The organism is Collinsella sp. LCP19S3_D3 (genome assembly GCF_052121455.1).
GTDB lineage: Bacteria > Actinomycetota > Coriobacteriia > Coriobacteriales > Coriobacteriaceae > Collinsella.
Genome location: NZ_JBQKEF010000010.1, coordinates 1 through 57671, shown reverse-complemented (window position 1 = coordinate 57671; position 57671 = coordinate 1). Strand labels below are relative to the sequence as shown.

Sequence of the window (57671 nt, the reverse complement as noted above, 5' to 3'; positions counted from 1 at the left end):
TCCTACACGGAAGCGGTGACGTCTCAAATGAGGCGTCGCCGCTTTTTGTTTTGGAGCGGTTGTGAAAACGCGCCGGTGAAGCGCTGTCTCTGAGTCGCCAATGGAATCAACCGCGACGATTGGCAAAAACGTTTTGCCGCTGGGGCGTCGATATAAAAATGGTAAATCTGCAAAACCGTTCGCCGAGAAGATAAAAAACCGCAGCTTACGCCTTAATAAACGTAGGTAAAGTGTTTAGCAGCTCAATGCCCGTATGCAAACGAAAGGAATCAGGCAGATGGCAATCAAGGTGTTCGCTGACGGTGCAAACCTCGAGGGCATGCTCGACATGTACGAGAACGGCAACGTTCAGGGTTTCACGACCAACCCGTCCCTTATGAAGAAGGGTGGCGTGACGGATTACCGCGCGTTTGCCAAGGAGGTTCTGGCCCACATCACCGATGTGTCCGTGTCGTTTGAGGTCTTTGCCGACGACGTCGAGACCATGGAGGTCGAGGCCCGCGAGATTGCTACCTGGGCAGATAACGTCTACGTCAAGATTCCATGCGTGACCACCAAGGGCGAGTCCACCTCCGAGCTGGTCCGCAAGCTTTCGGCCGATGGCATCAAGGTCAACGTCACCACTATCTTTACGCCTACGCAGGTCGATGAGATGGTCGAGGCCGTTGACGCCGAGACGCCGTCCATCATCTCGCTTTTTGCCGGCCGCATCGCCGATACCGGCGTCGATCCCATTCCGTTTATGACGGAGTCGGTCAAGAAGGCCGCCGCCAAGCCCAACTGCGAGGTCCTGTGGGCGTCCACGCGCGAGCTCATCAACATTTACCAGGCCGAGGCCTGCGGTTGCCAGATCATCACGGTGCCCAACAGCATCCTGGCCAAGCGCAAGAACATCGGCCGTGACCCGTACGAGGTCTCGCTCGATACCGTACGCGGTTTTGCCAAGGATATCGCCGCTTTGGGTTTCCATATTCTGCCCTAAGCAAGGGTACCCCCTGCGGCGACGTGCAAAATCGCGAGTTTTCAGCATGGTAAAGACTTTTACCAGCTGGTTGAAGCGCGGAACGGCCCCCGTTTTGGCCCTAAAACGCCAAAACGGGGGCCGTTTTTGCTTTTATGGCCCTCTGAAGCGCCGCGGGGCTATCGGGAGATGCTGAATACTCGCAATTTTGCACGCCGCGAAGAGGGGGACGTCCGCTTTAGCGGCTATTTGCCCTGCACCATGGTGAGCGAGATCTTCTTGCGGTCGCGATCGACCTTTTCGACCCACACCTTGACCGTGTCGCCGACGCGCGCCACGTCGCTGGGGTGCTTGACAAAGCGGTTGGCCAGCTTGGAGATATGCACGAGGCCGTCCTGGTGCACACCCACGTCGACGAAGGCGCCAAAGTCCACAACGTTGCGCACCGTGCCCTTGAGCTCCATGCCGGGTTCCAGGTCGTCGATGGAAAGTGCTGAGCGGCTAAAGACCACCTCGGGCGCGTCGTCGCGCGGGTCTCGGCCAGGCTTCTTGAGCTCGTTGACGATGTCGATGAGCGTGAGGATGCCGCAGTCCAGGTCGCTTGCCAGCGCCGAGATGCTGCCGATGCGTCGCTCGATGTCGGGCACGCCGCCGCGGCTGAGCTCGCTTGCCGCCACACCCGCACGCTCCAGGACGGCCGTGGCCACCTCGTAGCTTTCGGGGTGGACGCTCGTCGCATCGAGTGGGTTCTTACCGCCGCTGATGCGCAGGAAGCCCGCGGCGTTGAGATATGCCTTGGGCCCCAGCTTGGGGACCTTCTTAAGCTGGCGGCGATCGGTAAAGGCGCCGTTCTCCTCGCGGTAGGCCACGATGTTTTTGGCTACGCTCGGCGTGATGCCCGATACGTATCCCAGCAGGCTCGCACTTGCGGTGTTTACGTCGACGCCCACGCGGTTGACGACGTCCTCCACCACATGTCCCAGGGTGCGCGAAAGCTCGGCCTGGTCAAGGTCGTGCTGGTATTGGCCAACGCCGATGGACTGAGGCGGAATCTTGACGAGCTCTGCCAGCGGGTCTTGCAGGCGGCGGCCCAGGCTCATGGCGCCGCGCACGGTGACGTCCAGGTCGGGATACTCCTGGCTGGCGAGCTCGGAGGCGGAGTACACCGATGCGCCGGCCTCGTTGACGATGGTGTATCGCAGTCCAGGCGCCTGTTCGGCGATGAACTCCGAGACGACTTCTTCGGTCTCGCGGCTGGCGGTGCCGTTGCCGATGACAATGGTGTTGACGCCGTCCTTCTTGACGAGGCGGGCGAGCTCGCGCTTGGTGCCGGCGACGTCGTGGCGCGGCTTGGTGGGGTAGACCACGCCGTGGTCGAGTAGCTTGCCGGTCTCGTCCATGACGGCGACCTTGCAGCCGGTACGGTAGCCCGGATCGAGTGCGAGCACACGGGCGCCGCGCACGGGGCGTGCCGAGAGCAGGCCCTCGAGATTCTTGGCAAAGACGTTGATGGCCTCGGTCTGCGCGCGGACGGTGAGCTTGGCGCGGGCCTCGCGCTCCAGTGAGGGGGCCATGAGGCGCTTGTAACCGTCGGCGATGGCGGCATCAAAGACGGGTGCGAACACGCCCTGGCGTCGGGGCCAACGGCTGCCGAGGCGCGCCGTGGCGGCAGTGCCGTCGACGTTCACGCGCACGCGGAGCTTGCCCTCGCGCTCACCGCGGTCGATAGCCAGCACGCGGTGGTTGGGAATACGGCGCAGCGGCTCGTCAAAGTTGTAGTAGGGCTCGTAGGGGGTCTTCTCGGTGGGGTCGGTGGCCTCGACGACGATGTCGGCGGTGTTTTGCGTAAAGGCGCGCAGGTCGGCGACGTTCTCGGGATCCTCGGCCACCGTCTCGGCCACGATGTCCGCCGCGCCGGCAAGCGCCTTTTCGGGCGTGTCGAAGCCGGCCTCCTCGTTGACGTATGCCGCGGCAGCGTCGAGTGCGCTGCCCTTGGCCGAGGCCTGCATGATGATCATGTTGGCGAGCGGTTCAAGGCCTGCCTCGCGGGCCTTCTGCGCGCGAGTCATGCGCTTTTTGCGGTAGGGCTTGTAGAGGTCCTCGACACGCTGGAGCTGCGTGGCCTCGCGAATCTGCTGCTCGAGTTCGGGCGTGAGTTTGCCCTGGGCGTCGATGAGCAGGATGACGTCCTCTTTACGCTGCTCAAGATTGCGCAGGTAGGACAGGCGCTCGTCGAGTGCGCGCAGGGCGACGTCGTCCATGCCGCCCGTGGCTTCCTTGCGGTAGCGCGAAATAAAGGGGATGGTGTTGCCCTCGTCGATGAGCTTGACGGCTGCCTCGATGTTGGCGGCCTTAAGGTTGAGCTCGCGGGCGAGCTGGGCGATAAGATCCATGGGACTCCTTGCGTTTAAGGTGCGTTTGCAGCACAGGGCTACCAAGGATACCACCCGACGTTCTGCCAAAGCAGTCTTTTTGGGACGGGGCTTTTTTAGCTACGGCGTTCCGTTAGCTTGACCAGTCTTTTTGGGACGGGGCTAAATTAGCTGTTTTTGGATTAGGGCTCAGTTGCGATTTGTTGATTCATCGATATTGGGATGGAGAACCAGCTAATTTAGCCCCGTCCCAAAAAGACTGTTCCTCCACCACCTCCCAAATCATCCTTACAAAACGAGGCCCTGGCCAAACGGCCAGGGCCTCACCACTTCTTTTCAGGCTGCGAGAAAAGACCGTGTGCGCAGGCGCTCCCCGAGGGAGACGGGGGTGTTTGCTCCGCGCGCAGTTTCGCAGCGAAGCGAGAATGTTTGAGCACGGAGTAAACACCCCGTCTCCCTCGGGGAGCTCCGTTGGGAGCGTAGGGGATGTTTTGAGCTACTCCAGCTCAAACGCTCCGGTATAGAGCTGGTAGTAATATCCGCGCTTGGCGATCAGCTCGTCGTGGTTGCCACGCTCGATGATGCGGCCGTGATCCAGGCAGATGATTGCGTCGGCGTTGCGCACGGTGGACAGGCGGTGCGCGATGACAAACGTCGTGCGGCCCTCCATGAGCTTATCCATGCCCGCTTGCACGATGGCCTCGGTGCGGGTGTCGATGCTCGACGTGGCCTCGTCCAGAATCATTGCCGGCGGATCGGCGACGGCGGCGCGTGCGATCGAAATCAGCTGGCGCTGGCCCTGCGACAGCTGGGCGCCGTTGCCGGTGAGCATGGTGTCGTAGCCGTCGGGCAGGCGGGTGATAAAGTCGTCGGCGCCCGCGAGCTTGGCCGCCGCGATGCACTCCTCGTCGGTGGCGTCCAGGTTGCCGTAGCGGATGTTGTCCATCACAGTGCCGGTGAACAGGTTCACGTCCTGCAGCACCACGCCCAGTGAGCGGCGCAGATCTGCCTTGCGGATCTTGTTGACGTTGATGCCGTCGTAGCGGATCTTGCCGTCGGCGATGTCATAGAAGCGGTTGATGAGGTTGGTGATGGTCGTCTTGCCCGCGCCGGTGGCGCCGACAAACGCGACCTTCTGGCCCGGCTTGGCAAACACGGACACGCCGTGCAGCACCTCGTGGTCGGGCGTGTAGCCAAAGTCGACGTTGTCCATGACCAGGTCGCCGCGCAGCGGTACGTACTCGATCTCGCCGGTTGCACGGTGCGGGTGTTTCCATGCCCACATGCCGGTGCGGTGGTCGGCCTCCTCGAGCTGCCAGGTCTCGGGGTTCACCTGCGCGTTGACGAGCGTCACGTAGCCTTCGTCGGTCTCGGGCTTCTCGTCGATGAGCTCAAAGATGCGGTCGGCGCCGGCGAGACCCATGACCACGGCGTTGATCTGCTGAGAGATCTGACCGATCTGTCCGCAGAACTGCTTGGTCATGTTGAGGAACGGCACCACGACGGCGATGGACAGCGTCATGCCCGAGATGCTCAGGTTGGGCACGCCCAGCGCCAGGAAAATGCCGCCCGCCAGTGCGACCAGCACGTAGAGCAGGTTGCCCAGGTTCATAAGGATGGGCATGAGGATGTTGGCGTACATGTTGGCCTTTTGCGATACCTCGAAGAGCTTTTCGTTGCGCTCGTCAAAATCGGCCTCGGCAGCGGACTCGTGGCAGAATGCCTTGACGACCTTCTGGCCGTTCATAACTTCCTCGATATGGCCCTCGACCACGCCGAGCTCGGTCTGCTGCGCAATAAAGAAGCGCGCGGAGTTGGAGCCGAGCAGCTTGGTCATAAAGGTCATAAAGGCGACGCCGGCAATAATCACCAGACACATCCACACGCTGTAGTACAGCATGATAAAGAACACCGTGACGATGACGATGGTCGTCATGAGCAGGTTGGGCAGCGACTGGCTGATCATCTGGCGCAGCGTGTCGATGTCGTTGGTGTAGTGGCTCATGATGTCGCCGCGCTGGTGCGTGTCGAAGTATCGGATCGGTAGGTCCTGCATGCGGTTGAACATCTTCTCGCGCAGCTTTTCCAACGAGCCCTGCGTGATGATGGCCATGGTGCGGTTCCAGAACAGCGAGGACAGGATGCCGACGCCGTAGATGCAGGCGAGGGTGGTCACGAGCTGCGCGATCTTGGGCTGTGCGGCTTCCCAATCGCCCGACTGCCACGATTCGCTAATAATCTGCAGGGCGCTCTGAAGGAAGGTCGCGCCGATGGAGTTGATGACGGCGCAGAGCACCACGCCGGCGACGACGAGGGGCAAAAGCACGGGGTAGAAGCCAAAGAGCGTCTTGATGAGGCGCGACATGGTGCCGCTCTTGCGGTTGAGCGCGCGCTCGGCGGTGGTTGCCTTACTCATGTGCCTCGCCTCCTTCCTGGTTCTGGGCTTGCGTTGCGGATGCCTCGGTGTCGGCCTCGACGGCCCCTTCGCCCTCGGCAGACATCTTGTTTTGCGAGGTGAAGGTCTCGCGGTAGATCTCGCTCGTCTTGAGCAGCTCTTCATGGTTGCCGATCTGAGCGATACGGCCGCCCTCCATGACGATGATGCGGTCTGCGTCCTGCACGGAGCTGATGCGCTGGGCGATGATGAGCTTGGTTGTGTTGGGCAGATAGCTTGCCAGCCCTGCGCGGATCTTGGCATCGGTCTTGGTGTCGACGGCGCTGGTGGAGTCGTCCAGGATCAAGATCTTGGGGCGACGCAGCAGGGCGCGCGCAATGCACAGGCGCTGCTTCTGGCCGCCGGAAACATTGGAGCCGCCCTGCTCGATCCAGGTGTCGTAGCCCTTGGGGAAGCCGTCGACAAACTCATCGGCGCAGGCCAGATGTGCCGCCTCGCGGACTTCCTCGTCGGTGGCGTTCGGGTCGCCCCAGCGCAGATTCTCGGCGATGGTGCCGCTAAACAGCACGTTTTTCTGCAGCACCATGGCTACCTGGTGGCGCAGGGCGTCCAAGTCGTAGTCGCGCACATCCACGCCGCCCACGCGCACGGTGCCTTCGGTGGCGTCGTACAGGCGGGCGATGAGGTTTACAAGCGTGGACTTGGCCGAGCCGGTACCGCCGATGATGCCGATGGTCTCGCCGCTCGTAATGTGCAGGTCGATATCGTCGAGCGCCTGGCGCTTCGCATGCGCGGAATACTTAAAGCTCACGTGGTCAAAGTCGATGGAGCCGTCGGCAACCTCGCGCACGGGCACGGCGGGATCGGCGATCGTGGGCTCGGCGGCCAGCACCTCGGTAATGCGGTGCGCCGATTCGTCGGCCATAGTTACCATGACAAAGATCATCGACAGCTGCATCAGGCTCATAAGGATCTGGAAGCCATAGGTAAAGATCGAGGAGAGCTGGCCCACGTCGAACAGCGTGCCCTGGCTCGTGATGATGAGCTTGGAGCCCAGGTAAATGATGACGACAAACGCGCCATTGACGCAGATGTTCATCATGGGGTTGTTAAAGGCGAGCAGCTTCTCGGCACGGGTGAAGTCCATCTGGACGTCGCGTGCGGCGGTCGCGAACTTCTCCTTCTCAAAGTCTTCGCGCACATAGCTCTTGACCACGCGCATGCCGGTGACGTTTTCCTCGACGGACTCGTTAAGGGCGTCATACTTGTGGAACACACGCGAGAAGATGGGGCGCACCTTAAAGATGATAAAGAACAGCCCAAAGCCCAGCAGCGGAATGATAACCAGGTAGACCATGGCAACGCTGCCGCCCATGATAAACGCCATGGTAAAGGCGAAGATCAATACCAGCGGCGCGCGCACGGCGATACGGATGATCATCATAAAGGCCTGCTGCACGTTGTTGATATCGGTGGTCAGGCGCGTGACGAGCGAGGAGGTCGAGAACTCATCGATGTTGGCAAAGCTGAACGTCTGGATCTTGTAGAACAGGTCGTGACGCAGGTTCTTGGCGAACCCGCAGCTCGCATGGCTGCAGGTGACGCCGGCAGCGGCGCCAAAGGCAAGCGACGTCAGCGCGATGAGCACCAAAAAGCCCGCGGTGGGAAGCATCTCGGCTACGGTGGCGCCGTCTTTGATGGCGTCGATCAGGTTGGCGGTGATAAATGGAATCAGCATCTCGCAGAGCACCTCGCCAAGCACGAGCAACGGCGTGGCAACGGTGACTTTCATATAGTCGCGGATGCTGCCCATGAGGGCTTTAATCATCCAGTTCCTCCCAGGTTTTGCGGATTTTATCGAGCATTTCGGCGAGCTGCTCGCGCTCGTCGTGGGTGAGCGCGCTAAAGGCCCGTTCTCTAAAGCGGATGCGGGCCGCCTGGTCGATGCGGGCGTTTTCCCGGCCGGTTTCGGTCAGGCGAATGGTGAGTTGCCGTCGATCCTTGGGGTTACGGCTGCGCTCAATGAGGCCGTTGAGCTCGAGCTTGGACAGGATCTCGGAAAGCGACCCCGGCTTGAGGCCGAAGTGCATGCCGAGTTCCTGCTGCGACATCTCGCCGCCGGGCTGCTTGGCCAGTAGGCAGATGATGGGCGCCTTGCCGGACACGCCTCCGCCATGAAAATGCATGTAATGGCCGCAAAAGCCCAGGTTATTGAGGATGCGCTTGGCAAGCTTGTCTTCCGAGCTAACCGCTTCGGATACATCCGCCGGCTGTGACGGGTCGCCGCCGGGCTCGTGCGAACAAAGGCTAAGAGGTTCATCGCACATAAATGAGTGCTGCTCCTTTCTTTAGTTAGGTAGTGGAATTGTTTTGTGCCTAACCAATTTAGGAGCGTGAGAAATCAAAGTCAAGGTACCAAACTAGTGGTTACGCGGTTTTACCAAACCGCGTAACGGCTCGACGCTGCAAACCCGCCAGAGCGGCAATCTGCCTTTCAACTTCGGCGGCATGACCAGAAGGTCAATGCCGCCTCGTTTCAAGGCACCTTGCTCACTCTGGCGGGTTTTCGCTGACTTCGCCAAAACATCGGCGTTGCCCTTGTTGGGATAGTCGTTGGGGACGTTCTTGTTTGACTAGTCGTTTAAGAACGTCCCCAACGACTAACTTAAAAACTATGCCGGATTACGGGGCTGAATGACGGATTGCCGACCATGCCGAAATTGGTAAAAAGAAAACCGCAGGTAGAAGGTTCGCTATGATTTGAAAATAAGGGGTGTGGTTGGCTCATTCAGGTTTAGCCCCGTAATCCGGCATAGTTTTGAAATGGCACTGAATAAGTGGCGGCAAATGAGCCGCAATGAAGCAAGCTAGCCCCTCGTTTCCGAAACCTTTCCGCAACAATTTGCCCTTCGTGCCGCTCGACTCCGCTCGCAACGTCCCCTGCGCTACACTTAGTCGCACTGTGGCGCTGCCGCGCCGCGCCCGACCCAAGGGGGACACTCATGAAGAACACTCAGCTGTTGCTGATCAACGATATGTGCGGCTACGGCAAGGTCGCGCTTTCCGCCATGCTGCCGGTGCTGTCGCACATGGGTTACCGTATCCACAATCTGCCGACGGCACTTGTGTCCGATACGCTCAACTATCCCAAGTTCTACATCCACGACACCACGGAGTACGTGCGTCAGAGTCTTGCCATCTGGGAAGAACTCGGCTTTGAGTTCGACGCCATCTCGACCGGCTTTATCGTGACCGAGGAAGAGACGCGCATCATCTCGGACTTTTGCCACCGCCGTGCGCAAAAGGGCACCAAGGTGTTCGTCGATCCCATCATGGGTGACAACGGCAAGCTCTATGCGGGCGTGCCCGAGTCCACGATTGGTCTCATGAGGCACCTGCTCGAGTGCGCCGACTACGCGGTGCCCAACTATACCGAGGCGTGCCTGCTTGCCGATAGGCCTATCGCCGAGCAAATCACGCCCGACGAGGCCCGCGCCCTTGTGGACGCCGTGCGTGAGCTGGGTGCCAAGTCTGTGGTCATTACGAGCGCCGTAGTCAATGGCACGAACGCGGTTATCGGTTACGACCATGTGGCGGGGGAGTACTTTACGATTCCCTTTGAGCTCATTCCGGTCTATTTCCCGGGCACGGGCGACACGTTCTCGGCGGTGCTCGTCGGCCGCGTGATGGCCGGTTGGAGCCTGCAGCGCGCAACGGCCGATGCCATGCGCGTGGTGGCAGAGCTTATCGAACGCAATGCCGACCAAGAGGACAAATCGGCCGGCCTTCCCATCGAGGCCTGCCTGGACGTGATCGACCATGAGTAACGCTGGCGAGAACGGTGCCAGGCCTGCGGGCGGGGGCAAGCCGCTCGGCGCGCCGCGTGACAAGCGTCCGCGTATCCGCGTGAGCTGCGTGGACCAGCTGGGTGCGTGCCGCTGCCACCATGGTCACAAGCCGGGCGACGTTTTTGACTTCGACCGAGACCGCGGCAAGATGTGCGCAATGGCCTGCCATGTGGGCTTTCCCTATATCGATATCCTGCGCTATGGCGGAACCGTGCCTGGCAACGAGCCTGGTACGGCAAAGTTCTGCTGCCCCGAGGTCGATACGCTGAACGTCTGGCTCGCCGAGATCGTCGACGAGTAGTCGAGCGTGGATTATCTCCCGCCGAGAAAATGAGCGTGGATTTTCTCCCGTTTAGAGCGCACTTGAACGCTCAAAGTGGGAGAAAGTCCACGCTCGATTTATATGCGGGAGAAAATCCTCGCTCGCTGCATGTCGATGGTGCGGTTCGTGTGCTCGCGAGCCTACAGTTGTTCGAGCATAGCAGTGCAACCGTCGAGCACGTCGCGGTAGGTGGCATCGAAGTTGCCGGTGTACCAGGGATCGGCCACGTCGCCGGGGCGCTCGGTCCAATCGAGCAAGCGCGTAATCTTGCCGTCGGGGTCGTCGCCAAAGATGCGACGCAGGTCGCGCGCGTTCTCAGCATCCATATAGACAATGTGATCCCAGTCGCCATACTCCGCGCGACGCACCTGGCGCGCGCGGTGGGCAACGACGGGAATCCCGACTTCGCGCAGCTTGGCGACCGTGCCATGATGCGGCGGGTTGCCGATCTCCTCGGTTGAGGTCGCTGCGGAATCGATGACAAACTCCGCCTCGCGCCCAGCGCGGCGCACGAGCTCGGTAAGCACCGACTCAGCCATCGTCGAGCGACAGATGTTCCCATGGCAGATAAACAGTACGCTTTGCATAGGGCGATACCTTTCATATAGAAGGCTGCTAAAGAGTTGAAGCCGGGCGCATGCCAAGTTTTATTTCTTGGCCAGTTTGAAGTAGCGCTCAAATATCAATCTCTACCTGCGATAATAACAAGATAAGACCTCTATCCCCAACACTTCTACTGCATTCAACGAGCTGAATGGTTCTAAAAATTAGTTTCCAATATAGGGAAGGAAATCCACTTTATTAAAACCAGAAATCAGGCAAAAGTAAAAGCAAAAGTAGTAAAAACGTAGTACGACTCAAATTTTTACTACCAATGTCTACCTGCGGTTTTGTTCAATAGCAAGCATCTCGTCTTGAATATCTTCAAGCCCAAGATGGGTGTAAACGTTGTAGGTGGTGTTGATATCTGAGTGCCCCATAATGTATCTGAGCTTTGCTGGACTCATGCCAGCGCGTGCCATTCGGCTACAGAAAGTGTGTCTGAGCTGGTGCGGGGTTATATGAGGCAGCTCTTCCTTATAGATGCGGTTGTGCTTAATGACGGCGCGTTTGAGCCTATGCTCCCAATGCAGGGCAACGCATGGCATCTCATTCTTGTCTAGGCAGATGAAGCCCCTTACCCCATCAATAACAGGCTCTTCTTTTGGCTGCGCCCTCTGTCCGATGAGACTGTGGAAGGCTTTTTCGACAGAAGCGGTCATAGGGATATATCTCATACCAGATTTCGTCTTGGGTTCTTCAACGTAATACTGCATATCTCTCGCACGATGGAGTTGCTTTTGAACGCATATGCAGTGATTTTCGAAGTCAATGTCATCAAGGGTCAGGCCGCAGTATTCAGAAATTCTGAGTCCAGTGTTCAACAAGATGAAGTAAGTCTCAAAGTAGCGCGAGAAGTGATGATCTGAGCGCATAAATTCAAGGAATAGCCGTTCCTGCCTAACGCTTAACGATTCTCTGGATACCGTATCGTTGACCAGCACATTGATAAGCTCGAAGTTAAAGGGGTTTCTTCTGATGAGGCCGCATTCTTCAGCAAGTTGAAAGGCTGGCCTGAGTACGCCTCGGATGCTACAGACGCTGCTATAGCCCTTTCCAACATCTTGCTGAAGGTGGATAAGCCATTTCTTTGCGTCCAACACCGTAATGTTTGATATTTTGGCTTTGCTGAAGCTGTCTGTTTTCAGGTAATTGGTGACGGTTTTATAGGCGCTAACGGTTGTCTTTCGTACCGCAACCTTGGTCGCAAGGTAGTTCTCAACCAGAGTCATGACGGTCATGTTCTCAGGTGCAATGTGGTCGAAGAGGTCTTTTTGAACCTGCTGCTCTTTTTGTCTTAAGCAGAGGTCTCTCTTTTTGCCGTGTGGCGTTTGGTCGTGAATTGTCAAAGTCCACGAATAGACAAAGCAGGTTTTTCCCATCCAATTGGTGTATTTGAATGAGTAACGACCGTCTGGGCGCTGGCCTTCTCCGCGATGGAGAACTCGACCCTTGTTATCTTTCCTATTCGACATAGCTTGAATCTCCTTTCAGAGACTCAAGCACGACAACATGATTGTAGCTATGGGGTTGTCTATGCCATGGTAAAAGGGTTCGTTTATTGGGTTAAATCAAAGGAAATGAGGCCTATTTGCCCCGTTGAGGCTGGGATTGGAGTAAGTGTCCATCGGCGTAATCCCAAGCCCAAATTTCGCCCTCAGCGTGCATCTTTGCTATAGGCTGAGCGGACATCAATTGAAATCGCAGTTTGATTGAGTCCTAATAGTTTCAACGACTTTATAGGTCGCATGAATACAAAAGGCTGCGTAGCGTCAATGCTTGGGGCGCTGCGCAGCCGTTATTTCTTTAATTGGGCGAAGGGGAGAGTCTAGTTCTCTAATTGAGTGAATTGAATGCTGCCGCCCTCGTTCTCGGTGTCTTCGTCTGTCAAGACAAGGTAGACGCTCCAGTTCTCATCGGTGGTTTCCCACCAATCGTAGCTGTACATGTCGTTGCCTTTGTTGTATTGGGATATGTCTTTGGTCTTGTAATCGTTGCCGAAATAGGATGCGAGGGTGTTGACGATGTAATCTCTATCGGAGGCGTAGTCGCTTAAAGACCATTTGAAAAAGAGGTTAATTACTTTTCCAGTATCTTTATTGACATCGTATAGAAATTCTCCATCAATCCCGAGGAAGGTGACCTTCTCGCGCAAATCGACCCCATCCTCTTTTGCGCTTGGAATTGCCTTTTTAACGTATTGAGTGGTCTGCCCGATATATTTCAACCGCTCTCGTACTTGGTCAAGGTCTTTATTAACGGTGTCATGGTCAAGCGGCGTTTTGGTTTCCGTGGGTGCGGCTACGGTCGTGATAATGGATGCTTGCAGAAGGGTATACCCACCGTTTTTTGTCCTGCTGTAGGTGAAGCCGTTCCTGCTTGCCGCGCCCTGCTCATCGATTTCTTTGACGATTTCACCGACTGAATCCCAGTCAAGTGACGGGTCGCATGCCTCAATCATCGCCACAAGGAAGCGTGCCATCTTTTTGTCATAGCTACTTTGGTTGTTGTCGAGCATGACAACGATGCCGTAGTTGAGAGGTTCAGAATAGAGAAGGGTTGGGGCGAGGTTCTCGTCCTTCAGTGAAAAAGAGAGCTGCCCCGCCATCTCGTCATTTGAGTCATTAATTGAATAGACAGTCAGTTTGTAGTCGTATTCTTCGTGCACTGTAAAATCGCTGTCGTTAAGCTCTCGAAGTCTTTTTTCGAAAACCTTCGAGTAGGTGTCTGGGCATATGGTCAGCTTTTCGTTCTCCAGAAACGAGGTAACCTTCTCTGTCTTTTTCTCAATTGTTTTCTCGCAGCGAGAACATGTTTTGACATAGACCCTTTCGGAGAACGTGGAGTCGAATCCATCGTCTTTCCAGTCCTCGAGTTTGTGACCCAGCGGATTGCCCTCGGTTGCTCCGCATTCCTTGCAGGTCTTAGGTTTGGTGCAGGTCGCTTTCTTCCATTTATGGGTGTGGAAAATGTTGAGTGTTGCACTCGAATTCGGTTCTGTGGCAAGGCTAGGCACTAAAGCAATCGCGCAAACCAATACGAGGGCAATCGTAACTAAGAGGGCTAGTTGTTTGTTCGTTGGCTTCTTCATCCGCTCTCCTTCCAAAGGTATCCCGACAACCGTGGAAGGGGAGAAGCACATCATTGCAATTAAGCGATGTGGAGGACACCTACCACAGTTACCACACCGCAAGGCTTCACATGCATATGCGAACAGACCTTGAAAGGCGGGTGCCCTCCAATTCGCCTGTTTGCATACGCAAAGCAGCAGCTATGCCATTGTGAAGCTCCATCCAAATATATGGATGTTGCGGTGTGGTAGATGAGATTGTATCAAGGGCATGGCAGATCATTTTGAGTAAAAGGGGAAACGGCAATGCTATTCGCCAATTATTGACAGCTATAAAGAGTGCCTATAGATAATGCATTTATAGCGTCTGGCGGTCTTCTCGATAGCATTGGCAATCATGCCTTGGTAATGCGCTATTTGCAGTGAAGGTAGACGGTCGGTGGAATTTCTTCTTTCAGTCATGTTGATATCAACTACATAGATGGGGTCTGCCAAGTAGAAGTTGAGGCCAAAGTGTAAAACACCCCGTATGCGCCAAAACAGACTGGGGCAGGGGCTTACGAGGTAACGCATCTTCTGCAAGCTGGGAGTGCGCAAGAAAGTTAAGCCGCGTATGGTGTATCCCAAAATTCATAACATTTGAGACATGAGAAATACTACTCCCCAAGTGAGCCTTTTGAATCAAATAGTGTCCTAAAAGATATTCCAAAAGTGTATGTCCCAATATAAAATACTAATAGGACTTTTGAGACATATAGGAATTGGAGGCACGCGATGAAGTTTCTCTACGCTCGCTGCTCAACAAAGGAACAGAACGAGGCAAGGCAGCTTGAATATGCGCACGCGCTTGGCTTAAAGGATAGCCAGATATTTATCGACAAGGCTTCGGGCAAGAACGCTAATCGTCCCGCTCTGAAAGATATGCTCTCTCGTCTGCGCGAGGGCGATGAAGTCTATATCACTGAGCTGTCCCGACTTGGCAGGAGCACTAAAGACCTAATTGACCTTATGGAGACCTTCGAACAGATGCATGTCGAGGTTCATAGCAAGAAAGAGGCTATCGATACAACCACTCCAGCAGGCAAATTGATATTTCATATGCTGTCAGCCATTGCTGAGTTCCAGAGGCAGATCATCCTTGAGAACGCTGCCGAGGGCAGGGAGGCCGCTATGAAGCAAGGTGTGAAGTTCGGCAGACCTAATGTTGATGAAGACGCTCTCAACATGGCTCTCTATCTATTTGAAAACGACAGAACGAAGTCAGTGAAAGAGATATGCGAAAAGACTGGCATTAGCAGAAGCACCCTATATAGGGAGGCTGAAAAAAAGGGAATAAAAAGGCAGTAATAATACTTTAGAAAGAAGGTGCTGCTTGATGGACATTGCAAAGACATGTTTAGAAATTCTTAATCGGCTAGGGCCGATAGACGAAAAAGTGAAGCGCGTAAAGCTAGAGCTTGAATGTGAACTTGGTAAAAACGCGTCTCGGCAGTATATGACTGCTGTTATGAATCGAAAAGTACGAGAAGATGGCTCTCAATTTGAAGTGGAGTCCAATCCAGTCCTTGCTGAAATATGGAAGGAGACGGAGAGACAGCTAATAGAGTCAGACCAAAGGAGAGCAGCCAATCGAGCGGGCGGTCAGGTAAAACTGCAAGAGGGGCTAAAGGCAAATGACGAGCATCAAGATGCCAAATCGGATGTGCTTGACTTGTTTTACCAGCCTCCAACACCGATAAGCCTCGAAGAGCGTGAAACGCATCCAGAGAAGAAGTACTACGTTTCAGATGCAATTGACATGACTGAACTTGAGGGTGGGAAATTAAACCTAATCTATTCGCCGCCCGGTACAGGTAAGACAACTTTTATAAAAGGTGAGCTAAAAAGGTATTCAGAGAACTTTCCCCATAGGTTGCTGTATCTTGCTCCTCAAGTATCGCTAGTTGAACAATTCAAAAGGGAAGGGCGCTTGAGAAAAGGATATCTCCCTAATGGCAGGTATTACTTAGATAGGGAGCTGGATGGTATTGCCGCAATGACGTACGCTGCATTCGGTTCGCGTATTAACTCGGCTAAACAAAGAGGCCTATATTCTTCAGAAGAGTGGTGGGAGCACGATTCAGTTATCTGTCTAGACGAGCTGTCCCAAGCTGTTCACCAGTCTTTCTATCCAGGGGAGGATGAGAATTCGACCGCACTTGCTTTGAAGGAGCTGTTGAAGCGCGTAGAAGACGAAAGCAACGTTGTCGTGACGTTGAGTGCGACTCCCAAAGCTGCGCTAGACTATTTTGTTTTCTGGAATAGTGCTCCATTTAAAGTAATTAAATCGACTTTTGGGCTTAAGGGCTATCGGAATCAAAAAGAAATTGAGTTTAGCGACATTGACAATTTGTTAGACAGTATCAGCCCTCAAGCAAAGGGTCTGATTTATACAAAACAAATAAAGCAAGTTAACGAGATAGTCGAACAGTTGCGTTCTAGGGGCATTCGCGCCATGGGTATATGGTCGCTTCACGCCAAAGACTTTCCAATGGACAAGGAACAACGAGAAGTGAGGGATCATCTAATAAAAACGGAAAGTTATCCTGATGATTTGCAGGTGTTGGTGATAAATGCAGCTTACGAAACAGGGATTAACATTAATCCGAGCAAAACAAAATTGGAATATGTAATAGTTAACAACTCAAATCAAGAAGTGATAACGCAGGCAAGGGGGAGATATAGAGGAGACATTGAGACACTATACAAAAGAGCGTCAGGCGGTGATGGTGCAGAACGCTACATTGATCCAGATATTGTTGAGCCATATTTAGGTATTAAGCTCTATAGGAAAGCAAAAGATAAATTGCGTCAGGAACTTGGGTTTAAAGACGACCATGGACGGCTGATGGGTTGGAAGAAAACTTCAAATCAATTGCAGCGCGAATATCTAGTTATTGACGGCAAGAAAGATAGCATCGGACGATATAGCTTGATTCAAAAGAGGAAACAAGCAAGTGGCTGATTAAGGTGATTGTCATGGACAAATTTGGAATTCTTATATATAAGAGCTCCAAATTTGTCCATTAGCTTTATTTAATGAGAGTTAAGGCTCCGCCCTACGGGCTGCGCGGCTTCGCCTTGCTCTACCGCACTTCGTAATGAACCCTTCGGTTTCATTACTGCGTTTGCTGCTCCCTAAACACAAGGTAAGAGGGGACAGATTTACGCCTCCGTTGCACTTCGGCTTCATATCTGTCCCCTCTTACCTTGTGTTTAGGGAGCAAATTAATTTTTGTGGGCAGAGGGTTTCCTCTATAAAGCAGGTTGGGAACAGGATGAGAATTAATACTCAAATCAAAAAGGGCCGATAAGTCTTTTGGATGGTTGTGACATTTTACGAGTAACGATGATGCCTTGTTCAGTTCCCAGATGTATAGAGAACGTAATAGTCTTCGCCATCGTAGTTTTGGAGAGCGAGGACGATTGCGCTGTCCTTTGCCCTTGCAAAGAAATAAGCGGGACGTTCGTTTAATTCTTTGTTGAGATCGTTATTTGCTGCTTGGTTGAAGGCGGCGGTAAACTTTACCTCAGTATTGACAAGCGCTGTCTTCATCTGGCCATTCTCGTCCTGAACTTTGATTGCTTTAGTCGGGATTTGATTCAGCTCGTAAGTGTATTTGCGGGATGAGTTATTGATGTACAGATAGATGTATGTGGGAAGGTCAGTTGCTTCCTTGCGGCTGGCGACAAGGCTGGGGTGTGCCGAAGTTTGCATTTTAATCGGAGAGAAGAGCCATTCCTGAGGAAGGTCGGACTCTTCCAGCCTGAAGGGGTTGTCTCCGCCGTATGTTTCCATGCTGTAGGACTTTTTCATTTCGTCCTTAATGAAGGTATCAAGTTCCTTGTCGGCTTTTTTCAATGCCTTGTAGACTTTGTAGTAACCATCTGTATCAGAAGCATCTAGTGCGGCCTGCGCATCTGATTTTGCAGCTTCGATTTCTTTGGTATCGAACTGCTGGGCAAAATATGAACTCAGAATTTCTTGAGAATGGCTGATTTCCTTGGTGATTTCGCTATAGAGAAGTTGGTCGTAACGTTTGTTTGCACTCTTTAGTTCAGCGTAGTTTTCAACTTCTTTTTTAAGCTCTTTATCAAGGGAGTCATACTGCTTGTTTGCCGAGTCGATGGCATCCTTTGATTCGATTGATACGGTTCCGATAGAGTCAATGGACTTCATCGTTGCAGACACCGAAGGGTCAGTGCATCCAGTGACGCTTAAAGCTAGGGTAAGCCCCACAACCGCGGCGAGGGGAGCTGATTGTTTCATAGTGTGCGTTCCTTCCTCCGACACTTGGTAAACGCTGTGGAAGGAGGCTCATCCAAAGAATGAAATGTGCAGCACGAAAAGGAGGAGTATCCACCCACAGTTGCTACACAGCTCCAAGCGCTTCGCGGTGGCACGAGTCAGCAAGGAGAAAGGGCAAATACCACTCCTTGTCACTGACTTGAGTGTCTTCAGTTGTGAAGCGCGAGCATTAAAAATGCTAGAGTTGTGTAGCAGGTACAACTCTAGCATGCTGATAAGCTATTTAATCTACTGACCTGTTGAACGGTCGAAAAAGTAGGCTGTTGTGAAAAGCGGAACCATCTGGCCTGTCGTGCCTGAGCCTCTAATGAGTAGTAAAAAGGTAGTAGACCAGATGATTTGAATGGTTAATACGCCTGATAATCAGCGGTTACCTCGTCGAGCGGCAGATGTTGCCGTGGCATACAAACAGGATTCTGTGCACCCTTGGATTTCCTTTCAAATATCAGGGTTTCCGCAGGTAATAAACGCTGTTCGTATGTCATCGCCCAGTCGCGGAATCCCGAATCGACTCGTGTATGAGCGGATATTTTCCGCCGCAAAAGTTGTAAACTCGGTTGTAAACCTCGCGGATTTACAACTTCGTACACTTTAGCTTACACGGCACCATCCGTCATGCGGAGCATGTCGTCCCTCACATCCTCGAATCCGAGGTGGGTGTACGTGTTGTATGTCACGCTAATGTCCGAGTGCCCCATGATGTACTTGAGCTTCGCGGGGTCCATCCCCTTGCGAGCCATCTTGGAGCAGAACGTGTGTCGGCATACATGCGGGGTAATCTTGGGAAGCTCCTTCTTGTAGATGCTATTGTGCTTGCGGAGGGAGAGCTGGAAGTACTTCTCCCAGTGCATCGCAACCTTCGGCATGTCGTTTTTGTCTAGAAGCAGGAATCCGCTCACTCCGTTAACGACGGGCTCGACAGGTGGGTTGGCACGCTTTTGAAGGATTGCCTTGAAGCATTCTTTGACTTCCTCGGACATGGGTACGTATCGCTCGCCGCTTTTCGTTTTGGGGCGTTCGATGTAGTACCTCATATCGCTGCCCCTCTGCAGCTGCTTGTTGACGCGGATGCTTCCGTTTTCGAAGTCGAGGTCAGATTTTGTGAGGCCGCAGAACTCCGAGATGCGCAGCCCCGTGTTGAAGAGGATGTTGAACGCTTCATAGTATCGCGAGTAATGCTTATCTCCCTTGATGAAATCGAGGAACCTGCGCTCGTCCTGTGGGGACAAGGCCTCGCGCTCAATGGAGTCATTGACGAGTACGGTGGCAAGCTCGAAGTTGAACGGGTTGCGCCTGATGAGGTCGTCTTCCTCCGCTAGCTGGAAAGCTGGGCGAAGCACTCCTCGAATGCAATGAATCGCGCTGTAGCTTTTCCCGAGTTCGCCTTGAAGATAGATGAGCCAATTCTTCGCGTCGAGCGTCGTTACATCGCCGATCTTCCTGCTTCCGAACTCGTCCTTGGCGAGAAAGTTCATAACCGTCTTATAGCCCGCGCGCGTAGTCGGGCGCACCGCCGTCTTGGTCGCGACGTACTTTTCAACCAATTCGAGAACGGTCATCCCGCTTGGTGCAACGCGGTCAAACAGATCGCGTTGCACCTGCTTCTCGATTTCGCGGAGGCACGGCCCCGACTTTTTGCCCTTGGGAGGGAGGTCGTGCGTGGTAAGCGTCCACGAGTACTTGTACTTCGTCTTGCCTTTCACGTCTTTGAACTTGAAATAGTACTGGCCGTTCGGGCGCTGCCCCTCTCCTTGGCGAAGGATGCGCCCCTTGCTGTCTTTCCTCGTGGGCACTCTTGTCACCTCCTCTCCTTATGGATGTGCCCCGATGCTGCTTCGCTGGCGCATCGGGGCACATAATTGCTAGTGGTACGGGCTGCGCGGGATTGCTTTCGAGAACCCTAGCGACGATTCGTGTTCCAATACAGCAGATCGCTTACAAAGTAATAGCGATGAGATGAGTCATAGCAGTGACGAAGATGCGCAGGCCCGATGCCATCACCGCTGTCTACCATCAACTGCAAAAGCCTGGTTGCCCCAAGAAACTTCTTTGCCTCCTCTTCGTCAACGACCAACATGGCATTTTCGAGCATGCTGTACACAGAGTTCTCAGACGCATCCCGAACACTTGTCTCCTTGCTCATTCGAGCCTCCTTTTCACTTGGCGTTGCCTGCAACGCAATTTCAATACAAGCCGAGATTACTTGCGTCGCCATGTATCCGCAAATCGAGAAAAGCCTGATAAACAAGTATTTTTGTTCGCATCCGTTCATAAATGAGGAGAAAAAAGTCGATGCGATTTTTCAAGATTCATAAGGCCTTCACGTGCGTGCTTTGCCGCATCCCAGCATCTCGCTTCGCTCGATGCGCGTGGGTTATCAGTACGAAGCATGCAGGCGGCGGGCATGGGGCCGTCGGCTATGCCGACCGTAGCGCAAGCTGCGTCAGCCCCTCTTATGCCCTTTTGCCTTTTTTGCCCCCGAAGCGTATAGCGGAGGGAGCCAAGGCGATTTCTCCTGATATATGGCGTGAAACGCTGTAGAAAACAAGGCATGTTTTAGGGGTTGGATCTGTCGAAGATTGCGACAGTTGTAGAAAGCGCTTCGAAAAGCCCCATAAACGGGGCGATCTTCTCGGAGGATTTTCTACAAGTTCAGGCGTAAAGTGACGACGTGTAGAAAGCGCGTCTTGAGTGCGCGCGGAGCAAAAAATAAAGGGCGCAGCGATTGTTTTCGCTGCGCCCTTCGGCGTCGTTTCAGTCGTAGATTATCGGAGCGGGCACGAGCCGCCAAGCTGTGCCTAGATGATTTACCCCAAGGACGTACAGGTCAAGCTCCTCGTCGTAGAACACCGGCTCGCCCGTGTGATCCATGACAAACGACGGGTCCTGTATGATGTACCACTGGAAAATCTCCTCCCACGGCGCCCAGTCCCCGCTTACAAGCTCAAGCGGGCGTTTTGCCATCTCGTTTGCGAGCACCATGTTCCCGCACGTCTCGGCGAGGTCGGCGTAGGTCTTGATGCCTCATAAAAACATATAAATTAAGGAGCTAGCTATGGTGTTCGAGAAAAATGCTGTATATCCTGTCAGTGCGCTGCAGCGCAATTCTCGTGAGGTTCGAGATGCCGCAAAGGAAAAGCTCCTGCGTATCACGGAAAACGGTGCCTCTGCATACATATTTTGTTCTGAGGAGGTGCTGGAGCGGACGATTAACCAGGCGGTCGAAGAGGCTTTGTACGAAAGGGAGCGCCTAGAGGCAATCGAACGCGGGGACTGCATGTGCGGGCTTGATAATCTTAAAAAGCGCGCGACGGCCGTGCGCAATTCCGGGGCATTTGTCGACAAAAAGTAGACAGGCTTGGGAGACAATGCGGGTGGATTGACAGCGGCGGGGGACGGAGACGCCATGCGGATGCTCGTGGTGGATGATGAGGCCGAGATCGCGGATATGCTCGCGGAGTATTTCACGCTCGAGGGGTTCGAGGTGACGTGCGCGAACAGCGGTTCCGAGGCATTGGTCGCTGCTCCGCGCGGGTTCGACATCATCCTGCTTGATGTGAACATGCCGGGCATGGACGGGTTCGAGGTGTGCCGTCGCATTCGCGAGCATCTGAGCTGCCCTATCATTTTTCTTACCGCGCGTATCGAGGACGTTGATCAGCTCGACGGGTTTGCCGCCGGGGCCGACGATTATGTGCTCAAGCCGTTCTCCCTGCCGGTACTGGGGCGCCGCGTGGCCGCGCACATGGCCCGTGAGGGGCGGTCGCGCCAGGACGATCTGGCGGTGCGCTTCTTTGGGGAGCTCACGATCGATTACGGCAAGCGTTCGGTGGAGGTGCGCCGCGCGGGCGAGCCAGCGGTGCCGGTGGAGTTCACACGCCTGGAGTTCGATATCGTTGCGTTGCTGAGCAAGCGTACCGGCCGGGTTTTCGACCGCGATGCCATCTACGAGCGCGTATGGGGCTGGGATGGCACGGGCGACGCCTCGCTCGTGCGCGAGCATATCCGCCGTATTCGTAAAAAGTTCCAGCTGGCCGGCGTCGCGGCCGACCCCATCGAGACGGTATGGGGCGTGGGATATAAGTGGGTGGCCCGATGAAGGGCGGTGCGCCGAGGGCTGAGCGGCCGAGCCTGCGCGAGCGGGCGCGCGCGTGGTGGAGGGCCCGCCCGCTCGGCGTGACCTTTGCCGCCTGCGTGGCGGTGTACTTGCTTGTGGCAACGGCGGCCTGCCTGGCGCTGATCGGCGCGACCGAGACGGTGGAGGACGTCTATCGGCGTTCGGGTACGGGCATCGATGAGGATAGCTGGCTGTTCTCGGGTCCGTATATCTACGACTCGGCTGCGCACGAGCTGCGCCCCGCAACTGAGATATCGGTTCCCGGGGCCGAGGGGCTCGCAGTTTTTTTGGCCACGGGCGAGGACGAGGGGGCACAGCGCCCCACGTCCGGTGCGGCCGCGACGCAGCGTGCGTACCCTGAACAGTCCCAGAGCTATGCCACCGTGGCCGGCGTCGAGCGGGGCGCGATCGGCTTGATGGACTGGGGTCTTAACGGGGAGTATCTGGGACCCGGCCGAGACGCCTCGTTTACCAACTATGAGGACGGCGCGGTGGAGGTCGTGGCGCTCGATCAAGACAACCTTGCCCAATACGACGCTCAGCAGCGCACGCTGCGGGCGGATCCGGTGGCGGCTTTCAAGCAGATTACGGATATCGACCTGCGTGATGCCTTTGGGGCCGACCGCATCTCCAACGTCGCTTACTACGCGTTTGCCGGAGGCATGCACCCTCCCCTCATTGCGGCGAGCGATATGGTGCAGGGTGTAGGGCCTTTTGCGATCTACGGCGGCCTGGCGATCGTGATGTTTCGCCGGTTCTATCGCACCAACATCGCCGAGCCGTTGGGCGAGCTTGCTGTCGCGGCCGAGCGGATCGGCTCGCAGGATCTCGACTTTGAGATCGAGCCGGTGCGCGGCCGCGAGCTGGCCCGTTTGGGTGCCACCTTGGATGCCATGCGCGCCGAGCTGCTGAGGGCGCAACGGCACCTGTGGCACATGTCTGAGTCTCGGCGCCAGCTCAACGCGGCTTTCGCCCACGATCTGCGCACGCCCATCACGGTGCTCAAGGGAACGGCCGAGCTGGCCCGCATGCGTGTGGATGCGGGCAAACAGGTGACATCTGAGCAGGTTGAACGTTTGCAGGTGCAGGTTGCCCGCTTGGAGTCGTACGCCAATGCCATGAGCGGCGTGTGCAAGCTCGAGGATCGTGCGGTGAACCGTGCCCCGCTCGCCTTGCGTGAGGCTGAGGACGAGCTTAGGCGGCACGCGCGCGAGGTCGTTGCGGCCAGGGTCCCCGAGTTGGCGGTCGAGGTGCGCTCGGTCGAGGGCATGGATGGGGTCTCGGCTACCGCCGCCGCGCTCTTGCTCGACATGTCCCTGGTGGAGGAAGTGCTCGACAACCTTTTGAGCAACGCATGCGGCCACGCCCGCGCGCGGGTGGTGGTCGAGCTGGGCGTGGGGGACAACGGCGATTCGCGGCGTCTGATTGTGCGCGTGCGAGACGATGGCGATGGTTTTTCGCCTGAGGCCCTGCACCGCGCATGCGATGCGTTCTACAGCGAAAACAAGTCGGCCGAGCACTTTGGCTTGGGCCTGAATGTGTCGAGCGTGTTGGCCGAGCTGCACGGCGGCGACATCGAGCTGGCCAACGGCCCGTGCGGCGGGGCGTGCGTGACGGCGACGTTTGAGTGCGGATGCAAGGCTCCTGGCGAAAATCTTCCAGCGTAGACAAAGGATTGACACGCGTTTTGGACACTACTGGTTGTAGGCAACCAGGGAGGTGTCCGAGATGCGTGTTGACATGAATGGTGCGGACGCGGCCATGCGCCCGCTCGGAATGATGGGAACGGTGTTCCCGCGCGAGGACTGTGCAACGTGCCGTCGCAAGGAAACGTGCTCGGCGTGCCGGAGGGCCGCGCAGCGCGATGCGGCACCCAAGGAGCCGGTGTCCTCGGCGCCCGAGATCGCGGTGCACCGCCGTCGCATGCGTTGGGCCGTGATGGCCGCCGCGGTGGGTACGATCTCGCTCATTCTTCCGCTGTGCTGGGAATACCTGCCCGATGTGCTCGCTTGGCTGGGCGACCCTGCGCAGGTGCGCACGTTTGTTGCCGAGCATGCCATCGCCAGCCGCCTCGTGCTCTTCCTCATCAACTTCGTCCAGGTGCTGCTGGCGTTTCTGCCGGGAGAACCGGTTGAGCTGGCAAGTGGTTACGCCTTTGGCTTTTGGGAGGGCACGGCCATGTGCCTGGCGGCGTCGGGTGCGGCGACCTGCGTGATCTGGTGGGCGGTGCGCCGCTGGGGCTGGCGTCTTATCGATCTGTTCTTCGACCGCAGCCTGGTCGAGCGGTTCTCCTGGTTGCACAATTCGCGCCGCATGGGTCTCGTGATGCTCTGCGTTTTCCTGGTCCCCGGAACGCCCAAGGACTTCCTTACCTACTTTGCAGGCCTGACCGGCATGGGTTTTGGTCCCGTGGTGCTTATCGCAACGTTTGGGCGGATCCCCTCGATCGTCACCTCGACCGTTGCCGCCTCGGCGCTGGGAGCGGGCAAGGTGGAGATGGCCGTGGCGGCCGTGGCGGTGTCGGTGCTCATGCTGGTTGCTGGCGCGTACTTGGTGCGCGTGGTGCGCAAGCGCTCTGCGAGTCGGGCCTCGTGTGAACCGGACTCAACGGTAAACAAACGGTAATCTTGCCCGCAGTTTACGGGTTGTTAGCAATCAGTCGGTACAGTGTTGGAAGGAGAAGAACCATGAGGCATGGAGGACAAATGCAGCATCAGTTGGACGATGTGCTGATGATGGAAGACGGCACCGAGGTCGAGGTGACTCCACTTAAAGAGGATATGCAGGCGCTGGCGTCGCTGGCGATTTTGCGCTGATCGCCGTGTTGTTGCTGGCATTGGGCTGCTAGCGGCACGTTTTAGCCTGATCGCATGCCGTCCGCGGCCGGTATATGCATGTGGCCTCGCCCATCTGTTACACGGGGCATCATCATCACATGCATAGGTAATTCGGCCGGGGTTCCCCGGGGAGTGGGATTCCCCAGAGAGCGAGGTTCGTATGGATAAGCGGACGGTATCCTATCGAGCGATCGCCCTTGCGTTGGGAATCGCGCTGGTGGGCGCGGGGTTCGGTCTGTGGTCGGCGCGCGAGACCGCGGTCATCAAGAGGGGCCTTGCCGAGGGATTTGCCATCAACGGTATGTTCCAGGAGCGGCAGCCCGGCCGATCAACGCTTGCGTTTCTTGACGAGGAGGGGCGGTGGCGGCACGTCGACGAGCACGGTGACGTTATGAACGGCACGTTCAAGCGTTCGGCCGACCCCAACGGCTTCGTGCTGCTGGACGAGGCGGGCGGCGAATGCGGGTCCGTCCATCTTGCGTTCACCTCGAAGGACGGCCTGCACGGAACGCTGTATCTGCAGGCCGATGACGAGATTGTTAGGTTTGACAAGACGGATTGGGTCCCGGCTTTTATGGAACAGTAGGCTGGGGCAGCTGCCGCTCTTAGCAAAACCTTAGGATTTCATTCAAGACCTCTTATGGGGCAGGGCCATATTCTCCCTATCGATGGCGTACGGGCGCAATCGGCGATAAGGGAGGCATTATGGAATGCATGTTGGCAAGTCAACGCCCATATAGCGATGGGAATTATGGCGGGAGCGACGTCTATCGCGTCCCGGCGGGTCGCACGGAGGCATTTCCCGTTCAACGGCGGGGCAGAGGCGCCCGCACGGCTTACCGTGGTGTGCGTCGCATCGATCGAGGTCCTTTGCGCGGCCGGCGTCAGCGACGCGGCATTCGCGCGGCCGCCCTCGTGGTTGCGATGCTGACGATTGGCGCCATCGCCTTGTCGTCGTGGCGCAACGGGGGACCGACTGCGCCCGTGGCGGCAGGATGGGATGCCCTGACGGCCCCGCGCTCAACGCCTAAGCGAGAGTGGAGCCGCGGTGCGATTCCGCATTTGTATCAGATCGATCCGGTATGGGCTACCGAGCCGTACGCCGGCGGCACCATTGGCGAAAACGGGTGCGGGCCCACGTGCCTCGCCATGGTATATGTGGCGTTAACGGGGCGTACGAATCGGGGTCCCGTGGAAATGGCTCGACTGAGCGAAGATGCCGGGTTCACCGTGGACGGCATGACATCGTGGGAGCTCATGACGGTCGGCGCTGCTCAGTTGGGCATGGTAGGTGAGGAGATGCCCGCTGATGCGGGGCGTGTGTCCGAGGCCCTTGCTGCCGGTGTGCCCATTATCGCGAGCGTCCGTCCCGGCGACTTTACCACGACCGGCCATTTTATCGTGCTGGCGGGCATCGACGAGTCCGGACGGCTTGTTGTGCGAGATCCCAACAGCCGCAACCGAAGTGAAAAGACCTGGGACATCGAGCGCGTGCTTTCCCAGTGCTCCAACCTGTGGAGTTTCCGCCTGGCCTAGGCGTTGTGCCTTGGAAGCTCGACGGTGAAGCCCGTTGTGCCGCCGGAGCTCTGCGCAGTGATTTCCCCGCCGTGCAAGTGGACGATCTCGCGCGCGATGGCGAGCCCCAGGCCTGCCCCGCCTGTCGAGGTCGCACGGGTTTCGTCCACGCGATAGAACTTGTCAAAAATGGACTGCAGCTTGTGCGGGGGAACGGTCAGACCCATGTCGGTTATGCGCACGCGCACGCGTTCCGCATCGGCCGTATCCACGTTAACGGCGATGGGTGTATTGGGCGAGCTGTAGGCGATCGCGTTCTTGAGGATGTTGTTGAACACGCGTGCCAGGCGCATGGCATCGCCCTCGATCATGAGCGGCTCGGGCTCTTCGTCCGTAATCTCCGTGCCGTCTACGACAAGCTTGGCCGTATTGCCATGCCCATTCAGCAGGGGATAGAACTCATCGAGCATTTGCACAAGAAGAAACGAGAGGTCGACAGGCTCCATCTCGAGTTCGATATTTTGCAGGTTGTAGCGTGTGATGTCGAAGAATTCGTTGATCAACCGTTCGAGACGCCGGGCTTTGTCCAGGGCCGTGGCGGTATAGCGGTTGCGTTGCTCTGCGGGCATATCCGGGACCTCGTCCAGCAGGGAAAGATAGCCCACGACCGAGGTGAGCGGCGTTTTGAGATCGTGCGCCAGGTAGGTGATGAGGTCGTTCTTCCGGGAGGCCTCATCGCGTAGCGCCTGCTCGCGATCGCGCATGGCTCGTTTTATCTCGGTCATGCGCAGGGCGACGTCGTCAAATCCGGGGCCAAACACATCGGCTGCCGGCGCCTCGCCCTTCATAAAGGTGTCGATGCGGCGGCAAACGGCCTCCAACGTTCGCCTGCGTTCCATACGGCGCGCAATCAACATCGTGAGGGCGACGGCAATGACCAGGGTCGCAAGGGCGCCCAAGCCCAACTGGTAAAACATGAAGCGCACGCCATCCGGGCTCAACACGTCAAGGGGCATCAGCCCCAGTTCATCGAGGTTGAAGGTCTGCAGCACCTGGCTGGCGAACCAGCTCATGAAGGCGCCATTCATATAGGTGTCTATAAAATCGAACAACGCGCTGAACAGGATTCGGATGAGTGTGAGCCCTAATACGGCCGCCGCGAGCCCCAGGGCTAGCGATGTCAGACGGTCTCGAAGAGATTCAGCGTTCAATTTTGTACCCGCATCCCCAGACGGTTTTGATGTAGTGCGGTTCCTCAAATGAATCACCCATCTTCTCACGTAAATGTCGAATGTGTACGGTGATAGAGCCCGATCCCTTGTCGTAATATCCCTCGCCAAAGATCCCGCAATACAGCTCTCGTGCCGAGAGTACGGCCCCGTTGGCTTCGAGTAGCAGTTGGAGGATGGAGAACTCGGTGGGCGTGAGGGGGAGCGGGCGTTCATTGAGGGTGGCTTCGTGAGCGGAGATGTCGAGCACGAGCCCGCCGCGTACCAGCAGGCTTGGCCCGGATACTGGGGAGCCCGCGGCGGCATCGCCGGCTTCGGCGGGATTATAGATGGTCGCGCGCCTGAGTTGGGCTTTAACGCGGGCGACGAGTTCAAGGGGCAGGAACGGCTTGACTACGTAGTCGTCGGCCCCGAAGGTGAGGCCCGCCACGCGGTCGGCCTGCTCGCCTTTGGCTGTGAGCATGATGATGGGATAGGCGTGCTCCGCACGGATGCGGCGGCATAGCTCCAGGCCGTCCAACCCGGGAAGCATCACATCGAGAATTGCCAGATCGATCGGCGCGGCATGTGGGTCAAGTGCCCGTATGGCCGCCTGGGCGCCATCGCCGAACATCTCGACATCAAATCCCTCGTTGCGCAGGTATACACCGATGAGCTCGGCAATTGCCTCCTCGTCGTCCACCACCAAGATGCGGGGCATGGCCCACCTCGCCTTCCGCAGAGTTTCCTAGCCTCTTACGGTACGGCAATCTGGACATGTGCGAATGCTAATTCTTTCCTAATGTTTGGGATATTGGGCGCGAGGACCTGGCATTAACGTTCTGCGAGCTCGATTGATGTGTTTAGACCAACCGCGCGTAGTCTTGGGACTGATGGAAAATGTGGGTGATGAACACATGGCCATCTTTGATTTTGAAGAGCGCGACATAGCGCATGACGGCCATGGAGCGATAGCCCTGGGCGGCGAGCTCGAGGAGATGCGACGGGGGATAGCTTTTGGGGTTCTATGATGCAGACGGATTCTGGCGGCGGCCCGTTCCCGAACGACGGGTTACATCAACTTTTTCGACACTACCGTAAGATTGCTGAGGAACTGTCTGTAAGCGTAGACGCTCTGCTAACGGATGCGTCGAAACCCGATAAAGCGGCGCTTTCTGCGGAAGTGCAGGGAATTCTTGACTCGTTCGAGGTCGATGAGCTGCCTGTAGCAATTGAGGTGCTTCGGGCGCTGCGAGATGCGATGGCGAAACGACGGAATGAGAGTTAATTAGAGCCCTTAGAAGTTGCAAAAAAGTTGCAACTTGACTAAATGAAAAGGACAAACCGCTCATTTATGAGGCAGTTTGTCCTTACTGTCAGATGTTTCCATAACAGATAAACAGTACACGTTGCATGCGCGGTTCCTTTCATATAGAAGGCTGCTAAAGAGTCGAAGCCGGGCGCATACCAAGTTTTATTTCTTGGCCAGTTTGAAGTAGCGCTCAAATATCAATTCGAAAACGTAATAGAACATCAATCGGCTGTCGAGGTCCATGCTGCCCAAGCGGATTTCTTTTTGCACGGTGTAGATAGGGTAGTCGGCTAGTTTCGAGAGGGAATTTCGAGAAAAGCCGGTGAGCGTGACGACCTTGCACCCGCGCGTTTTGGCTATCGATGTGGCGTCAATAGACACCTGCGTCTCGCCGCTTACGGAAACGCTGAAGACCAGGTCGTTTTTGCCGAGGAGTTCTGCGTAATGCCTCATGACGTGGCGTTCACTGAGCGTGTCGGTATTCTTGCCCATTATTTTGAGCTTTTCAGCCATCTCGAGGCACGGGTATTTCGAAAAGCCCGAGCAGAAGAACACGATATGCGAGGCGTCCTGGATAAGACTCACAACCGAATCGATGACCCGGTCGTTAAGCAGATCTTTGGTCTGTACGAGCTGGGTATCAAGAGGAAGTGCCTCGATAGTGAATCGATTGCGATCGAGCGAGGCGGAATACGATTGTTTGAGCTCCGTAAACCCCGAGAAGCCAAGTTTATGGGCAAGCCTGACAATTGTATTGGGAGCGACGAAGAACCGTTCGGCAACGCTCTTAAGCGTGACATCGTCAATATCATCACGCAGCTCGATGATGTAGCGCATGATCTCGCTTTCGAGATCGTTGAGCTTGCTCTCGCCAGCTCGCACATGATCATAAAAGGATTCTTGATCTTTCATAAGATGTTTCAGCCCCTCGCACCTCGCCGTACATATGGTACCGCTTTGTGTAGCCAGGTGAGAAATCGGTAATCGGTCAAGATTGCCTATTGCCCATGAACTGGGCAAACGCGCGTGTCTGCCTACACATATCTGTGTCGTGAGCGAAATCATGTGTCCCCGTTTCGCATTGGCCCACACGGGGACTTGCAAATGACCTTATGTCGCAAAATACCAATCGAAACGAAGCAAGCCGAGGACAGCCGCGGAGCCCAAGGTCTTCGAGAACACCGATCAGCCAACCCTGGAGGGACGGAACATGAAGGATAAGCTCAATATTGTGATCGTTGGCGGCGGCTCCACGTGGTGCCCTGGCATTCTTAAAGCCCTGACCAAGCACATGGACATTCTGCCGCTGAACCGCGTGATGCTCTATGACATCGATGCCGAGCGCCAGCGTCCGATCGGCGAGTTTGGCAAGATCCTCTTTGCTGAGGAGGAGCCCGGTGTGGAGTTTGGTTACACCACCGATAAGGACGAGGCTTACACCGACGTCGACTTTGTGCTCTGCCAGATTCGTACCGGCGGCTACGAGATGCGTAGCAAGGACGAGAAGATTCCGCTGCATATGGGAATCATCGGCCAGGAAACGGTGGGCCCTGGCGGCATGGCTTACGGTATGCGCTCCATGAATGACATGGTTGAGATCGTCAACGACGTTCGCGCCCATAGCCCGGAGGCGTGGATTATCAATTACACCAATCCGGCTGCTATTGTGGCATATGGTCTCGAGCGCGTTCTGCCCGATGAGCATCGCGTTCTCAACATCTGCGACCAGCCTGTCAACCTCATGCGCTCTTACGGTCGCCTGCTCGGTCGCGATATGAGCAAGACGGAGCCCGTGTACTTTGGCCTCAATCACTTCGGTTGGTTCAAGCACATCTACGATGAAGAGGGCCATGACCTCGTCCCGCAGATTAAGGAGTACACGGAGAAGAACGGCTTCCTTCCTGCCGATGCCGAGCAGCGTGACCAGTCCTGGCTTGATACCTACGCCATGGTCAAGGACATGCTCGAGGACTTCCCCGACTATCTGCCCAACACTTATCTGCAGTACTATCTGTATCCCGAGTACAAGGTCGCTCACCTCGACCCCGACTACACTCGCTCCGACGAGGTTATCAACGGTCGTGAGAAGCGCGTGTTCGCCGAGTGCGAGCGTGTTGCCAAAGTCGGCACCGCAAAGAACTCCTCGGTTGTGCAGAACGATGCTCATGGCGATATGATCGTGGAAATCACCTCGGCCATTTATCGCAACACCAATAAGACCTTCATTGTCATCGTGCCCAACAACGGCATTATCGAGGGGATGCCCGATGACGCCATGGTCGAGGTCGCGGCAAGCGTGGGCGCCAATGGCCCGCAGCCCTATGCTGTTGGCAAGATTGGCACCTTCTATCGCGGTCTTATGGAGAACCAGTACGCCTATGAGCGCCTGACTGTTGAGGCTTGGATGGAGGGTTCCTACGAGAAGGCCCTGCAGGCACTCACGCTTAATCGTCTGGTCGGTGACGCAAAGAAGGCGCGTAAGGTGCTCGATAAGCTCATCGAGGCCAATAAGGATTACTGGCCGGAGCTTAAGTAGCTAGTTCCATAGCGTTTGATAACTGTTATGGGGCGTGTGGGTTGTAGAACTGCACGCCCCGTTTCTTTAAGAGGGGTATCCCATGAACAAAGATGAGCTGCTGGCAAAGTTCCAGCGCCTGGGCAAAGTCCTCATGACGCCTGTCCTGATCCTGCCAATCGCCGGCATCCTTCAGGGCTTTGGCAATGCCTTTACCAGCCCCACCCTTACGGCAGCTGTTCCCTGGCTTGCTGCTCCGGGCTTTGCGATTTTCTTTTCGATTCTTAAGGCCGCAGCCGGCATCGTTATGAGCAACATCCCGGTTATCTTCTCGATTTGTCTCGCCTATGGCTTCGCCAAGTCCGAGAAGGCTACCGCGGCGCTTTGTGGCTTTTTGGGCTACATGTGCATGAACTCCGTGATGGGCACGTTCCTCACGGCGACTGGCGTTATCGATCCCGCCAATCTTACGACGGGCCAGAGCACGATCCTCGGTATCACCACGCTCGACACGGGCGTTATCGGCGGTCTTAAAGGGGCAGTCCGTTTGTCACATTCCATGTCTTAGAAACTTGCAAATTCTGCAAGTTTCTAAGGTAACATCTTATAAACTTGCAAAAAATGCAAGTTTATAAGATTTCATGTCTGGTCGGGCGCTAGGGAGACTCTATGGATATCGTTCGCCGAAGCCGCTATCTTGATCGACTCATTGCTTTTCAGGATACCGACCTCATCAAAATCGTGACGGGCATACGCCGTTGTGGCAAATCAACGTTATTGGACATGATGAGGGACTATCTGGCGCAACAGGGGGTGCCAGCCGAGCGTTTGCTGACCTTTAAGATGGAATCTCTAGAGTACGCGGGAATTACGGATTATCTGACGTTTTATCGTATGGTTCGGGAGCGCATCGACGGCATCGATCATCCCTACCTGTTCTTTGACGAGCTCCAGAATGTCGAAGGTTGGGAAAAGGCGGTCAACTCGCTCCGAGTGGATTTGCCGTGCGATATCTATGTAACGGGCTCCAATGCCTTTTTGCTATCGAGCGAGCTCGCAACGCTTATCTCGGGCCGATATGTCGAGGTCAAGATGCAGCCTCTCACGTTTGGCGAATATCTTGATTTTCGCTCGATTGATGCGGTCGCCGCTGAAGGGCTTGGTGAGAGGGTCGAACTTGTTTCCAAGACGGGCGATCGCCTTAATTCAAATACCGTGCTTGAGCAGTACATAACCTATGGCGGCATGCCGTTTCTGGCCCATGATGAGCCGAGACGTGAGCTGTGTCGCGACTATATCCGTAGCCTCTACCAGACGATCGTCGCGCGCGATATCCTGTCGCGTGTGACGCGTAGGGGTCGCGGAGCTATCACCAAGCGCGATGTTCTCGAGCGGCTCTGTGCGTATCTGGCAGACAACATCTCCAACCAAACCTCGGTCAACAAAATCGTAGGGACGCTCAACGAATCAGCGGGCGGTAAGACCAACGCATCGACGGTGTCGGCATATATTGACGCTCTGGAAGAGACGTACCTGTTTACCAAAGTAAAAAGGTATGACATCAAGGGGCGGAAGCTTCTTAAGACAGGCGGTAAATATTACATAGCTGATACGGGAATTCGCAGCTATCTTGACGGATATAGAGGTAGCGATAGCGGAAGGATGCTCGAGAACGTCATCTACAACCAGCTTGTCTTTGAAGGATACGAAGTGTTTTGCGGCCATCTACGCGCGGGGGAAATCGACTTTGTCGCAATCGGCGAGGGATCAGACCGCAAATATATCCAGGTTACCGAACGGATCGGTGCCGAGGCGACGAGGGAACGCGAGCTGCGACCGCTCAAGCTAAGCACGCTAGGAAAAATTCCTGATTCGTATGAGAAGATCCTGATTGTCAGGGATGGCGACCATCCAACGGACATCGATGGCATCAGAATCGTGGGGGCAGTCGACTTCTTGTTGAGAAATAAGATTACCCGCGGCTAAACGTAAACAGATCCGTTTCGATGCGACAAAGGAGCAGTCCTTTTCGCATTCCGTGCGAGCCCTCGTGCCGTCTGGGGGTATAAGGCTAGCAAGTGTTTATTTGCGAGGCCTAAGGGGCGCCCCGTATGGATATCGATAACTTTGAATGGTGGTATAGCGAGGGCGAGGTTCCGGACGAGGAGTGGGACGAGACCGCGCCGCATGACGTGTCGAGCGACGAGGACGAGAGCGGCGACGATGCCGTCGAGACGGACGCCGCTTCCGACTCGGCCGAACCCCTAACCTTTGAACAGGCCTGGGCCCAGGCTGAGGCCGACGAGGCAAAGGCCGACGCCACGGCCACACTGGGTGAGCCGGCCGACATGTCCATCTCGCCGGCAAGGACCCCACAGCCGCGTCACACTATCGACCCCGACAGCACGGCATCCTTCAGCATTCTCGACGTGCCCGCGCAGGGCGCCCAGGCGCCTGCGCCCACGCATCGCCCCGATCTGGCTCGCGAGGAAGGCGCGGGCCGGCGCTCTCCGCTCGGCCCCATCCTCATCGCCTTCATGGCCGGCGTTATCGCCTGCTCGGCAATCGGCAGCGTTTGGAGCCATGTTGAGCAGCAGCGCCAAGACGCCGCCAAGGTCGAGATCTCCGTCGAACAATCGCTCAACCGTACGCGCTCGGTGCATGTGTCGGTCGAGGTCAAGGACGGCGCGACGTGGGATACCGCGCGCGGCGACAGCCAGATGCTCATCCATATCGTGGGCCGTACGCTCAAGGGACAAGCGATCGACGAGCACCAATACGTCAATTCCGAAGGTGACGGTATCGAGCTCAAGCCCGGCGACTACGAACTTACGGTCGATGAGCCACCTGTCGCCACCGACGGCACGCGTTTTCGTGCCTCGAAAAGAATGGTTCCCGCGAGCTTTAACTCGCGGGCGCCCGATACGGTCGACACCACCTCGCAGGGTGGGTTTGACCTTTACGTGGATACCCAGTAGGCGCTCGCCGCCCATTTCCGCTATGGCTACTCAATAATCGCCTGTCGTCCCGTCCCGCCGCCAAGAGTGGGACAATAGTCCTCGACACTATTGTTTACTTTTGGAGGAAGTAGCATGTCTACCGTCACTACCATCAGGCGCGGCGGCCTCACCGCGGCCATCGATTCCATGGGCGCCCAGCTCACGAGCCTTGCCCTCAACGGCAACGAGTATCTGTGGCAGGGCGATCCCGCTTTTTGGGGCAAGCATGCGCCCATCCTGTTCCCCATTGTGGGCTCGCTGCGCAACAACACGGCGACGTCTGCGGCCGGCAGCTGCGAGATGGCGCGCCACGGCATCGCGCGTATTGTGGAGCACAAGCTGGTCGAGGTGTCGGAGGACGGTTCGTCCGTCACCTACGAGATCACCGATACGCCCGAGTCGCTCAAGGCCTTCCCGTTCCACTTTAAGCTCAACATGACCTATGCCCTGACTGGCGACGCCACTCTTACGCAGGCCTTTGCCGTCACCAACACCGGCGACGTGGACCTGCCGTTTTCGGTGGGCGGCCACCCCGCATTTAACGTGCCCGTTCCCGGTGCCGAGGACGAGGCGTTCGAGGATTACGAGCTGGCGTTTACCGAGGCTTGGACTAACGAGGCGCCCATCATCACGCCCGATGGCCTTATGACGTTCGAGGGAAGCTACAAGGCTCCCGATAACTCGGACGTGCTGCCCATCACACACCGTAGCTTCGACAACGACGCCATCATGTTCACCGATACCCCGGGCTCCACGCTCACGCTGCGCAGTCGCAAGTCGGGCCACGGCGTCAAGATTGACTTTGAGGGCTTTAAGTACATTGGCGTGTGGTCTGCCGCCAACGACGCCCCGTTCGTGGCGCTCGAGCCTTGGACCGGACATACCACCATGGACACCGAGGACGACGTCTTCGAGCACAAGGTCAACACCATCACCTTGGCTCCCGGCGCCACCGACAAGCGCGCCTTCGAGGTTACGCTGCTCTAGAGAGCGGGGGCCATCGGCCGCGTGCTCGAGGAGCGCGGCGTTGAACTTGAATACCTGATCGACGAGGGTGACTACCGTATTGTTTCGGCTGCCGAGTACGGCGCGGGCGAGGGCTGGCTTATGCATGCCGACCTTGCCGAGAAGGGCTATGCCGATATCGTGCTCAAGACGAAGAGCGAAGGCGGACATTCGTCCAACCCCTACGGCGGCACATCGCTCGAGGTATTGAGCCGCGCTATCGCCGCAATCTGCGATATCGAGTGGCCGACGCGCGTGACCGATCTGCTTGCCGCGCAGCTTGTCGAGTTGGGGCTCTACACGGCGGATGAGATTGCCGCCAACGGAGGCGTCATTGTTCGCGACTGCCTCGCCAGCAACAAGCTCTATCCGCTCGTGACCACTACCTGTGCGCCCACGCAGATTGAGGGCGGCAGCACTGGCGCCAACGTGATGCCGCAGGATATGTGGGCCAATATTAACTTCCGCATGCTCGAGGGCACGGGCGTGGCTGATGTTGTTGACCGTTGCCGCGAGGCCGTTGCCGCTGCGGGCCTTACCGGGCGCGTGGAGGTCGAACTTGGCCCCGGCAGCTCAGAACCTTCGCCGTCCCCGCGTGTTGGCGGACCGGGGCTCGAGGCCGTTCGCACTATTGCCGCCCGCTACTTTCGTGATCAAAAGGGGGCGGAGGAAAACATACCGAATGCGGCGGGCGGGGCTGCTGTCGGCATTGTGCCCTCAACTGTGATCGGTGCCACCGATGCGGCTAACTATCAGCGTATTTGCTCTGAATGCATTCGCTTTTCGGCGTTTGTGGTCGACGATGACGAGTGCGATCGCGGTGTCCACGGCACCAACGAGCGCATTACCCGCCGTGCCTACCTCCAAGGTGTCCACTTTTTCATCGCTCTGCTTCAAACGCTCTAGAATGTGACAAAGCGACAGTCCCTTTGTTAGCCGTTGTAGTCGTTGGGGACGTTCTTAAACGACTCGTCGTTAAGGAACGTCCCCAACGACTACGTCCACTCATTCCGTGCGGGTTATATGCAGGTTTGCCTGCGCACGCTATCATATATGGGTTAGACCGCAACTATGTACCCTATACGCGAAGGGATGCGCATGTATCTGAAAATCGACATGTTCTAGCTGGGCTTACCCCGCAACGGCGCCATGCGCCCCATCAATTCCGCCGATTTTCACCTTCACGCATATAAAGGAGTTCCGCCATGCGCGACAAGCTCGAAAAGATCATCAAGGCCTACGAGGAGCTCGAGAAGAAGCTTTCCGACCCGGCCGTCGCCTCCGACATCAAGGAGTTCACGCGTCTCAACAAGGAGTACGCGCACCAGTCCGACCTCATTGCCGCTGCGCGCGAGTACATCGGCGCGCTCGACGACATCGAGGCTGCCAAAGAAATGCTCCGTGACACTACCGATGCCGACGAGAAGGAGATGCTCCAGATGGACATCTCCGAGAACGAGGACAAGCTTCCCCAGCTCGAGGAAGACATCAAGTACATGCTCATCCCGAGTGACCCCAATGACGACAAGAACACCATCGTCGAGATCCGCTCCGCCGCAGGTGGCGACGAGGCGGCCATTTTCGCCGGTGACCTGTACAAGATGTACCAACGCTTCTGCGAGTCGCGTGGCTGGAAGACCACCGTGCTCGACTCCAGCCCCAGCGAGGCCGGCGGTTTTAAGTCCATCGAGTTCAAGGTCGAGGGCGACCGTGTCTACTCCGTCATGAAGTTCGAGTCCGGCGTGCACCGTGTCCAGCGCGTTCCCAAGACCGAGTCCCAGGGCCGCATCCAGACCTCCACGGCAACTGTCGCCGTGCTTCCCGAGGCCGAGGAGATCGACGTTCAGATCAACCAGTCCGACCTGCGCATCGATACCTACTGTGCCTCCGGTCCTGGCGGTCAGTGCGTTAACACCACCTACTCCGCCGTGCGCATTACCCACCTGCCCACCAATACCGTGGTGCAGTCGCAGGAGCAGCGTTCCCAGATTCAAAACCGCGAGGTCTGCATGCAGATGCTGCGTGCCCGTCTGTACGAGATGGAACTCGAGAAGCAGCAGGCCGAGCTCGGCGCCGAGCGCCAGAGCCAGATTGGCCACGGCAACCGTTCCGAGAAGATCCGTACTTACAACCAGCCCCAGGACCGCGTGACCGACCACCGTATCGGTTTCAACTCCACCTACAACGGCGTACTTCTGGGCGACCAACTCGGTGCCGTCATCGAGGCGCTTGCCGCCGCCGAGCGTGCCGAGAAGCTGGCACAGGCCGTGTAGTAGGTTCCGCCGTTCTACCGAACGGCGGACCGGCCGACGCTGCGCGGGCCGCACCTGTACAATCTGACGTTCAACTTCAAGGGCGCGACCAGAAGGTCAGCGCCCTTTCGTTCCACGTCACCTTGTCTCAAATGCGACCCGCTCGCTGTCCGTCCTCTACCTGCGGCGGGTAGTCATTGGGGACTTATGCTCAACCTGCGGCGCCTCAGAGGTAGTCATTGGGGACGTTCTTAAATGACTAGGTTGGGTAAATTACTTTTCGAGTTTATTTAATCTACTTTGTTGGAAATTAAGCTGCCTACCTGCTCAAAGTAATTAACAGCCTTCATCTGCAATTGAAAATATTGCTCGAAATATCGTCCAAGAAGTCGCGGGGCCCTTTTTGGTGCGTCGCACGTCAAGTGATGTGGCAAGTTCTTGGTTAGATATTGGTTAGTTTTGGGGCAACCTTGCCAAAAGCTTGACGAATGCAAATCTAGACGTCGGCGAATGAACACTTTGAGCGAGCCCGGTGCAAAATTCTGGGCTGATTCTCGATAATCGCTTCCAATCGTCTCTCGCCGCGTGCCGCCCTCGCGTACAATCTGCTCCGACATTCGCGCGCCGCCCGGCGCTTAAGAGGGGAGGACCCATGGCAAACGAGATCTGGACCATCAGGCGTTGTCTCGAGTGGACCAAGGAGTACCTAGCCGAGCGCGGCGAAGAGCACCCCCGTCTTTCTGCCGAGTGGCTGTTGTGCGCAGCCACGGGCCTAGCGCGCATCGACTTATATATGCGTATGGACGACACGCTCGATGCAGCGCAGCTCGAGACCATGCACGCGGCGGTTGTCCGTCGCGCCAAGGGCGAGCCGCTGCAGTACATCACCGGCAGCACGCAGTTCCGCATGATCGACGTCGCGTGCGCCCCCGGCGTGCTCATTCCACGTCCCGAGACCGAGATGCTCGTCGAGGAAGTCCTCAATTATCTGGATGCCGAGGTTCTGAGCCCCGAAGCTGCCACCCGCCAGCGCGTAGAGTTGCCATGGAACGACGAGGTCGAGCAGGCGCGTAAAGCCGAAGTCGCATTGGCTGACGAACGCGCGACTGCCGAGCGCCGTGCCGCCAACCTCACGGCTGCCGATGAGGCGGCGTTGGGCGGAGACGTGCTGGGCAGCCGAGCTTATGCCGAGGAGCTGGCCGATCGTGAGGCCGAGGAAGCCGCCGCGCAGGCAGCTGAGGCCGAGACCGCGGAAGTCGCCGAGCCCGAGCTCGACGAATACGGCATTGCCATCGAAGGCGTCGACCAAGAGACGGCCCTAGTGCAGGATGCCGCCGCGTCTGTGCCTGCCGACCCCCGCATTGCCCGCGTTCTCGAGGTCGGCTGCGGCACGGGCTGCATCTCGCTCTCCCTTGCTTGGGAGCGTCGCGGCCATGTCGCCTGCACCGCTACCGATATCGAGCCGCGCGCCATCGACCTGGCCACCAAAAACCGCGATGCACTCGGGCTGACGTCCGATGAGGTCGCCTTCAGCCTCACGAACCTGGTGAGCTCTATCCCCCGCGAGGAGTGGGGCACCTTCGACGTGCTCGTTTCCAACCCGCCTTATATCCCGACTGACGTCATGCGCTCGCTGCCGCACGAGGTCAAGGACTTTGAGCCCGATTTGGCGCTCGAGGGCGGAGCCGATGGCCTTGATATCTTCCGCCGCCTGCTCAATGCGGCGCCCTATATGCTGCGCGCCGGCGGCCTGTTTGCCTGCGAGCTCTATGAGGGCGCCCTCGACGCCGCGGCCGAGCTCTGCCGCCAGGCGGGTCTTTCGGACGTACGCATCGTCCGTGACCTCACCGATCGTCCCCGCATCGTTCGAGCTATCGTCACCGAGCCCAAACAACGTCAGTAAAGTACGAAGCGTATTGGCGGCGCGGCGGCGGGAGCGCTGCGCCGGAAATGTAAAGAGGCTTGTCACGGCTCAATTACCCCTCACTTTCACCGACTGCTATAGCCGCTCACCAAACCAACATGCGCTGTGGACAAATAGGTTAAACGTTTCGTGCGAGAATGCCCCTCAGTAAACAAACTTTCACCAGAGCGTAAGGGGCTGGCATACACATGCAGACGGTCTATCGGGTATTCGAGGGAGCGCGCGAGCCGCATCGGCTCGCCGTCGAGCGTACGGCCGAGGTGCTCGGCCGTGGCGGCCTGGCCCTGATCCCAACCGAGACCGTCTATGGCGTCGCTGTGGCAGTCAACGCCTTCTCGGACGCCGTGCCCCAAGATACAAGCGAATCTCTGCCGTGGCCGCGCGATCCGCAGGCTGCCGTCAACGGCGCTGCGGTGCCCGCGCTCGGTACCGGCTACCGTCGCATCTTTACCCTCAAGCAGCGTGAGCTCACCCAAACGGTCGCCTGGCTGGTCGATGATGCCGAGGCCCTCGACCGCTACGGCGTGGATATCCCAGAAGAGGCACGCATGCTTGCCCGACGATGCTGGCCGGGCGCCCTGACTATTGTGGTCAAGGCGGCTCCCTGCGTGCCGACCTTTATGCGTGCCGCCGACGACACGGTGGCTCTTCGCGCGTCGGCATCGCCCGTGGTACAGGCGCTCATCTGCACCTGTGGCAGCCCACTTGCCTGTACGAGCGCCAATACACACGGCGCGCCCGCGCCGGCAAGCTTTGCCGACGTTGAAGACCGCATTCTAGAAGGGGTCGACGTGGCCGTCGACGCGGGCGAGACGCCGTGCCGCGACGCTTCGACCATCGTGTCGTTCCAGCACGGCGGGCTCCAGATCCTGCGCCAAGGCGCACTTCCCGCGTCAGAGATTGAGCGGGTCCTGTCCGACCCGATGCATAGAAAGGTGTAAGCGATGTCGTTGAATCTGGGCAGCCTGGGCATGGAAGATGCCTCGTTTGACTTTGGCGGTTCCTACATCATGGCGCTCGACTGCGGCACCACCTCGGTACTTGCGACCATCGTCGACGAGTACGGCTGCATTGTCGCCCAAGCGCGCCGCAGCGTCAAAACCAGCTTCCCGCGTCCCGGCTGGGTGGAGCAAGACCCCATGGCGGTCCTTGCCAGCCAGATTGCGGTCATGATGGAGGTTCAGTTTAAGAGCGGGATTCATTCCGATCGCATCGCCGCCATCGGTATCTCCAATCAGCGTGAGACCACGGTGGTCTGGGACCGCGTGAGCGGCCAGCCCATCTATAACGCCATCGTATGGCAGTGCCGTCGCACCGCGTCTCTGATCGATAATTTGGTTGAGCAGGGCGCAGAAGAGCTGGTGCGCTCCCGCACGGGGCTTACGCTCGACCCGTATTTCTCGGCCTCCAAGGTGCAGTGGATTCTCGACAACGTCGACGGCGCACGCGAGAGCGCGGCGGCGGGCGACCTCATGTTTGGCACCATCGACACCTGGCTCATCTACAACCTCACCGGCTGTCAGGTGTTTGCCACCGACTACACCAATGCCAGCCGCACGGCACTCTTTAATATCCATACGCTCGATTGGGACGACGACCTGCTGGCGCTCTTTGACGTTCCGCGTTCCATGATGCCCGAGGTTCGCTGGAGCTCGGGCGACTACGGCCGCGTCGCGAGCGACATCATGACCAACATGCCACCCATCATGGGCGTGGCGGGCGACCAGCAGGCGTCGCTGTTCGGCCACTGCTGTTTCCATCCCGGCCAGACCAAAAACACCTATGGTACTGGTTGCTTTATGCTCATGAACACCGGCGACGAGGTCGTCGAATCCAAGAACGGTCTGGTCTCCACCATCGGTATCGCCGCGGACGGCAAGATCAGCTATGCGCTCGAGGGTTCTATCTTTGCTGCCGGCTCCACCATGAACTGGCTTCGCAACAACATGGGCATCATCTCGAACGTGAGCGAGTCTGCACAACTCGCCGCTTCGATTAACGACAACGAGGGCTGCTACTTCGTTCCTGCCTTTGCGGGTTTGGGCGCTCCCTGGTGGGACCCGCGTGCCCGCGGTATCGTGTGCGGTCTGACCGGCGCCTCGAGCCGTGCGACCATCGTACGTGCCGCCTGCGAATCCATGGCATATCAGAGCTACGACGTGCTGCGCGCCATGGAACAGGACGTGGGGCTTTCGATCGAACGCCTGTCTGTCGATGGCGGCGCGTCGCGCAACGAGTTCATCATGCAATTCCAGGCCGACCTGCTGGATATCCCCGTGCTGCAATGCGAGACGGTGGAGACCACGGCAATCGGTGCCGCGTACTTGGCGGGCCTTGCCGTCGGCTATTGGGAAGACCTGGAAGAGCTGGAGCAAAATGCCCAGATCGTTAGGACCTTCCTTCCCCACATGTCCGCCGAGCGCCGCGAGCAAAACCTTGCGGGCTGGCGCGATGCGGTCAAGCGCTCGCTCAGTACCGCACAGTAGGGCTGCGACGGGCCACTCGATACAGCAAACCGCTAAACTTGTGTATGGCGCGCGGCGGCAACATCGCTGCGCGCCATGCCAGCAAGGTCGTTTTACGGCCGCAACGAAAGGGGCAATCAACTCATGACCGTTACCTACGATGCGTCCCGTGTGACGCTTGTCGATCATCCGCTCGTCCAGCACAAGCTGTCGATCCTGCGCGACAAAAACACCGGCACCAATCAGTTCCGCCAGCTCGTGCGCGAACTCGCGCTTTTTGACGGCTACGAGGCCATGCGCGATCTGCCTATGGAAGACGTCGAGGTCGAGACCCCCATCACTACCGCCACGTTCAAACAGCTCGCCGGCAAGAAACTCGCCATCGTGCCCATCCTGCGTGCGGGCCTTGGCATGGTTGACGGCATCCTCGACCTGGTGCCCTCCGCTCGCGTGGGCCACATCGGTATGGAGCGCGACGAGGTTACCCACGAACCGCATGAGTATTACTGCAAGATGCCCAAGGATATCGACCAGCGCATCTGCCTGGTTGTCGACCCCATGCTCGCCACGGGCGGTTCGGCCGAGATGGCCATCAGCTACCTGCGCGAGCGCGGTGTCAAGGACATCCGCATGCTGTGCATCGTCGCGGCCCCCGAGGGCCTCAAGTCGCTGACCGAGAAGGACCCAGATGTGCATATCTATACCTGCGCCATCGACGACCATCTCAACGAGGCCGCCTACATCGTTCCCGGCCTCGGCGACGCCGGCGACCGCATCTACGGCACGCTCTAGTCGCCAGGCATGGGCAGCTGCACGTGCTCATTCGTGCATGATTGGTGCGTGCGGGTGTACGAGTGACGCCTGCACGCATATTTATGAGTGTCGTCGCAGCCACCGAGGGCCCAAAACGCGCTATACCGTAGGTACGGTATAAAGAGTGTCTTAAGAAAATGTACAGTTGTGTATTAACTTACGTTTTCCCACTTGTCATCGCGTGTTCGGTTCGTACAATAGTCAACAACGCTGTCGTGCTGCGCTTACGCGGGTGCGGCGGCTTTTGTCAAGTACGCTCGTCGGCCATCGCGACCCATTCGTCCTCAGTGCTCGGCCTTTTGTCCGTTTGACACCCCAAGGGGCTAAAGACGCGATTAAGGTTGGGTAACAGTGCATTGATTTTGCAATCACGCGCCCTAAAATACTAGGACGATGTGAGCGGGGTATGGCTCCATGTGGGCTATATGTCGCGAGAAGGGAACGCACATGCCGGTTGAGCTGGCAGGCCACGTGCCGTTCATCGCAACGGGATTCGTCGTCGGTCTTGTTGCATTTTTGCCGTTGTACCTTGCGCTTGCTCCGGTGCTGGCGCATCGACGCGATGCCAACATGACGGTAGGCATGTTGGGTACCATAGTGTCGTTTGCGGTGCTCTTTATGGGCGTCGTAATTGTGCACCTGGTAGCCCCCGTGGCGCTCATCGCCTTTTTGTGCGGCGAGCTCGCCGGGTTTTTGATTTGTTGGATCGTGATCGCCTGCATGGTGATTATGAAGGATTAAAGGCGTTGCCCCACCTTGGTGCGGGCAAACAGGGAAGGTGGAATCTTGGACGCATTTGCCAAGTTACCCAGCGCGATCGCCGAGCTCGTCGCTGAGTTCTCCTCGGCTCCGGTCGTGGGTGACCTTAACGCGGGCCTGACGCAGTACTCGTTCTGGCTGCTTATCGCCGCTGTCGTCATGTTCGTGGTCTTTTTCGCGTTTACTAAGAAGCAGAAGGTTGTCCCCGAGGGCTTCTTCGTTAACGGCGTCGAGTGGGTCATCGAGTACGTGCAGGACGATATCGCCAAGGGTGTCGTTGGCGACAACTGGAAGAAGCACTTCCCGTTTTTGGCCTCGCTGTTCTTCTTTATCCTGATCAACAACTTTATCGGCCTCATCCCCGGCATGAAGCCCGGCACCGGTGCCATCGGCTGTACCGCCGCCCTCGCACTCGTGTCGTTTGTGTACTTCATCTATTTCGGTATCAAGAAGCACGGCTTCTTTGGGTACTTCAAGAGCCTCGCCCCTGCGGGCGTCGCCTTCCCCATGAACGTCTTCGTGTGGGTAATCGAGCTCTTCTCGCTGTGCCTGCGCCTGGTCACGCTCGCCGTCCGTCTGTTCTGCAACATGTTCGCCGGCCACATCGTCATGGGCTCGTTCGCCATCATGGCCACACTCTTTGCCCAGCCGATGCTGGAGCACTTTACGGCCATGAACGCCGTGGGCGCCCTGCCCAGCGTGGCGTGGGTTTTGATTCTTTTGGTAATCTACGCCGTCGAGCTGATCGTTGCCTTTGTTCAGGCATACGTTTTTACGGTCCTCGAGGCCGTGTACATTCAGATCGCAGAGGCTGACGCCCACTAGCGGTCGCATTTATTTGGTGTTCGGAGGCGCGGCACCCGCGTGCGCCTCTACAACATAGGTATTTATCCTGCGCACACGCGCACGACAAAGGAGGAATCGTGGGAGTTATCGGATATGGTCTCGGCGTTATCGGTGCCGGTCTCGCAATTGGTCTTGCAGCACTCGGTGCTACGGGCGCTATGGCTCGTCAGCCTGAGGTCCAGGGCCGTGCCTTCACCGTCTTCATTCTTGCATCTGCATTCACCGAGGCTCTGGGCCTGATCGGCTTCGTCGTTACGCTGATTTCGTAATTGAGCACGAAGGTAGTCGCCATGAAGCATTTCAACCACGCGAAAGTCGCTGCTGCGCTGACGGGCGCCATGCTCGCCATGCCGGTGTCGGCATTCGCCGAGGAGTCTGAGAACAAGGCCGAGATCCTCGTCCCCAAGATGGCGGAATTCGTCCCTGCACTCATTGCCTTCCTCATCATCTTCATCGTTTTGGCCAAGTTCGCCTGGCCGCAGATTCTGCAGACGATGGAAGAGCGCGGCAAGCGCATCAAGGACAGCCTCGATGAGGCTGAGACCACCAAGCGCAAGGCCATCGAGGCCCGCAAGGAGTCCGACGCCCTCCTCACCGACGCCCGCCGTCAGGCTGCCGACATCGTGACCGCCGCCCGTCAGGACGCCGAGTCCGAGCGCGCCCGCATTATCGCCAAGGCTCACGAGGAGGCCGAGGACATCATTGCCAAGGCCCACGCCAACGCCGAGGACGAGCGCAACTCCATCTATGCCGCCGCTGCCGGCTCCATCGCCGATCTTTCCGTCTCCGTTGCGACCAAGATTGTCGGCGAGGCCCTCGAGAACGACGACGAGCAGCGTCGTCTGATCGAGCGCTACATCAAGGAAGCAGGTAGCCTGAATGCCTAACAGCCGCATGGAGAACAGGGTTCTCGAGACCTATGCACGCACCCTCCTGGAGGCCGCTAAGGCCGAGGGCCGTGTGTTCCGCGATCTTCACGAGCTTGAGGTCATCGCGAACGCCAGCCCCGAGGTGCTTGCTGTCCTCGGTACCGTGTTCGAGCGCGGCCAGCTCGATCTTCTGCCGCAGATTGCATCGGCTTATCGGATGGTAACCGCGACCGACGAGGACGTCGTAGGCGTCACCGTCACCACGGCTGTCCCGCTCGATGACGAGCTGCGCCGCACGATTACCGAGAAATGCGAGGCCGATCTAAAGCGCAAGGTGTTCCTGATCGAGAAGGTCGATCCGTCCATCATCGGCGGTCTGATTCTCGAGGCCCGCGGCCAGCGTCGCGACGTTACCGTCAAGACCCAGCTGCGCGCAGCGCGTGAGGCCCTCGGTTCCACGATTTTGAATAACGGAGGTGAAGCCTAGTTATGTCCGATACCCTCAATGCCGAAAGCATCGCCCGCGCCCTGCAGGCGAAGCTCGATGGCCTGGCGGCTACCGTCGACACGCAAGAGGTTTCCCATGTTGACGAGGTTGGCGACGGCATCGCGCGCGTCTCGGGACTGCGCAACGCCATGGCCGGCGAGCTCTTGGAGTTCAAGAGCTCCGAGACCGGCGAGACCGTCTACGGCCTTGCCCAGAACCTCGACCGCGATGAGGTCGGTGCTGTTCTGTTCGGCGCCGTCAACGTCATCAAGGAAGGCGACGAGTGCCGTACCACCGGTCGCGTCATGGATATTCCCGTGAGCCGCGCCATGCTCGGTCGCGTCGTCAACCCGCTGGGCCAGCCCATCGACGGCCTGGGCGATATCGTCGCCACGCACCGTCGCCCCATCGAGTTCAAGGCCCCCGGCGTTATCGACCGCACCCCGGTCTGCGAGCCGGTTCAGACTGGTCTGCTCGCTATCGACTCCATGGTTCCTATCGGCCGTGGCCAGCGTGAGCTCATCATCGGCGACCGTAAGACCGGCAAGACCGCCATCGCGATCGATGCCATCCTCAACCAGCGCGGTAAGGACATGGTCTGCATCTACGTCGCTATCGGCCAGAAGGCCTCTACGGTTGCCAACATCCGTGAGACCCTCGCCCAGCACGGCGCACTCGACTACACCATCATCGTCTCGGCTACCGCTGCCGACTCGGCCCCTATGCAGTACATCGCCCCTATGGCCGGTGCCGCTATCGGCGAGTTCTTTATGTACAACGGCGAGAACGGCGAGCCCGCCAGCGAGACCAACCCCGGCGGCCATGTGCTCGTCATCTACGATGACCTATCCAAGCAGGCTGTCGCCTATCGTCAGATGTCGCTTACGCTGCATCGTCCGCCCGGACGCGAGGCCTATCCTGGCGACATCTTCTACCTGCACTCCCGCCTGCTCGAGCGTGCCGTCAAGATGTCCAAGAAGAACGGCTACGGCTCCATGACGGCCCTGCCGGTCATCGAGACCCAGGACGGCGACGTTTCGGCCTACATTCCGACCAACGTCATTTCCATTACCGATGGTCAGATCTACCTGCAGTCCGAGCTCTTCTTCCAGGGCCAGCGCCCGGCAGTCGACGTCGGCATCTCGGTGTCGCGCGTCGGTGGCTCCGCTCAGACCAAGGCCATGAAGCAGGTCGCCGGCAACCTCCGTCTGGACCTTGCCGCCTACCGTGAGCTCGCCGGTTTTACCCAGTTCGGTTCCGACCTGGATGCAGCCACCCAAAAGCAGCTTACCCACGGTGCGCACATGACCGAGCTTCTTAAGCAGGCGCGCTTTAAGCCGTTCGACGTCGCCGAGCAGATCGTTACGCTGTTCGCCGGCAACGAGGGCTTTATCGACGACCTGCCCCTTTCCGAGGTGCTGCCGTTCCGCGCCGAGCTGCTCGAGTACATGAATGCTGGCTTTGGCGGCTTGCTGCAGAAGGTCCGTACCAACAAGATCGACGGCGAGACCAAAGAGCAGCTGCTTCAGGCCATCACCGATTTCAAGAACGAGTACGCCTCCAAGCATGCCTCCACCGCGAGCGCAGCTGAGGGCGCAGAGGAGAACTAAGCTCTATGGCTAACCTTCGCGACATTAAGAAGCGAATCTCCTCGGTCACGAGCACCAAGCAGATCACGCGCACGATGGAGATGGTATCTACGGCCAAGATCCGTCGCGCGCTCGATCGAGCCACGCAGGCTGAGCCCTACAAGAAGGCGCTCACCGACGTCATGCACACCGTTGCGAGCGATACAGAGACTGCCGGCGACAACCCCATGCTCAAGACGCATGAGGAGTTCAAGCGCGGTCTGATTATCGCGATCACGTCCGATCGCGGTCTGGCGGGCGGCTTCAACGTCAACGTTGAGCGCACCTGCGAGAAAATCGCTCGCGAATGGGCACATGATGGCGCCGAGTGCGAGATCATCGCATGCGGTCGCAAGGCGAGCGAGTATTTCCGCAGCCGTGCCAACACGGTCATGCACTTCGAGGGTTCCTCGGCCGACCCGAGCCTCGAGGATGCCCGCATGATCGCGAGCTATATCTGCGACGAGTACTCCAAGGGTCAGCTCGACCGCGTCGAGATCGTGTACCATCACGCTCGCAACCGCGTCGATCAGGTTCTTCGTACCGAGCATTTGCTTCCGCTCGACCCCGAGATGATCGCCATGGCACATGGCCCGCGCAAGAACGCAGACGAGGGCCCCGAGCGCGTCTCGTCCTCGTTCAAGTTCGTGCCGAGCGCCCAGCATGTGTTGGCTGAGCTGGTCCCCAGCTACATCCTGACCGTCATTCACCAGGCGCTGATCGATTCGGCCGCCGCCGAGCAGGGTGCGCGCCGTAAGGCCATGCACTCCGCCACGGAGAACGCGTCGTCGATCATCTCGACTCTTACCCGTACGTATAACCGCGTGCGTCAGGCTTCCATTACCACGGAGATCAACGAGATCGTGGGCGGAGCCGCAGCATTGGAGGAACACTAATGGCAGATACCACCGTTAAAGCGGCGGTCGAGGAGGCCACGGCACGTCAGACGGCCGGTGAGGGGCGTATCGTCCGTATCATCGGCGCAGTTGTCGACGTTAAGTTCGATGGCGCTGTCCCCTCGATCTACAACGCGCTCACGGTCGAGGCCGATACGCCGATGGGTCACATCAGCACCATCCTGGAGGTTGAGTCTCAGCTTCCCGGCGGTGTCGTTCGTACCGTCGCCATGACGTCGACCGACGGCTTGCAGCGCGGCGTCGTCGCGGTCGACACCGGCGCACCCATGAAGATGCCCGTCGGCCCCGAGACCCTCGGCCGCATTTGGAATGTTATGGGCCAGCCTGTCGATGGCAAGCCCATGCCCCAGATCGATGAGTTTTATCCCATCCATCACCCGGCACCTCATTTCGACGAGCTCACTACCAAGACCGAGATCTTCGAGACCGGCATTAAGGCCGTCGACCTGCTCGAGCCCTACATCCGTGGCGGCAAGACGGGTCTGTTTGGCGGTGCCGGCGTCGGCAAGACCGTTCTGATTCAGGAGCTCATCAACAACCTCGCCCAGGAGCATGGCGGCACCTCGGTGTTCACCGGCGTTGGCGAGCGTACCCGTGAGGGTACCGACCTGTTCCTCGAGATGAGCGAGTCTGGCGTTATCGATAAGACCTGCTTGGTCTACGGTCAGATGAACGAGCCGCCTGGAGCGCGTCTGCGCATTGGTCTGGCCGGCCTCACCACCGCTGAGTACTTCCGCGATCGTGGCCAGGACGTTCTGCTGTTCATCGATAACATTTTCCGCTTCTCCCAGGCCGGTTCCGAGGTTTCCGCCCTTCTGGGCCGTATGCCGTCCGCTGTTGGCTACCAGCCCACGCTGGCTACCGAGATGGGCGACCTCCAGGAGCGCATTACCTCGACCAAGACGGGTTCCATCACCTCCGTTCAGGCTGTCTACGTCCCTGCAGACGACCTGACCGACCCGGCTCCCGCCACGACGTTTACACACCTCGACGCCACGACCGTTCTTTCGCGTTCCATCGCCGAGCTCGGTCTGTATCCCGCAATCGACCCCTTGGCTTCCTCTTCCGACGCCCTGGATCCCTCGATTGTCGGCGAGGAGCACTATCGTGTGGCCGTCGCAGTCCAAGAGCTGCTCCAGGAGTACTCCGACCTGCAGGACATCATTGCCATTCTGGGTATGGACGAGCTTTCCGAGGAGCAGCGCCTTACGGTCAACCGTGCCCGTAAGCTCCAGCAGTTCCTGTCTCAGTCCTTCCACGTCGCCGAGCAGTTCACCGGCAACCCCGGTGTCTACATCCGTGTCGAGGACACGGTCCGCTCGTTTGCCGCCATTGTCGACGGCGAGTGCGACGACCTGCCCGAGCAGGCGTTCCGTTATGCGTCCACGATTGACGACGTGCGCGAGCGCGCCGCCAAGATGGAGGAGAAGTAGTGGCTATGCAAATCCGCATCGTGTGTCCGGAGAGCTGCGCCTATGAAGGCGAGGCGGCATTTGTCGCCCTGCCTTCCACGGACGGCGAGTTCGGCATTCTTCCGCGTCACGCTAGCGAGATCTGCACGATCGATCGCGGCTACGTTCGCGTTTGTGATAAGCAAATGGGCACTGTCGACCACACGTTTGCCGTGGCCGGCGGCTATGCCCAGGTTGCGGACGATGTCGTGACCGTTCTCGCCGAGCGCGCTTGCGATTTGGCGACCGTCGACGCCGACAAGGTTAAAGCTGATATTCAAGGTTTTGAAGAGAAGCTGGGTAATTTGTCGGAGGATGATGCACGCCGCGCCTACCTCTATAATGAAATCGCATGGTGTAAGCTCATGCTTGCCCAATAGTCAAACGATTTGGCGTTCGACCATTTGCGAACACATCATGCCCGGGATGGCCCAGCCATCCCGGGCATGCTTTTTGAAAGGGTAGACCTTGGATATTATCCGTGTTGAAGGTGGCCACACCATCGGAGGCTCCGTGCCCGTTTCGGGTGCAAAGAACTCTGCACTCAAACTCATGGCGGCAACGCTTCTGGCACCGGGGAAGACGACGCTGCAGAACGTGCCCGATATCTCGGATGTCCACGTGATGGGCAAGGTGCTCAAGGGCATGGGCGCCACGATCGATGTCCTCGACGAGCACACGCTCGAGATTGATACCTCTCAGGTTGATTCCTGGGAGGCTCCCTATGAGCTCGTTGCCAAGATGCGCGCCTCCACGGCCGTGATGGGACCCCTGCTGGGCCGTTTCCATCGCGCCAAGATCGCCATGCCCGGCGGCTGCAACCTGGGCGCTCGCAAGATCGACATGCATATCTTGGGTCTTGAGGCCTTGGGCGTTGAGTTCGATACCGCCCACGGCTACATCAACGCCAACGCGCCCCAGGGCCTACACGGTACCACCGTCACGCTCGAATTTGCCAGCGTCGGCGCTACCGAGAACCTCATCATGGCGGCCGTGCGCGCACAAGGCACTACGGTTATCGATAATGCGGCTCGCGAGCCCGAGATCGTCGACCTTGCCAATATGCTCAACGAGATGGGCGCCAAGATTGTTGGCGCCGGCACGCCCGTCGTGACCATCGAAGGTGTGGACGAGTTGCATCCCGTTACCCATCGCGTGGTGGGCGACCGCATCGAGGCCGGCACCTTTATCGTTGCCGGTGCCCTGATGGCCGATGACCGCGGTGTCGACGTTACGGGCTTTTGCCCCATTCACTTGGGCATGGTGCTCAAGAAGATGGAGCTCATGGGTATCGAGTGTGAGCGAATCGAGAATGGCGTTCACGTGAGTCGTGTCGAGCGCATCAGGCCGGTCGATATTCAGACACTTCCGTTCCCGGGCTTCCCGACGGACATGCAGGCGCAGATCATGGTGCTTTCCGCTCTTGCTGATGGCAGCTCTGTGATTACCGAGAATATCTTCGAGAACCGCTTCATGTTCGCGTCGGAGCTGGTCCGTATGGGCGCGGATATCCGCATCGAAAGCCATCACGCCATGATTCATGGCGTCAAGGGGTTCTCGGGTGCACAGGTTACCTCGCCTGATCTGCGCGGCGGCGCCGCGCTCGTCGTTGCTGGCCTTATCGCCGACGGCGTTACCGAGGTCTCGGCCATCCATCACATCAAACGTGGCTATGAGCAGTTTGTCGAAAAACTGCAGGCACTTGGTGCAAACGTCGAGCACGCCACTGTTCCCGATCCCGTCATCTACTAATGCAGGTTGCCTATGTTTAATAATAAGAAGCCCTTAGCGGATACTCGAAGACCTTCAACCGGCGCACAGGCCAAGATCTACAGTCGCGATAATGTTGCACGCTACTCCGAGCGCGCTCGTCAGCGCCGCCGCGGCCAGACAATCCGTCGCGTTGCGCTTATCGCCGTGCTTGGCGTGCTGTTGAGCGCTACGACTGCCGCCGGGCTGTGGTTCGCCAACATTATGGGCAAGCTTGGCGATTCCAATGTCATTACCGACAATCTGCGCCATATCTTGGTGGATACCAATGAGGCCAAGGATCCGTTCTACGTGCTTCTTTTGGGTACCGATGGTCGTCCGGGCGAGGACACGTATCGCGCCGATTCAATTATCTTGGCGCGCATCGACCCTACGCAAAAGCAGGCTACGCTTATATCCATTCCACGTGATACCAAGGTTGTCTATAACGGCGAAACCATGAAGGTCAACGCCTGCCATACCTATGGCGGTGCCGAGGCCATGGTTCAAGCGGTCAATGAGCTGTGCGGCGTGCAGATTTCCCACTATGCCGAGGTTAGCTTTGACGGTATGCAATCATTGATTGACTCTGTGGGCGGTATCGACATCAACGCCACCGACGATGTCGATGACCCCGAGCATCTGGACATTAAGATTACGGCAGGCCAGCAGCACATGGACGGTGCTACCGCGCTCACCTATGCCCGTTGCCGCTATACCTATGCCGACGGCGACTATACGCGCATGCGTCACCAACGCCAGGTGCTTGGTGCCCTTGCCAACCAGATTCTCAACAACTTTGATGCTACGAAGGTCTTCGACCTGGTTAATTCGCTGTCCGATATGCTTGTGACCGATATGAGCGTTCAGGACATCGTGTCTACGGTCAATGCTATGCGCGGCATGGATGTCGATGGCATCTATTCGGCGAATCTGCCTTCCTACGCAGATGAAACCACCATGATCGACGGCCAGAGCTATGTCTTTGTCTACGAGGACGAGCTTAAGGAGATGATGGCGCGCGTCGATGCCGGCAAGGATCCTAAGGGACCAAACACCATGGGCCTATCCGACGGAACCAGCTCCACAATCGGTGATTTGAGCAACCATACTTCTGACGATTACGCCTACGGTACGGCCGGTTCGTCGGAAAGCTCGGGCGATTCGAGCTATTCGGACGATTCGAGCGATTCGGACGATTCGGATTACAGCTCATATTATTACGAGGAGCCCACTGGCGACGGCAACGGTTACGAAGCCAACTACTAGGGTTGCGCGGGCTTGCCAGCCCGTGCAACGGCTCGACGCTGCGCGCCGTCCAGAGCGACAATTTGTCATTCAAAAGGCAGGGCATGACCAGAAGGTCAATGTCCTGCCTTTTGAATGACAAATTGTTCGCTCTGGACGTCGCTCGCTGACGTTGATTCAACCAGCGATGCCGACTACTCCCCTTGCACCAAAAAATCGCCCCGTTCTCGGTTTTGAGGACGGGGCGATTTTGCTTACCTAGATTATTCGAGTTCCTTATGCGAAGCGGGCGATGAGCTCCTGCAAGACGTCGGTCATCTTAACGAGCGAGCTGACCGGAACAAACTCGTTGACGCCGTGGTAGCAGTAGCCGCCCGTCGAAAGGTTGGGACAGGGCAGGCCGCGGAACGACAGCTGTGCGCCGTCGGTGCCGCCGCGAATCGGCAGCACCTGGGGCTCAACATCGCAGGCAAGGAAGGATTCCTTAGCGACATCGATCAGCTCTGGGTAGTCGCGGACAATCTCGGCCATGTTACGGTACTGGTGCTTGATCTCGACCGTTACGCGCTCCTCGCCCAGACGCTGGTTGAGCAGCGCGGCGGCAGCATCCATCAGATCGAGCTTCTGCTGGAACTTGGCGGCATCGTGATCACGGACGATATAGCGCGCCGTGGCATGGTCGACTGTGGCAGAAACGCCCTCGAGGTGATAGAAGCCCTCGTAGCCCTCGGTGTATTCCGGACGCTGCACGTAGGGAAGCAGGGCATTGAAGTCGCAGAACAGATTGCCCGCGTTAACCATGCGGCCCTTGGCGTCGCCGGGGTGAATGGACTGGCCCTCAAAGCTAACGGTAGCCTCGGCGGCGTTGAAGCACTCCCACTCAAGCTCGCCAACCGGACCGCCGTCGACTGTGTAGGCATACTTACAGCCAAAGTCCTCGATATCCAACAGCTCGGCACCGTGGCCGATTTCCTCGTCCGGGCAGAAACAAATACCAAGCGTGGGGTGGGGCAGGCTGGGGTCCTGTGCAATGCGTGCGACGAGCGCCATAATCTCGGCGACACCGGCCTTATCGTCGGCGCCCAGCAGCGTGGTGCCGTCGGTGCAAACCAGGTCCTCGCCCAAAAGGTTGTTGAGGGCGGGGAGCTTGGCGGTGCTCATGGATACGGGCTTGCCGTCGACGATGCCGCAAACCAGGTCGCCGCCCTCGTAGTGCACAATGTGCGGCGCTACGCCGGCGCCCGGTGCGACCTCGGTGGTGTCGAGGTGCGCGATCAGGCCCAGGGCGGGCTTATTCTCGGAGCCGGCGCTCGCGGGAATGTGAGCGCAGACATAGGCGTTTTCGGTTACATGGGCATCGGTTGCACCAAGCTCGCGCAATTCCTCGGCAAGCACATTGGCAAGATCAAACTGGACGGTGCTCGACGGCACCTGGTCACAGTTGGCATCCTCGGACTGTGTGTTGATCTGGACGTAGCGCAAAAAACGCTCGAGTACGTCGGGGTTCGTGGTGGTGTTTTCCATAGAGACCGCTCCAATCTTGGTTGTCGTGTGCATCAAGAACTCTAGCACGGTATGCCGCGGCATACCGCGACGCTTGGATGGGGTAGAATCAGCCATTGAATGCAGAAGGGACGGATGTTCATGGATACGACAAATAGCTCGCGCGAGCTACATCTAACGGTGGCGAACGAAGACTACTTGGAGTGCATGGTTCGCATCGAAAGCGAGGATGGGGAGACTAATGGCGTGCGGTCGGTCGATATCGCACAGCGCCTTGGCGTTTCGAAGGCATCGGTCAACAAGGCGGTTTCGGCTCTCAAGGCATCCGAACTTGTCGAGCAGTCTCACTACGGCAAGGTTATCCTGACCAACCGTGGGCGCGAGGTCGGTTTGGCTATCTGGTATCGCCATCGCCTGATTCGCACATTTTTGGTCCAGGAGCTCGGCGTCGACTTTGAGCGCGCCGATGCCGAGGCCTGCATGATGGAGCACGCGCTTTCCGAGGACACAATGGTCCGTTGGCTCGCCTATCTCGAAAAGCAGGGAATCAGCATCGAGGAATAGCGAAACATATATATGGATACGAGTTATTACAATCGCTTCGGCGGCGAGGAGCTTATGCGCCGACTTGCCAGCGAGACGCTGCTGGCACAGGGTCCGATGGGCAGCGTGCTGCTGAGTGAATACGGTGCTACCGATATTCCGCCGGCATTTTGGAACCTCGCCGAACCACAGACGGTTTCTCGCATCCACCGACTGTATGCCGCCGCTGGTGCACAGGTGCTTATTACCAATACGTTCCAGGCATCGGGTTTTGCGCTCGATCGCGATGAAATCGCTCCATCTATGGCAGAGGTCAATCGCGGGGCGGTCGACGATGCCCGCCAGGCAAATCCCCAGCTATTGCTGGGGTCCATGGGGCCTATTGCGATTGAGTGGTTTGTCGAGGATTCTTCCGAGTATCGAGAGATTCGCGCAAATGCTCGCGAGCAGGCGTCCTCCCTGCTCAACGCCGGCGTCGACGGGATTCTGGTCGAGACGATCACGTCTATCCGCAATCTGCAGCCCGTGCTCGCCGGTGCCCATGATGCCGCTGATGGCATGCCCGTTCTGGTGAGCTTTGTTATTGATGACAAGGGCGACCTGCTGGGTGATGGCCTAAACATCGAAGGTGCCATCTTGTATGCCGAGAAGCACGGTGCGAGCTCGGTTGGGGTCAATTGCTGCACCCTGACAGCGGCTACCGCTGCGGTACCAAGAATGGTCAAGATAGCCACGACGCCCGTTACTGTACGTCCCAATGCGGGAAATCCGGTCCAAACGCAAGATGGGCCTGTGTGGCACGAGGACCCCGAAGCTTTCGCGCGCGCATGCGTCGAGTGGAAGCGGGCTGGCGCCGCAATGGTTGGTGGCTGTTGCGGAACCACGGCGATCACGACGGCTGCTATGGCAGACGCGCTCGATATATAGAGTCCTAAGAAAAGCACATTCGAATTACCGCCCCAACCGGGGCGGTTTTTTGTCTATATGCGCCCTCGACGGCTTTTGCCTAAACGGTGAATGCGTGCGCCGGCGGCTTGCCGGGCGCTCGTTGCGGGTATACCACCTGCGTACCATGATCCAAACACTGCGAGGTGTCTGCGTGTGTGCGCGATAATTCATTTTGGAACTGATGGCTGGCGCGCTCGCGTCGGCGAGGATTTTAACGCTGACAATGTTGCCCGTATCGCTGATGCCGCCGGCGAGCTCTGGCAAAAGACATATCCCGGCAAGACGGTATATATCGGGTATGACACCCGTCCCCGGGCGCGCGAGTTTGCAGAACTTGCAGCTGGCGTGCTTGCGGCCCATGGCCTTGATGCCGTGCTCGCGGCCCGTTTTGTACCCACGCCTGCCATCACGTGGGCTGCCGCATACGATGGCGAGGCGTGCGGGGCGCTCATGGTGACCGGTTCACATCATCCGCAGGGCTATCTCTGTCTCAAACTGCGCATGGGCGATGGTTCCACGGCAAACCAGGACGTCATCGAAGAACTCGAGGCAACGATGGCCGCCGAACCTCTGGGGCTCGAGGAGCAGTATCGCACGGCGGATATCATTCCCGACTATATGCGAGCGGTAGCATCGTTTGTCGATGCCGATGCCATTCGTGCCGCTCGTCTGCGCGTGGTGGTCGACCCCATGGGGGGAGCGGCTCAAGGTTATCTTGCCGATTTGCTGCGCGAGCTGGGTGTTGAGGTCCATGAGATTCATGCGGGGCAAGCATCGGATTGGAGGGATATCTGTCCCGATCCCGTAGAGCCGTGGGTGGATGCCTGCGAGCGTGCAGTTATCGAAGACGGCGCGTGTGCCGGCCTGGTGACCGATGGCGATGCTGACCGTATTGGCGCGGTCGACGAGCGCGGTAGATATATACATCCGCATCAGATCATGGCGCTCGTAATGGGCGAATTGGTTCAGTTTCGCAATTTGAAGGGGCGAGTCGTCGTCAATCTATCGTGCTCGACGCTTGTACGTCGTGTTGCCGAGGCACTCGGTTGCCGCGTGACCGTAAAACCGGTTGGCTTCAAATATATAGCCGCCGAGATGAAAAAAGACGGGGTGCTTATGGGCGGTGAGGAGGCCGGTGGCATCGGCATTGCCGCGCATATGCCCGAGCGTGACGGCATTCTCGCTTGCCTACTCCTGTGTGAGCTCATGGCAAAGACGGGGGCTTCGCTGGGCGTGCTGGTCGATCAGCTCGAGGCGAGTTTTGGAAAAACAAGTTATGGCCGTCGAGATTTACGACTTGAGGCAGAAGATGCCGAGTCGCTGCGCACGCTGCTTCCCGGTGTGAATCCCAAGTCGATTTGCGGCAAGGCGCCGCAGAGCGTAAGTCACATGGACGGCTTGCGTTTGGCATTTGAGGATGATACCTGGCTGTTGGTTCGCCCGAGTGGCACTGAGCCGGTGGTGCGAGTGTACGCCGAGGGCTTTTCGGTGGAGGAGCGCGACGAGTTGCTTGATGCCGGCTGCGCTTTGGCTCGGGGCGCATATCGGCTCTAGCCATGGGGCTGATCAATATAAAGATATGCTCGGCGAGTGGTAGGTAACGACTGGCAAGCGTCAGCTGCGGGTATAAATGTGTAGGAGTTGTGTGCAACCAGATTCCCGCCCCGCGGGCCCCTCCGGTCTGGCAATATATCTCCTTGCCGCGCGGCCCGGTCGGACCGGATGGACCGCGAGGGCGTGCACCTTGAGAACCGGATACTGCGAGGATGGACACACCAGATGTGTCGCATCCGGGCAGACATCGAACCATTTGAAATGGTCTGACTTGGATTCGTTTTTCGCAAG

The 57671-nt window shown here is 57.7% G+C and carries 52 protein-coding genes; 37 read left to right on the top strand and 15 right to left on the bottom strand.

The features are described from left to right. Nucleotides 1-277: 277 nt before the first annotated feature. Nucleotides 278-982 (top strand): transaldolase, encoded by a 705-nt coding sequence (locus ACTQXM_RS05600; RefSeq protein WP_441537269.1) that lies wholly within the window; start codon nt 278-280, stop codon nt 980-982. Nucleotides 983-1206: 224 nt separating this feature from the next. Here ACTQXM_RS05600 and ACTQXM_RS05595 read toward each other — a convergent pair whose 3' ends face one another. The 4 genes from ACTQXM_RS05595 to ACTQXM_RS05580 form a co-directional block, all read right to left on the bottom strand. Next, on the bottom strand, nt 1207-3354 hold the full coding sequence (locus ACTQXM_RS05595; RefSeq protein ID WP_441537268.1) for a Tex family protein: 2148 nt from the start codon (nt 3352-3354) through the stop codon (nt 1207-1209). A gap of 475 nt (nt 3355-3829) precedes the next feature. Then, a complete protein-coding gene (locus tag ACTQXM_RS05590; protein ID WP_441537267.1) occupies nt 3830-5749 on the bottom strand; it encodes an ABC transporter ATP-binding protein in 1920 nt (639 codons plus the stop codon). Continuing rightward, nucleotides 5742-7556 (bottom strand): ABC transporter ATP-binding protein, encoded by a 1815-nt coding sequence (locus ACTQXM_RS05585; protein WP_441537266.1) that lies wholly within the window; start codon nt 7554-7556, stop codon nt 5742-5744. Before ACTQXM_RS05585 ends, ACTQXM_RS05590 begins: the two co-directional genes overlap by 8 nt. Beyond that, entirely contained in the window at nt 7549-8055 is a 507-nt protein-coding gene (locus tag ACTQXM_RS05580; RefSeq protein WP_154518326.1) for a MarR family winged helix-turn-helix transcriptional regulator, read from the bottom strand. The genes ACTQXM_RS05585 and ACTQXM_RS05580 overlap by 8 nt, the downstream gene beginning before the upstream one ends. A gap of 675 nt (nt 8056-8730) precedes the next feature. Here ACTQXM_RS05580 and ACTQXM_RS05575 point away from each other — a divergent pair. Both ACTQXM_RS05575 and ACTQXM_RS05570 read left to right on the top strand, forming a co-directional pair. Continuing rightward, nucleotides 8731-9555 (top strand): PfkB family carbohydrate kinase, encoded by an 825-nt coding sequence (locus ACTQXM_RS05575; protein ID WP_441537265.1) that lies wholly within the window; start codon nt 8731-8733, stop codon nt 9553-9555. Then, the gene (locus ACTQXM_RS05570) at nt 9548-9877 is read left to right on the top strand and encodes a TIGR04076 family protein (RefSeq protein ID WP_441537264.1); all 330 of its coding nucleotides are present in this window, start codon (nt 9548-9550) and stop codon (nt 9875-9877) included. The genes ACTQXM_RS05575 and ACTQXM_RS05570 overlap by 8 nt, the downstream gene beginning before the upstream one ends. A 161-nt stretch (nt 9878-10038) precedes the next feature. Here ACTQXM_RS05570 and ACTQXM_RS05565 read toward each other — a convergent pair whose 3' ends face one another. The 3 genes from ACTQXM_RS05565 to ACTQXM_RS05555 form a co-directional block, all read right to left on the bottom strand. Then, nucleotides 10039-10485 (bottom strand): low molecular weight protein-tyrosine-phosphatase, encoded by a 447-nt coding sequence (locus ACTQXM_RS05565; RefSeq protein ID WP_441537263.1) that lies wholly within the window; start codon nt 10483-10485, stop codon nt 10039-10041. A gap of 291 nt (nt 10486-10776) precedes the next feature. After that, a complete protein-coding gene (locus tag ACTQXM_RS05560) occupies nt 10777-11973 on the bottom strand; it encodes a site-specific integrase (protein ID WP_299308445.1) in 1197 nt (398 codons plus the stop codon). 353 nt (nt 11974-12326) lie between these two features. Beyond that, nucleotides 12327-13589 (bottom strand): hypothetical protein, encoded by a 1263-nt coding sequence (locus ACTQXM_RS05555; protein ID WP_441067869.1) that lies wholly within the window; start codon nt 13587-13589, stop codon nt 12327-12329. A 753-nt stretch (nt 13590-14342) separates the two neighbouring features. Between ACTQXM_RS05555 and ACTQXM_RS05550 the strand changes: the two genes are divergently transcribed. Both ACTQXM_RS05550 and ACTQXM_RS05545 read left to right on the top strand, forming a co-directional pair. Next, nucleotides 14343-14915, top strand: coding sequence for a recombinase family protein (locus ACTQXM_RS05550; RefSeq protein ID WP_441067867.1), 573 nt, complete (start codon nt 14343-14345; stop codon nt 14913-14915). A 28-nt stretch (nt 14916-14943) separates the two neighbouring features. Further along, entirely contained in the window at nt 14944-16572 is a 1629-nt protein-coding gene (locus ACTQXM_RS05545) for a hypothetical protein (protein ID WP_441537262.1), read from the top strand. A 396-nt stretch (nt 16573-16968) separates the two neighbouring features. On the opposite strand, the gene ACTQXM_RS05540 is transcribed toward ACTQXM_RS05545, so the two are convergent. The 4 genes from ACTQXM_RS05540 to ACTQXM_RS05525 form a co-directional block, all read right to left on the bottom strand. Beyond that, complete coding sequence (locus ACTQXM_RS05540; RefSeq protein WP_441537261.1) at nt 16969-17877, bottom strand: hypothetical protein; 909 nt, start codon at nt 17875-17877, stop codon at nt 16969-16971. Nucleotides 17878-18512: 635 nt separating this feature from the next. Continuing rightward, complete coding sequence (locus ACTQXM_RS05535) at nt 18513-19709, bottom strand: tyrosine-type recombinase/integrase (RefSeq protein WP_441547618.1); 1197 nt, start codon at nt 19707-19709, stop codon at nt 18513-18515. Between the two features lie 107 nt (nt 19710-19816). Then, nucleotides 19817-20059 carry a hypothetical protein gene (locus tag ACTQXM_RS05530; protein ID WP_441537259.1) on the bottom strand — a complete coding sequence of 81 codons (243 nt, stop codon included), beginning with the start codon at nt 20057-20059 and terminating at the stop codon, nt 19817-19819. 611 nt (nt 20060-20670) lie between these two features. Next, a complete protein-coding gene (locus ACTQXM_RS05525; RefSeq protein ID WP_441537258.1) occupies nt 20671-20898 on the bottom strand; it encodes a hypothetical protein in 228 nt (75 codons plus the stop codon). A 73-nt stretch (nt 20899-20971) separates the two neighbouring features. Here ACTQXM_RS05525 and ACTQXM_RS05520 point away from each other — a divergent pair, with 73 nt between their 5' ends. From ACTQXM_RS05520 to ACTQXM_RS05495, 6 genes are all read left to right on the top strand, one after another. Further along, a complete protein-coding gene (locus ACTQXM_RS05520; protein WP_441537257.1) occupies nt 20972-21268 on the top strand; it encodes a hypothetical protein in 297 nt (98 codons plus the stop codon). 54 nt (nt 21269-21322) lie between these two features. Beyond that, nucleotides 21323-22015, top strand: a complete 693-nt coding sequence (locus ACTQXM_RS05515; protein WP_441537256.1) for a response regulator transcription factor — start codon at nt 21323-21325, stop codon at nt 22013-22015. Continuing rightward, complete coding sequence (locus ACTQXM_RS05510; protein WP_441537255.1) at nt 22012-23700, top strand: ATP-binding protein; 1689 nt, start codon at nt 22012-22014, stop codon at nt 23698-23700. Before ACTQXM_RS05515 ends, ACTQXM_RS05510 begins: the two co-directional genes overlap by 4 nt. Nucleotides 23701-23761: 61 nt before the next feature. Beyond that, nucleotides 23762-24658, top strand: coding sequence for a TVP38/TMEM64 family protein (locus tag ACTQXM_RS05505; protein WP_441537277.1), 897 nt, complete (start codon nt 23762-23764; stop codon nt 24656-24658). Nucleotides 24659-25030: 372 nt separating this feature from the next. Next, complete coding sequence (locus tag ACTQXM_RS05500; RefSeq protein WP_441537254.1) at nt 25031-25456, top strand: hypothetical protein; 426 nt, start codon at nt 25031-25033, stop codon at nt 25454-25456. 260 nt (nt 25457-25716) lie between these two features. Continuing rightward, nucleotides 25717-26406: a C39 family peptidase gene (locus ACTQXM_RS05495; RefSeq protein WP_441547617.1), complete on the top strand. Its 690-nt coding sequence runs from the start codon at nt 25717-25719 to the stop codon at nt 26404-26406. Here ACTQXM_RS05495 and ACTQXM_RS05490 read toward each other — a convergent pair. Together ACTQXM_RS05490 and ACTQXM_RS05485 are read right to left on the bottom strand one after the other, a co-directional pair. Continuing rightward, entirely contained in the window at nt 26403-27497 is a 1095-nt protein-coding gene (locus ACTQXM_RS05490) for a sensor histidine kinase (RefSeq protein ID WP_441547616.1), read from the bottom strand. The two genes, ACTQXM_RS05495 and ACTQXM_RS05490, sit on opposite strands and share 4 nt — an antisense overlap. A gap of 88 nt (nt 27498-27585) precedes the next feature. Further along, on the bottom strand, nt 27586-28314 hold the full coding sequence (locus ACTQXM_RS05485) for a response regulator (protein WP_441537251.1): 729 nt from the start codon (nt 28312-28314) through the stop codon (nt 27586-27588). Nucleotides 28315-28620: 306 nt separating this feature from the next. On the opposite strand from ACTQXM_RS05485, the gene ACTQXM_RS05480 reads away from it, so the two are divergent. Beyond that, entirely contained in the window at nt 28621-28881 is a 261-nt protein-coding gene (locus ACTQXM_RS05480; protein ID WP_317285300.1) for a hypothetical protein, read from the top strand. 186 nt (nt 28882-29067) lie between these two features. Here ACTQXM_RS05480 and ACTQXM_RS05475 read toward each other — a convergent pair whose 3' ends face one another. Continuing rightward, nucleotides 29068-29817, bottom strand: coding sequence for a MurR/RpiR family transcriptional regulator (locus ACTQXM_RS05475; RefSeq protein WP_117757480.1), 750 nt, complete (start codon nt 29815-29817; stop codon nt 29068-29070). A 298-nt stretch (nt 29818-30115) separates the two neighbouring features. On the opposite strand from ACTQXM_RS05475, the gene ACTQXM_RS05470 reads away from it, so the two are divergent. The 22 genes from ACTQXM_RS05470 (at nt 30116) to ACTQXM_RS05365 (ending at nt 52853) form a co-directional block, all read left to right on the top strand. Then, nucleotides 30116-31441, top strand: a complete 1326-nt coding sequence (locus tag ACTQXM_RS05470; protein ID WP_427794057.1) for a 6-phospho-alpha-glucosidase — start codon at nt 30116-30118, stop codon at nt 31439-31441. Between the two features lie 82 nt (nt 31442-31523). Continuing rightward, a complete protein-coding gene (locus ACTQXM_RS05465) occupies nt 31524-31988 on the top strand; it encodes a PTS transporter subunit EIIC (RefSeq protein ID WP_441537250.1) in 465 nt (154 codons plus the stop codon). Between the two features lie 101 nt (nt 31989-32089). Then, nucleotides 32090-33406 carry an ATP-binding protein gene (locus tag ACTQXM_RS05460; protein ID WP_441537249.1) on the top strand — a complete coding sequence of 439 codons (1317 nt, stop codon included), beginning with the start codon at nt 32090-32092 and terminating at the stop codon, nt 33404-33406. 125 nt (nt 33407-33531) lie between these two features. After that, complete coding sequence (locus ACTQXM_RS05455; protein ID WP_441537248.1) at nt 33532-34398, top strand: hypothetical protein; 867 nt, start codon at nt 33532-33534, stop codon at nt 34396-34398. Nucleotides 34399-34512: 114 nt separating this feature from the next. Continuing rightward, complete coding sequence (locus ACTQXM_RS05450; RefSeq protein ID WP_441537247.1) at nt 34513-35406, top strand: aldose 1-epimerase family protein; 894 nt, start codon at nt 34513-34515, stop codon at nt 35404-35406. Nucleotides 35407-35427: 21 nt separating this feature from the next. After that, nucleotides 35428-36330 carry a peptidase dimerization domain-containing protein gene (locus ACTQXM_RS05445; RefSeq protein WP_441537246.1) on the top strand — a complete coding sequence of 301 codons (903 nt, stop codon included), beginning with the start codon at nt 35428-35430 and terminating at the stop codon, nt 36328-36330. A gap of 299 nt (nt 36331-36629) precedes the next feature. Next, the gene (gene prfA / locus ACTQXM_RS05440) at nt 36630-37697 is read left to right on the top strand and encodes a peptide chain release factor 1 (RefSeq protein WP_154518366.1); all 1068 of its coding nucleotides are present in this window, start codon (nt 36630-36632) and stop codon (nt 37695-37697) included. A gap of 631 nt (nt 37698-38328) precedes the next feature. After that, nucleotides 38329-39579, top strand: a complete 1251-nt coding sequence (locus ACTQXM_RS05435; protein WP_154518369.1) for a N5-glutamine methyltransferase family protein — start codon at nt 38329-38331, stop codon at nt 39577-39579. Between the two features lie 209 nt (nt 39580-39788). Then, nucleotides 39789-40541 carry an L-threonylcarbamoyladenylate synthase gene (locus ACTQXM_RS05430; protein ID WP_441537245.1) on the top strand — a complete coding sequence of 251 codons (753 nt, stop codon included), beginning with the start codon at nt 39789-39791 and terminating at the stop codon, nt 40539-40541. A gap of 3 nt (nt 40542-40544) precedes the next feature. After that, nucleotides 40545-42086, top strand: a complete 1542-nt coding sequence (gene glpK, locus ACTQXM_RS05425; RefSeq protein WP_441537244.1) for a glycerol kinase GlpK — start codon at nt 40545-40547, stop codon at nt 42084-42086. A gap of 123 nt (nt 42087-42209) precedes the next feature. Beyond that, nucleotides 42210-42857: a uracil phosphoribosyltransferase gene (upp, locus tag ACTQXM_RS05420; RefSeq protein WP_040359658.1), complete on the top strand. Its 648-nt coding sequence runs from the start codon at nt 42210-42212 to the stop codon at nt 42855-42857. 468 nt (nt 42858-43325) lie between these two features. Then, a complete protein-coding gene (locus tag ACTQXM_RS05415) occupies nt 43326-43619 on the top strand; it encodes a hypothetical protein (RefSeq protein ID WP_441067848.1) in 294 nt (97 codons plus the stop codon). A 45-nt stretch (nt 43620-43664) separates the two neighbouring features. Further along, nucleotides 43665-44462, top strand: a complete 798-nt coding sequence (gene atpB / locus ACTQXM_RS05410; RefSeq protein WP_441032000.1) for a F0F1 ATP synthase subunit A — start codon at nt 43665-43667, stop codon at nt 44460-44462. A 98-nt stretch (nt 44463-44560) separates the two neighbouring features. Next, on the top strand, nt 44561-44752 hold the full coding sequence (locus tag ACTQXM_RS05405) for an ATP synthase F0 subunit C (protein WP_427727739.1): 192 nt from the start codon (nt 44561-44563) through the stop codon (nt 44750-44752). A gap of 21 nt (nt 44753-44773) precedes the next feature. Beyond that, nucleotides 44774-45370: a F0F1 ATP synthase subunit B gene (gene atpF, locus ACTQXM_RS05400; RefSeq protein ID WP_427727741.1), complete on the top strand. Its 597-nt coding sequence runs from the start codon at nt 44774-44776 to the stop codon at nt 45368-45370. A gap of 7 nt (nt 45371-45377) precedes the next feature. Further along, nucleotides 45378-45839, top strand: a complete 462-nt coding sequence (locus tag ACTQXM_RS05395; RefSeq protein WP_441038863.1) for a F0F1 ATP synthase subunit delta — start codon at nt 45378-45380, stop codon at nt 45837-45839. 2 nt (nt 45840-45841) lie between these two features. Next, nucleotides 45842-47449: a F0F1 ATP synthase subunit alpha gene (gene atpA / locus ACTQXM_RS05390; RefSeq protein ID WP_441063903.1), complete on the top strand. Its 1608-nt coding sequence runs from the start codon at nt 45842-45844 to the stop codon at nt 47447-47449. Nucleotides 47450-47454: 5 nt separating this feature from the next. Further along, nucleotides 47455-48363, top strand: a complete 909-nt coding sequence (gene atpG / locus ACTQXM_RS05385; protein WP_441049241.1) for an ATP synthase F1 subunit gamma — start codon at nt 47455-47457, stop codon at nt 48361-48363. Next, the gene (atpD, locus tag ACTQXM_RS05380) at nt 48363-49817 is read left to right on the top strand and encodes a F0F1 ATP synthase subunit beta (protein WP_427727748.1); all 1455 of its coding nucleotides are present in this window, start codon (nt 48363-48365) and stop codon (nt 49815-49817) included. Before atpG ends, atpD begins: the two co-directional genes overlap by 1 nt. A gap of 5 nt (nt 49818-49822) precedes the next feature. Next, on the top strand, nt 49823-50215 hold the full coding sequence (gene atpC, locus ACTQXM_RS05375) for an ATP synthase F1 subunit epsilon (protein ID WP_441537276.1): 393 nt from the start codon (nt 49823-49825) through the stop codon (nt 50213-50215). 88 nt (nt 50216-50303) lie between these two features. Next, nucleotides 50304-51587, top strand: a complete 1284-nt coding sequence (gene murA / locus ACTQXM_RS05370; RefSeq protein ID WP_441537243.1) for a UDP-N-acetylglucosamine 1-carboxyvinyltransferase — start codon at nt 50304-50306, stop codon at nt 51585-51587. A 12-nt stretch (nt 51588-51599) separates the two neighbouring features. Further along, the gene (locus tag ACTQXM_RS05365; protein ID WP_441537242.1) at nt 51600-52853 is read left to right on the top strand and encodes an LCP family protein; all 1254 of its coding nucleotides are present in this window, start codon (nt 51600-51602) and stop codon (nt 52851-52853) included. A 255-nt stretch (nt 52854-53108) separates the two neighbouring features. On the opposite strand, the gene pepT is transcribed toward ACTQXM_RS05365, so the two are convergent. After that, entirely contained in the window at nt 53109-54389 is a 1281-nt protein-coding gene (gene pepT / locus ACTQXM_RS05360; protein ID WP_441547619.1) for a peptidase T, read from the bottom strand. Nucleotides 54390-54476: 87 nt separating this feature from the next. Here pepT and ACTQXM_RS05355 point away from each other — a divergent pair, with 87 nt between their 5' ends. From ACTQXM_RS05355 to ACTQXM_RS05345, 3 genes are all read left to right on the top strand, one after another. Next, on the top strand, nt 54477-54899 hold the full coding sequence (locus ACTQXM_RS05355; RefSeq protein WP_154518396.1) for a metal-dependent transcriptional regulator: 423 nt from the start codon (nt 54477-54479) through the stop codon (nt 54897-54899). Nucleotides 54900-54911: 12 nt separating this feature from the next. After that, complete coding sequence (locus tag ACTQXM_RS05350; RefSeq protein WP_441537240.1) at nt 54912-55805, top strand: homocysteine S-methyltransferase family protein; 894 nt, start codon at nt 54912-54914, stop codon at nt 55803-55805. A 174-nt stretch (nt 55806-55979) separates the two neighbouring features. Next, nucleotides 55980-57380, top strand: a complete 1401-nt coding sequence (locus tag ACTQXM_RS05345; protein WP_427719693.1) for a phosphoglucomutase/phosphomannomutase family protein — start codon at nt 55980-55982, stop codon at nt 57378-57380. The last annotated feature ends 291 nt before the right edge of the window (nt 57381-57671 follow it).

Excerpts from the sequence above, each read along its gene's own strand:
- ACTQXM_RS05430 (WP_441537245.1), top strand. The coding sequence starts at position 39,789 with ATGCAGACGGTCTATCGGGTATTCGAGGGAGCGCGCGAGCCGCATCGG.
- ACTQXM_RS05585 (WP_441537266.1), bottom strand. The coding sequence starts at position 7,556 with ATGATTAAAGCCCTCATGGGCAGCATCCGCGACTATATGAAAGTCACC.
- atpA (WP_441063903.1), top strand. The coding sequence starts at position 45,842 with ATGTCCGATACCCTCAATGCCGAAAGCATCGCCCGCGCCCTGCAGGCG.
- ACTQXM_RS05470 (WP_427794057.1), top strand. The coding sequence starts at position 30,116 with ATGAAGGATAAGCTCAATATTGTGATCGTTGGCGGCGGCTCCACGTGG.
- ACTQXM_RS05525 (WP_441537258.1), bottom strand. The coding sequence starts at position 20,898 with ATGGTGCTCGCAAACGAGATGGCAAAACGCCCGCTTGAGCTTGTAAGC.
- ACTQXM_RS05580 (WP_154518326.1), bottom strand. The coding sequence starts at position 8,055 with ATGTGCGATGAACCTCTTAGCCTTTGTTCGCACGAGCCCGGCGGCGAC.
- ACTQXM_RS05530 (WP_441537259.1), bottom strand. The coding sequence starts at position 20,059 with ATGAGCAAGGAGACAAGTGTTCGGGATGCGTCTGAGAACTCTGTGTAC.
- ACTQXM_RS05435 (WP_154518369.1), top strand. The coding sequence starts at position 38,329 with ATGGCAAACGAGATCTGGACCATCAGGCGTTGTCTCGAGTGGACCAAG.
- ACTQXM_RS05465 (WP_441537250.1), top strand. The coding sequence starts at position 31,524 with ATGAACAAAGATGAGCTGCTGGCAAAGTTCCAGCGCCTGGGCAAAGTC.
- ACTQXM_RS05565 (WP_441537263.1), bottom strand. The coding sequence starts at position 10,485 with ATGCAAAGCGTACTGTTTATCTGCCATGGGAACATCTGTCGCTCGACG.
- atpG (WP_441049241.1), top strand. The coding sequence starts at position 47,455 with ATGGCTAACCTTCGCGACATTAAGAAGCGAATCTCCTCGGTCACGAGC.
- ACTQXM_RS05475 (WP_117757480.1), bottom strand. The coding sequence starts at position 29,817 with ATGAAAGATCAAGAATCCTTTTATGATCATGTGCGAGCTGGCGAGAGC.
- upp (WP_040359658.1), top strand. The coding sequence starts at position 42,210 with ATGACCGTTACCTACGATGCGTCCCGTGTGACGCTTGTCGATCATCCG.
- ACTQXM_RS05595 (WP_441537268.1), bottom strand. The coding sequence starts at position 3,354 with ATGGATCTTATCGCCCAGCTCGCCCGCGAGCTCAACCTTAAGGCCGCC.
- ACTQXM_RS05460 (WP_441537249.1), top strand. The coding sequence starts at position 32,090 with ATGGATATCGTTCGCCGAAGCCGCTATCTTGATCGACTCATTGCTTTT.
- ACTQXM_RS05590 (WP_441537267.1), bottom strand. The coding sequence starts at position 5,749 with ATGAGTAAGGCAACCACCGCCGAGCGCGCGCTCAACCGCAAGAGCGGC.
- ACTQXM_RS05545 (WP_441537262.1), top strand. The coding sequence starts at position 14,944 with ATGGACATTGCAAAGACATGTTTAGAAATTCTTAATCGGCTAGGGCCG.
- atpC (WP_441537276.1), top strand. The coding sequence starts at position 49,823 with ATGCAAATCCGCATCGTGTGTCCGGAGAGCTGCGCCTATGAAGGCGAG.
- ACTQXM_RS05455 (WP_441537248.1), top strand. The coding sequence starts at position 33,532 with ATGGATATCGATAACTTTGAATGGTGGTATAGCGAGGGCGAGGTTCCG.
- ACTQXM_RS05515 (WP_441537256.1), top strand. The coding sequence starts at position 21,323 with ATGCGGATGCTCGTGGTGGATGATGAGGCCGAGATCGCGGATATGCTC.
- ACTQXM_RS05520 (WP_441537257.1), top strand. The coding sequence starts at position 20,972 with ATGGTGTTCGAGAAAAATGCTGTATATCCTGTCAGTGCGCTGCAGCGC.
- atpF (WP_427727741.1), top strand. The coding sequence starts at position 44,774 with ATGAAGCATTTCAACCACGCGAAAGTCGCTGCTGCGCTGACGGGCGCC.
- ACTQXM_RS05355 (WP_154518396.1), top strand. The coding sequence starts at position 54,477 with ATGGATACGACAAATAGCTCGCGCGAGCTACATCTAACGGTGGCGAAC.
- ACTQXM_RS05540 (WP_441537261.1), bottom strand. The coding sequence starts at position 17,877 with ATGAAACAATCAGCTCCCCTCGCCGCGGTTGTGGGGCTTACCCTAGCT.
- ACTQXM_RS05500 (WP_441537254.1), top strand. The coding sequence starts at position 25,031 with ATGGATAAGCGGACGGTATCCTATCGAGCGATCGCCCTTGCGTTGGGA.
- ACTQXM_RS05395 (WP_441038863.1), top strand. The coding sequence starts at position 45,378 with ATGGAGAACAGGGTTCTCGAGACCTATGCACGCACCCTCCTGGAGGCC.
- ACTQXM_RS05450 (WP_441537247.1), top strand. The coding sequence starts at position 34,513 with ATGTCTACCGTCACTACCATCAGGCGCGGCGGCCTCACCGCGGCCATC.
- ACTQXM_RS05415 (WP_441067848.1), top strand. The coding sequence starts at position 43,326 with ATGCCGGTTGAGCTGGCAGGCCACGTGCCGTTCATCGCAACGGGATTC.
- ACTQXM_RS05600 (WP_441537269.1), top strand. The coding sequence starts at position 278 with ATGGCAATCAAGGTGTTCGCTGACGGTGCAAACCTCGAGGGCATGCTC.
- ACTQXM_RS05555 (WP_441067869.1), bottom strand. The coding sequence starts at position 13,589 with ATGAAGAAGCCAACGAACAAACAACTAGCCCTCTTAGTTACGATTGCC.
- ACTQXM_RS05560 (WP_299308445.1), bottom strand. The coding sequence starts at position 11,973 with ATGTCGAATAGGAAAGATAACAAGGGTCGAGTTCTCCATCGCGGAGAA.
- ACTQXM_RS05485 (WP_441537251.1), bottom strand. The coding sequence starts at position 28,314 with ATGCCCCGCATCTTGGTGGTGGACGACGAGGAGGCAATTGCCGAGCTC.
- ACTQXM_RS05505 (WP_441537277.1), top strand. The coding sequence starts at position 23,762 with ATGCGTGTTGACATGAATGGTGCGGACGCGGCCATGCGCCCGCTCGGA.
- ACTQXM_RS05365 (WP_441537242.1), top strand. The coding sequence starts at position 51,600 with ATGTTTAATAATAAGAAGCCCTTAGCGGATACTCGAAGACCTTCAACC.
- ACTQXM_RS05350 (WP_441537240.1), top strand. The coding sequence starts at position 54,912 with ATGGATACGAGTTATTACAATCGCTTCGGCGGCGAGGAGCTTATGCGC.
- ACTQXM_RS05570 (WP_441537264.1), top strand. The coding sequence starts at position 9,548 with ATGAGTAACGCTGGCGAGAACGGTGCCAGGCCTGCGGGCGGGGGCAAG.
- ACTQXM_RS05510 (WP_441537255.1), top strand. The coding sequence starts at position 22,012 with ATGAAGGGCGGTGCGCCGAGGGCTGAGCGGCCGAGCCTGCGCGAGCGG.
- pepT (WP_441547619.1), bottom strand. The coding sequence starts at position 54,389 with ATGCACACGACAACCAAGATTGGAGCGGTCTCTATGGAAAACACCACC.
- ACTQXM_RS05575 (WP_441537265.1), top strand. The coding sequence starts at position 8,731 with ATGAAGAACACTCAGCTGTTGCTGATCAACGATATGTGCGGCTACGGC.
- atpD (WP_427727748.1), top strand. The coding sequence starts at position 48,363 with ATGGCAGATACCACCGTTAAAGCGGCGGTCGAGGAGGCCACGGCACGT.
- prfA (WP_154518366.1), top strand. The coding sequence starts at position 36,630 with ATGCGCGACAAGCTCGAAAAGATCATCAAGGCCTACGAGGAGCTCGAG.
- ACTQXM_RS05480 (WP_317285300.1), top strand. The coding sequence starts at position 28,621 with ATGATGCAGACGGATTCTGGCGGCGGCCCGTTCCCGAACGACGGGTTA.
- ACTQXM_RS05550 (WP_441067867.1), top strand. The coding sequence starts at position 14,343 with ATGAAGTTTCTCTACGCTCGCTGCTCAACAAAGGAACAGAACGAGGCA.
- glpK (WP_441537244.1), top strand. The coding sequence starts at position 40,545 with ATGTCGTTGAATCTGGGCAGCCTGGGCATGGAAGATGCCTCGTTTGAC.